At 63.7% G+C, this 57,671-nt stretch carries 49 protein-coding genes (1 of these 49 running past the window's edge); 17 read left to right on the top strand and 32 right to left on the bottom strand.

All coding sequences use genetic code 11. From position 1 onward, the window contains the following. Nucleotides 1–382 precede the first annotated feature (382 nt). The gene (locus tag B8W69_RS03345) at nt 383–1,789 is read left to right on the top strand and encodes an adenylate/guanylate cyclase domain-containing protein (protein ID WP_181447328.1); all 1,407 of its coding nucleotides are present in this window, start codon (nt 383–385) and stop codon (nt 1,787–1,789) included. Between the two features lie 301 nt (nt 1,790–2,090). Here B8W69_RS03345 and B8W69_RS03355 read toward each other — a convergent pair whose 3' ends face one another. After that, nucleotides 2,091–3,302, bottom strand: a complete 1,212-nt coding sequence (locus tag B8W69_RS03355; RefSeq protein WP_083175132.1) for a cytochrome P450 — start codon at nt 3,300–3,302, stop codon at nt 2,091–2,093. 39 nt (nt 3,303–3,341) lie between these two features. Next, the gene (locus B8W69_RS03360; protein ID WP_085288587.1) at nt 3,342–4,595 is read right to left on the bottom strand and encodes a cytochrome P450; all 1,254 of its coding nucleotides are present in this window, start codon (nt 4,593–4,595) and stop codon (nt 3,342–3,344) included. Nucleotides 4,596–4,806: 211 nt separating this feature from the next. Here B8W69_RS03360 and B8W69_RS03365 point away from each other — a divergent pair, with 211 nt between their 5' ends. Next, complete coding sequence (locus tag B8W69_RS03365; RefSeq protein WP_245843084.1) at nt 4,807–5,781, top strand: hypothetical protein; 975 nt, start codon at nt 4,807–4,809, stop codon at nt 5,779–5,781. A 34-nt stretch (nt 5,782–5,815) separates the two neighbouring features. Continuing rightward, nucleotides 5,816–6,883, top strand: coding sequence for an NHL repeat-containing protein (locus B8W69_RS03370; protein ID WP_225323315.1), 1,068 nt, complete (start codon nt 5,816–5,818; stop codon nt 6,881–6,883). 15 nt (nt 6,884–6,898) lie between these two features. On the opposite strand, the gene B8W69_RS03375 is transcribed toward B8W69_RS03370, so the two are convergent. From B8W69_RS03375 to B8W69_RS03390, 4 genes are all read right to left on the bottom strand, one after another. Next, nucleotides 6,899–8,059 (bottom strand): thiolase family protein, encoded by a 1,161-nt coding sequence (locus tag B8W69_RS03375; protein ID WP_009953694.1) that lies wholly within the window; start codon nt 8,057–8,059, stop codon nt 6,899–6,901. Between the two features lie 42 nt (nt 8,060–8,101). After that, nucleotides 8,102–8,263: a hypothetical protein gene (locus B8W69_RS30480; protein ID WP_165762542.1), complete on the bottom strand. Its 162-nt coding sequence runs from the start codon at nt 8,261–8,263 to the stop codon at nt 8,102–8,104. Between the two features lie 98 nt (nt 8,264–8,361). Further along, nucleotides 8,362–9,489, bottom strand: a complete 1,128-nt coding sequence (locus B8W69_RS03385) for an amidohydrolase family protein (RefSeq protein WP_009953692.1) — start codon at nt 9,487–9,489, stop codon at nt 8,362–8,364. 133 nt (nt 9,490–9,622) lie between these two features. Then, the gene (locus B8W69_RS03390) at nt 9,623–9,817 is read right to left on the bottom strand and encodes a ferredoxin (protein ID WP_083175127.1); all 195 of its coding nucleotides are present in this window, start codon (nt 9,815–9,817) and stop codon (nt 9,623–9,625) included. A gap of 147 nt (nt 9,818–9,964) precedes the next feature. On the opposite strand from B8W69_RS03390, the gene B8W69_RS03395 reads away from it, so the two are divergent. Both B8W69_RS03395 and B8W69_RS03400 read left to right on the top strand, forming a co-directional pair. Further along, nucleotides 9,965–10,801 carry an SDR family oxidoreductase gene (locus tag B8W69_RS03395; protein WP_036396783.1) on the top strand — a complete coding sequence of 279 codons (837 nt, stop codon included), beginning with the start codon at nt 9,965–9,967 and terminating at the stop codon, nt 10,799–10,801. Further along, nucleotides 10,801–11,739: an alpha/beta hydrolase gene (locus B8W69_RS03400; protein ID WP_085288590.1), complete on the top strand. Its 939-nt coding sequence runs from the start codon at nt 10,801–10,803 to the stop codon at nt 11,737–11,739. The genes B8W69_RS03395 and B8W69_RS03400 overlap by 1 nt, the downstream gene beginning before the upstream one ends. Here B8W69_RS03400 and B8W69_RS03405 read toward each other — a convergent pair. Genes B8W69_RS03405 through B8W69_RS03415 form a run of 3 tightly spaced genes read right to left on the bottom strand, consistent with a single transcriptional unit; the run spans nt 11,736 to nt 15,771 of the window. Beyond that, nucleotides 11,736–12,854, bottom strand: a complete 1,119-nt coding sequence (locus B8W69_RS03405) for an acyl-CoA dehydrogenase family protein (protein ID WP_245843085.1) — start codon at nt 12,852–12,854, stop codon at nt 11,736–11,738. The two genes, B8W69_RS03400 and B8W69_RS03405, sit on opposite strands and share 4 nt — an antisense overlap. Before the next feature lie 30 nt (nt 12,855–12,884). Further along, nucleotides 12,885–14,084, bottom strand: a complete 1,200-nt coding sequence (locus B8W69_RS03410) for an acyl-CoA dehydrogenase family protein (RefSeq protein ID WP_085288592.1) — start codon at nt 14,082–14,084, stop codon at nt 12,885–12,887. A gap of 16 nt (nt 14,085–14,100) precedes the next feature. Beyond that, nucleotides 14,101–15,771 carry a thiolase C-terminal domain-containing protein gene (locus B8W69_RS03415; protein WP_036396781.1) on the bottom strand — a complete coding sequence of 557 codons (1,671 nt, stop codon included), beginning with the start codon at nt 15,769–15,771 and terminating at the stop codon, nt 14,101–14,103. A gap of 154 nt (nt 15,772–15,925) precedes the next feature. On the opposite strand from B8W69_RS03415, the gene B8W69_RS03420 reads away from it, so the two are divergent. Further along, nucleotides 15,926–16,690, top strand: a complete 765-nt coding sequence (locus B8W69_RS03420; RefSeq protein WP_085288593.1) for an SDR family NAD(P)-dependent oxidoreductase — start codon at nt 15,926–15,928, stop codon at nt 16,688–16,690. A 12-nt stretch (nt 16,691–16,702) separates the two neighbouring features. Further along, nucleotides 16,703–17,497, top strand: a complete 795-nt coding sequence (locus tag B8W69_RS03425) for an SDR family NAD(P)-dependent oxidoreductase (protein ID WP_085288594.1) — start codon at nt 16,703–16,705, stop codon at nt 17,495–17,497. 41 nt (nt 17,498–17,538) lie between these two features. Here the strand turns inward: B8W69_RS03425 and B8W69_RS03430 are convergent, their stop codons facing one another. Continuing rightward, nucleotides 17,539–18,705, bottom strand: a complete 1,167-nt coding sequence (locus B8W69_RS03430; protein WP_009953677.1) for an acyl-CoA dehydrogenase family protein — start codon at nt 18,703–18,705, stop codon at nt 17,539–17,541. A gap of 4 nt (nt 18,706–18,709) precedes the next feature. Continuing rightward, a complete protein-coding gene (locus B8W69_RS03435) occupies nt 18,710–19,735 on the bottom strand; it encodes an acyl-CoA dehydrogenase family protein (RefSeq protein ID WP_085288595.1) in 1,026 nt (341 codons plus the stop codon). Between the two features lie 221 nt (nt 19,736–19,956). On the opposite strand from B8W69_RS03435, the gene B8W69_RS03440 reads away from it, so the two are divergent. Genes B8W69_RS03440 through B8W69_RS03450 form a run of 3 tightly spaced genes read left to right on the top strand, consistent with a single transcriptional unit; the run spans nt 19,957 to nt 24,012 of the window. Further along, complete coding sequence (locus tag B8W69_RS03440; protein ID WP_085288596.1) at nt 19,957–21,141, top strand: amidohydrolase family protein; 1,185 nt, start codon at nt 19,957–19,959, stop codon at nt 21,139–21,141. Between the two features lies 1 nt (nt 21,142). Beyond that, the gene (locus tag B8W69_RS03445; RefSeq protein WP_085288597.1) at nt 21,143–22,387 is read left to right on the top strand and encodes a cytochrome P450; all 1,245 of its coding nucleotides are present in this window, start codon (nt 21,143–21,145) and stop codon (nt 22,385–22,387) included. Beyond that, nucleotides 22,387–24,012: a class I adenylate-forming enzyme family protein gene (locus B8W69_RS03450; protein ID WP_085288598.1), complete on the top strand. Its 1,626-nt coding sequence runs from the start codon at nt 22,387–22,389 to the stop codon at nt 24,010–24,012. Before B8W69_RS03445 ends, B8W69_RS03450 begins: the two co-directional genes overlap by 1 nt. 688 nt (nt 24,013–24,700) lie before the next feature. Here B8W69_RS03450 and B8W69_RS03460 read toward each other — a convergent pair. The 10 genes from B8W69_RS03460 to B8W69_RS03505 all read right to left on the bottom strand — a co-directional run bounded on the left by B8W69_RS03460 (nt 24,701) and on the right by B8W69_RS03505 (nt 33,859). After that, nucleotides 24,701–25,213, bottom strand: coding sequence for a Dps family protein (locus B8W69_RS03460; RefSeq protein ID WP_044059204.1), 513 nt, complete (start codon nt 25,211–25,213; stop codon nt 24,701–24,703). A 179-nt stretch (nt 25,214–25,392) separates the two neighbouring features. Further along, nucleotides 25,393–25,887, bottom strand: coding sequence for a MarR family winged helix-turn-helix transcriptional regulator (locus B8W69_RS03465; RefSeq protein WP_014379492.1), 495 nt, complete (start codon nt 25,885–25,887; stop codon nt 25,393–25,395). Nucleotides 25,888–26,205: 318 nt separating this feature from the next. Further along, nucleotides 26,206–27,045, bottom strand: a complete 840-nt coding sequence (locus B8W69_RS03470; protein ID WP_085288599.1) for an enoyl-CoA hydratase — start codon at nt 27,043–27,045, stop codon at nt 26,206–26,208. After that, on the bottom strand, nt 27,017–27,550 hold the full coding sequence (locus tag B8W69_RS03475) for an acyl-CoA thioesterase domain-containing protein (RefSeq protein WP_085288600.1): 534 nt from the start codon (nt 27,548–27,550) through the stop codon (nt 27,017–27,019). Before B8W69_RS03475 ends, B8W69_RS03470 begins: the two co-directional genes overlap by 29 nt. Beyond that, nucleotides 27,547–29,193: an AMP-binding protein gene (locus B8W69_RS03480; RefSeq protein WP_085288601.1), complete on the bottom strand. Its 1,647-nt coding sequence runs from the start codon at nt 29,191–29,193 to the stop codon at nt 27,547–27,549. Before B8W69_RS03480 ends, B8W69_RS03475 begins: the two co-directional genes overlap by 4 nt. Continuing rightward, nucleotides 29,186–29,926, bottom strand: a complete 741-nt coding sequence (locus B8W69_RS03485) for an SDR family NAD(P)-dependent oxidoreductase (protein WP_009953203.1) — start codon at nt 29,924–29,926, stop codon at nt 29,186–29,188. Before B8W69_RS03485 ends, B8W69_RS03480 begins: the two co-directional genes overlap by 8 nt. Next, entirely contained in the window at nt 29,926–30,738 is an 813-nt protein-coding gene (locus tag B8W69_RS03490; protein WP_085288602.1) for an enoyl-CoA hydratase/isomerase family protein, read from the bottom strand. The genes B8W69_RS03485 and B8W69_RS03490 overlap by 1 nt, the downstream gene beginning before the upstream one ends. Continuing rightward, nucleotides 30,735–31,727 (bottom strand): acyl-CoA dehydrogenase family protein, encoded by a 993-nt coding sequence (locus tag B8W69_RS03495; protein ID WP_009953201.1) that lies wholly within the window; start codon nt 31,725–31,727, stop codon nt 30,735–30,737. Before B8W69_RS03495 ends, B8W69_RS03490 begins: the two co-directional genes overlap by 4 nt. Next, nucleotides 31,727–32,845 carry an acyl-CoA dehydrogenase family protein gene (locus B8W69_RS03500; RefSeq protein ID WP_009953200.1) on the bottom strand — a complete coding sequence of 373 codons (1,119 nt, stop codon included), beginning with the start codon at nt 32,843–32,845 and terminating at the stop codon, nt 31,727–31,729. The genes B8W69_RS03495 and B8W69_RS03500 overlap by 1 nt, the downstream gene beginning before the upstream one ends. 15 nt (nt 32,846–32,860) lie before the next feature. After that, nucleotides 32,861–33,859 carry a dihydrodipicolinate synthase family protein gene (locus B8W69_RS03505; protein WP_036396691.1) on the bottom strand — a complete coding sequence of 333 codons (999 nt, stop codon included), beginning with the start codon at nt 33,857–33,859 and terminating at the stop codon, nt 32,861–32,863. A 172-nt stretch (nt 33,860–34,031) separates the two neighbouring features. On the opposite strand from B8W69_RS03505, the gene B8W69_RS03510 reads away from it, so the two are divergent. Beyond that, nucleotides 34,032–34,793 (top strand): SDR family oxidoreductase, encoded by a 762-nt coding sequence (locus B8W69_RS03510; protein ID WP_036396688.1) that lies wholly within the window; start codon nt 34,032–34,034, stop codon nt 34,791–34,793. Between the two features lie 53 nt (nt 34,794–34,846). Continuing rightward, entirely contained in the window at nt 34,847–36,058 is a 1,212-nt protein-coding gene (locus B8W69_RS03515) for a CaiB/BaiF CoA transferase family protein (protein WP_014379488.1), read from the top strand. A gap of 18 nt (nt 36,059–36,076) precedes the next feature. On the opposite strand, the gene B8W69_RS03520 is transcribed toward B8W69_RS03515, so the two are convergent. The 3 genes from B8W69_RS03520 to B8W69_RS03530 form a co-directional block, all read right to left on the bottom strand. After that, entirely contained in the window at nt 36,077–36,628 is a 552-nt protein-coding gene (locus tag B8W69_RS03520) for a TetR/AcrR family transcriptional regulator (protein ID WP_014379487.1), read from the bottom strand. 121 nt (nt 36,629–36,749) lie between these two features. Then, on the bottom strand, nt 36,750–37,544 hold the full coding sequence (locus B8W69_RS03525) for an alpha/beta fold hydrolase (protein WP_085288604.1): 795 nt from the start codon (nt 37,542–37,544) through the stop codon (nt 36,750–36,752). 237 nt (nt 37,545–37,781) lie between these two features. Beyond that, a complete protein-coding gene (locus B8W69_RS03530) occupies nt 37,782–39,311 on the bottom strand; it encodes an aldehyde dehydrogenase family protein (protein ID WP_085288605.1) in 1,530 nt (509 codons plus the stop codon). Between the two features lie 195 nt (nt 39,312–39,506). On the opposite strand from B8W69_RS03530, the gene B8W69_RS03535 reads away from it, so the two are divergent. Continuing rightward, complete coding sequence (locus tag B8W69_RS03535; protein ID WP_085288606.1) at nt 39,507–40,349, top strand: coniferyl-alcohol dehydrogenase; 843 nt, start codon at nt 39,507–39,509, stop codon at nt 40,347–40,349. On the opposite strand, the gene B8W69_RS31200 is transcribed toward B8W69_RS03535, so the two are convergent. Further along, nucleotides 40,255–40,596, bottom strand: a complete 342-nt coding sequence (locus B8W69_RS31200) for a transposase (protein WP_281255204.1) — start codon at nt 40,594–40,596, stop codon at nt 40,255–40,257. The genes B8W69_RS03535 and B8W69_RS31200 overlap by 95 nt on opposite strands. 37 nt (nt 40,597–40,633) lie before the next feature. Between B8W69_RS31200 and B8W69_RS03545 the strand changes: the two genes are divergently transcribed. Further along, nucleotides 40,634–40,954, top strand: coding sequence for an SDR family oxidoreductase (locus tag B8W69_RS03545; RefSeq protein WP_085288607.1), 321 nt, complete (start codon nt 40,634–40,636; stop codon nt 40,952–40,954). A gap of 367 nt (nt 40,955–41,321) precedes the next feature. Here B8W69_RS03545 and B8W69_RS03550 read toward each other — a convergent pair whose 3' ends face one another. Genes B8W69_RS03550 through B8W69_RS03560 form a run of 3 tightly spaced genes read right to left on the bottom strand, consistent with a single transcriptional unit; the run spans nt 41,322 to nt 44,877 of the window. Next, complete coding sequence (locus B8W69_RS03550; RefSeq protein ID WP_165762543.1) at nt 41,322–42,572, bottom strand: serine hydrolase domain-containing protein; 1,251 nt, start codon at nt 42,570–42,572, stop codon at nt 41,322–41,324. Nucleotides 42,573–42,583: 11 nt separating this feature from the next. Beyond that, nucleotides 42,584–43,624, bottom strand: a complete 1,041-nt coding sequence (locus B8W69_RS03555; protein ID WP_085288609.1) for an alpha/beta hydrolase — start codon at nt 43,622–43,624, stop codon at nt 42,584–42,586. Between the two features lie 26 nt (nt 43,625–43,650). Then, nucleotides 43,651–44,877 carry an alpha/beta hydrolase family protein gene (locus B8W69_RS03560; protein WP_085288610.1) on the bottom strand — a complete coding sequence of 409 codons (1,227 nt, stop codon included), beginning with the start codon at nt 44,875–44,877 and terminating at the stop codon, nt 43,651–43,653. Nucleotides 44,878–44,982: 105 nt separating this feature from the next. On the opposite strand from B8W69_RS03560, the gene B8W69_RS03565 reads away from it, so the two are divergent. After that, nucleotides 44,983–45,549 (top strand): TetR/AcrR family transcriptional regulator, encoded by a 567-nt coding sequence (locus B8W69_RS03565; RefSeq protein ID WP_439330584.1) that lies wholly within the window; start codon nt 44,983–44,985, stop codon nt 45,547–45,549. A 484-nt stretch (nt 45,550–46,033) separates the two neighbouring features. Here the strand turns inward: B8W69_RS03565 and B8W69_RS03570 are convergent, their stop codons facing one another. Together B8W69_RS03570 and B8W69_RS03575 are read right to left on the bottom strand one after the other, a co-directional pair. Next, a complete protein-coding gene (locus B8W69_RS03570) occupies nt 46,034–47,122 on the bottom strand; it encodes an MBL fold metallo-hydrolase (RefSeq protein WP_110881823.1) in 1,089 nt (362 codons plus the stop codon). Continuing rightward, nucleotides 47,119–49,233, bottom strand: a complete 2,115-nt coding sequence (locus tag B8W69_RS03575; protein ID WP_133057963.1) for a hypothetical protein — start codon at nt 49,231–49,233, stop codon at nt 47,119–47,121. Before B8W69_RS03575 ends, B8W69_RS03570 begins: the two co-directional genes overlap by 4 nt. Nucleotides 49,234–49,747: 514 nt before the next feature. On the opposite strand from B8W69_RS03575, the gene B8W69_RS03580 reads away from it, so the two are divergent. Continuing rightward, nucleotides 49,748–50,284, top strand: coding sequence for a hypothetical protein (locus tag B8W69_RS03580; protein WP_085288614.1), 537 nt, complete (start codon nt 49,748–49,750; stop codon nt 50,282–50,284). Next, nucleotides 50,284–50,694, top strand: coding sequence for a hypothetical protein (locus tag B8W69_RS03585; protein ID WP_085288615.1), 411 nt, complete (start codon nt 50,284–50,286; stop codon nt 50,692–50,694). Before B8W69_RS03580 ends, B8W69_RS03585 begins: the two co-directional genes overlap by 1 nt. Nucleotides 50,695–51,052: 358 nt before the next feature. Here B8W69_RS03585 and B8W69_RS03590 read toward each other — a convergent pair whose 3' ends face one another. After that, on the bottom strand, nt 51,053–51,730 hold the full coding sequence (locus B8W69_RS03590) for a hypothetical protein (protein ID WP_133057964.1): 678 nt from the start codon (nt 51,728–51,730) through the stop codon (nt 51,053–51,055). Further along, nucleotides 51,720–57,671 carry the 3' portion of a hypothetical protein gene (locus B8W69_RS03595; protein ID WP_085288617.1) on the bottom strand. 423 nt of this gene lie beyond the right edge of the window, so the window shows 5,952 of its 6,375 coding nt (coding positions 424–6,375); its start codon lies off the right edge, out of view — the gene reads right to left on this strand; the stop codon is at nt 51,720–51,722. Before B8W69_RS03595 ends, B8W69_RS03590 begins: the two co-directional genes overlap by 11 nt.

The following is a 57,671-nucleotide window of genomic DNA, read 5'->3' on the forward strand; positions in this document are numbered from 1 at the left end:
GCCGGCCATCGGCACCGTCGCCTGAACACCCCCGGTGCTGGGGTCGAAGACGTCAGCGCTGCGACCGGACTGCCCGGTGGTGCGCTGCCCATCGATGAAGTGCGGAATCAGCGTCGTGTGCGCAGTCATTCAGTCTTGTCCTGGCCTCGTCATGGGTTTTAACGTGCGCGAAGTTTGGATACCTACGAAGTAGAACAATTAATGCTGTTTATGGTAGTCGTTAGATGCGTTAAACGGAAGTGACGGTCTACCAGTGGAATCATCCTATCCTCCATGGCTGTCAATCCGGACTCCCGGGCGCAAAGCTGCAATTCGTCTTGGGCTCAGTTATGCGGCTGCGCTGACCTCCGCGCACCTCCTGGCCGCCGGCGCAGTCTCTTTGATGATCGTCTCGCTCACCCGTAACCGCGGCGGGGACCCCGGCATCCTCTCCAGCAGAAAGAACCTGATTGCTGTGTGCGGTCTGGTCGCAATCTCGGCAACCGTCGGTGGTGTGGCCGGTGTCTTGAATATGGTTCCGTCCTTCCGTTGGTTCGCCGATGGCGCCGAACCAACGCCCGCTCAACAGCGCGCGGCTATGCGCATAGCCGCCCGCCAGACCGTCGTCCAGTTCGGCATCTGGGCTGTCGGCGGCGCAGTGTTGGTTCTGGTCAACTTTCACGCCGGCGGCGCCGTCGCCTGCGTGATCGGTACCGCCATTCTGTTCGGGGGTGCGGCCACCGCCTCCATGGGCTATCTGATAACTCAACGCATCCTGCGGCCCATCCTGGCGGCGTCAATGAAGACCGCCGAACCCTCTAGCGAAATGCCGGGGGTACTTGCACGAGTGATGATTACGTGGGTCCTCTTTAGTGCATTACCCATCGCTGGAATCGCATTGATCGTCTTGTCGCGCTCCAACGGGTGGCTTGTGCCGAAGTCAGCGCCAATCGAAACACCGGTTCTGGTGCTCGCTGTGGCATCCCTCGCCTTGGGGTTTCGCGCGATGATCTTGGTTGCCCGGTCAATCTCGGACCCAGTTCGTGAAGTCGTCATCGCCATGACCGAGGTGGAGCACGGCCATGGCGGGGCGCTCGTCGAGGTGTATGAGCCCTCCGAAATCGGACGACTCCAGGTCGGATTCAACCGGATGGTGGCAGGCCTTGAGGAAAGGGAACGCCTCCGGGACCTCTTCGGGCGCCACGTGGGCGCAGACGTGGCACGCCAGGCACTTCAACACGATGGCTCCCTATCGGGTGACGTCCGCGATGTCGCCGTACTCTTCGTCGATCTGGTGGGGTCAACGGCGATCGCCGCCGGCCGGCGGCCCGAGGAAGTCGCGAGCATCCTGAACGACTTCTTCCGCATAGTGGTCGCGGCCGTGCACCAGCAGCACGGCCTGATCAATAAGTTCGAAGGCGACGCGGTCCTGGCCGTGTTCGGAGCACCCATCGACATTGATGAACCGGCTTCGGCGGCGCTCGCGACGGCACGCGCGCTCGGCACGGAACTGAGGGCGCTGCCACTGGTGGACTTCGGTATCGGAGTGGCCGCCGGTGCGGTATTCGCAGGCAATATCGGCGCGGAGAACCGCTACGAATACACGGTCATTGGAGACGCCGTCAACGAGGCCGCACGCTTGGCTGATCACGCCAAGCAATGGGACTCCAGAATTCTGGCGTCGGGTAGCGCACTCGCTCTAGCCCAGGTGTTGGAACGGGAGCACTGGGCAACGCGCGGTTCGGCGTGGCTTCGAGGCCGATCGGCAATGACCGAACTGGCCGAGCCGGTGTTCGATGATGTCGTTTAGCATTCGCTGGCCGGTCCGCTCACAGCAGGACCGCGCTATCAGCTCTCGCACATCGGCGTCGGCGGCGAGGAAGACAGTGGCGTCCCACCCGGCCATCACCCGATCGAACAACCACCCGCCGGCGTCGTCGTCCACCTCGATGACGCTGTGGGCAGCGACATCCAGCCGATACCTGATGTCTAGCCCGCCGGCGCGCGAGTGATCGACTTCGCCTCCCGCGCGCCCACCGAGATCGCCGTTATCTCCCAACTCCATTGACGGAGGCGACATTCCCCTCCGCCTCGCTGTCGGGACTCATAGCTCACCGGGGAGTAGCGCAGACGTGGAGTTCTGCGTGCCGACGGACCAACAGGCTGTCCACCCACCGCGGTGCGCGATCCTCGTCGAGCGTGAAGCATCGGGTCTGCTCGAGGATTGCGCCGAGCACCGCACGGGCTTCGATACGCGCGAGAGCCGCCCCGACGCAGAAATGAATGCCGTGCCCGAAAGCGAGGTGACGTTTGGGGGATTCGCGCGTCAGGTCGATTCGGTCGGGGTGTTTGAACTGAGCGGGGTCGCGGTTCCCGGCCGCGAAGAGAAGCAACACCGTGGAGCCCGAGGCGATCTCGACGCCGCCGAGCGTGGTGTCGCGTGGCACGCTGCGCATCATTTGCCGAAACGGTGACTCGAGCCGCAGCGCCTCCTCGACGAAAACATCGATGTCCTGCGGCTTTTCGCGCAGCCGCTGTTGTAATCCGGGATTTTCAGCGAGCATCCGGACCGCATTGCCCAGCAGGCTGGTCGTGGACTCCCCGCCGGCGCTTAGCATGGTGTGCAGGATGATGGTGGCCTCCCCGATGCGCAAGGTGCCAGCATCCAGCGCCCGCCGAACCGCCAGCAGGATTCCCTCTTCTCCCCCCTCGCCGGTGCCCGCGATCTGATCGGCGATCCAGGCCTCGATAGTCTCGGTGCGCGCGACAAAAGTACTGAGCTCATCCATTGACATCGTGCCGCCCACCATCGTGGTGGAGTCGAAGGCCGCTTCCAATAGTTGCATGGGGTCGATGTCGCGAAAACCGATCAGCCTGGCCACCACGGTGATCGGCACCATGTTGCCGATCTTCGCCATGAAGTCGAAGCTGCCGTCATCTAGGGCTTGCTTGACTGCGGCCGCTGACAACGCGCGAATGTCGTCCTCCAGGGTGCGCATGCGCCGTGCCACTAATTCGGGGAAGACCGCGCGCCGATGCGTGGTGTGCACGGGCGGGTCCGCGGTCGCCAGCGTCGGCATGGCCGCCTCACCGAAATCGAGGCGCGCAGGCAGTCCATCCTGATCGCGGTAAAGCAGACAACGCATGATCGAGGAGAAATCCTCGGGCCGCGCGACCGCCTCCGACAACAGTGCGAAAGTGCTGATTGCGACGACGTCCGTACCAGGCACCATCCAGACCGGCGCCTGCTCCCGCAGCATCGCGTAGAAGGCGTAGGGGTTCTGCAGGACTGCCGGGTCTAGCAGCATCGATGCCGTCAACATCGTTATCTGTCCGCGTTCAACGGGAATTCCCCAGGGCCACTACGACACCCACGCTAGTTCGACCCGTTGCCACCCGTTGAGCAGCGCCGTCGAGTTGCGTTCCAGCGGCGCATCGGTCAATTTGAGGCGGTCGAGGTAGGGCAGCAGCCCGCCGATCGCCGCGCGCACTTCCTGCCCTGCCAGGTGAGCACCCAGACAAAAGTGGATGCCGTGACCGAAGGCCAGGCTTTTACCGGGAGGACGAGTGATCAAAAAACGATCGGGCTCGTCGAAGCGGCGCGGATCGCGATTCGCTGCGGCCATGTGCAGAGCGATGATGGCCCCCTTCGGAATCGTCGTACCAGCGACGACGGTGTCTTCGGTCGCCTCCCGAAATGCGAACTGGATCGGCGTCGTCAGCCGGTTCGCCTCATCGACGGCGTTGGGCAACAACGACGGATCGTCGAGCAACAATTTGAGCTGGTCGGGGTTGGCCAGCAGTTCGACCACGGCATTGCCGATAAGGTTCGTGGTCGTCTCGTTGCCGGCGACCATGATGGTGATCGCCACCATCAATGTTTCGACGTTGCTCAGCGACTCGTTGTCGATCGCCGCGACCATCGCACTGACCAAATCATTCCTCGGCTCAACTCGCCTCGCTTCGATCAACGGCACGAAGTAGGTGCTGAACTCCTTGATCGTCGTCAACATCAACTCGTTGCGTTCGGCGGCACTGCTGAAATTGCCGCCGGCGGCGGCGGCGAAAGCGTCGGACCAGCACTTGGCGCGCCCGTACTCGCTTCGGTCGATACCGAGGATGTGGCAGATCATCTCCACCGGCAGTGGAATAGCCAGCCGCTCGACCAGGTCGAAGCTGGGAAGCTCGTCAATACCGCTTAGGCAGCGGTCGACGATCGTGGCGATCGCGTCAGCCATCTCCTTGATTCGAGGGGGCGTGAAACCCCTGCTCACGATTCTGCGTATCCGGGTGTGTTGAGGCGGGTCCGCGGCGGCGATGGTCTTGGCGGAGGCCATCTCGTTCATGTCGACGGGAATCCCCGCGGTCAGGGCCATGAGTCGCTCGATGACCTCGGGCTTCATCTCGGCATCCGCCGGTGCTGAATCTCCCTCGTAGGGGTTGGGACGGGACGAGAAAACAGCGGGATTGGATTGAACGGCCTTCACATCATCAAATCGCGATATCACCCAGATATTCGTACCGGTCCGGTAGACCGGAAACCGCTCTCGCAGCGCCGCGTAAACCGCTGGCAACTCGTCAGCGGGACCAGGCTTGAACGGGTCGAACTCCAGCACGCTTCCCTCCGTCGACAATGTCCCTCCTGTTCACTGGCGAACGCCTGCGAGCCATGTTGCAACCGGTCGATCAGCACTAAGCTACAAGGCTGTGTTCGCTATAGTAGGATGTCATTTCCCAATGAAGCAAGGAGCGGTAGATTAAAAAGCACTCAACGTCATCCATCGCAGCACCGCTTGAGTGCTGACGTATCTCTGAGGAGATGAGAAAGTGTTCCCCGCCCACGTTATGGAGGTGGCAATCGCCTCGCCCGACGACACGGGGCGATCTCGCACCGCCATTGGTCATGCTCTGAATTGGTGGAACTGCGCGAGCGGGCAGCGGACCCAGATTGCGTTAATTCCGTCAAGCGGGATCACCGACCGCTGCGACGCGTTCATCGCCCTCTTCGACCCGATGGGCCGCGATGTCGTTGAGGTGATGGGTGACGTAGAGCGCGCAAAGCGAGCCGGCAAGTTGGTACTCGTTTGGCTCATCGCCGAATCACCTTCGCACGGGCCCAGTTCGGACGAACAGAGTTGGCTTGACAACGTGACGCAGCGACTGACAAGGGAAGGGATCTGTCCGCGCTACATTGGTCATGGGGATGCTGACTTCGAGGGCCGCTTGCAAAGCGCGATTGCAGCCGATCTGACCGACGCCGATCTCGGCGCGCTGACCGTGGAATCCGAACGCATCGCATCGGCACGGCAAGTAAGGATCTACCGGACGCCAGTGGCGTTTCTTGGCCCGCAGATCTGGGCCGTGACAGTGGTGAATCACGGCACCTCTTTAGCCGTCGACCTACAGGTCTCGGTAGGCGCGGTCGACTCCAAAGGACGCGCTCGACCCGGCGGTGCCAAACGCTCGACGCAAGCAATCGCCGACGTCGTCGCCAAGCTGAGCACTGGTCCGTGGCCCGACGAGCATCACCCACTGCTCGAAAGGGGCGGGGCCTTACCAACTCGGCAGCCGGCGTTCCTAGCCAACCGGATGGACCTTGTTGCTGCCCACAACGCAGTGGACTTCCCGCGCTGGCTACGGCCAAACCAACACGCTTCCGCCCTTTATTCGTTGGAACCCAACGCTGCACCCGACGTGCGGATCAAGTTTGAAGACGATGCGGGCCAGGTGTGGTCCAGAGCGAACGACGCTGAACCCGAGAGGGTTTCGTCAATATCACGAAGTTCAGGCGAGCTGCGGTAGCGCTATCGCCGCCGAGTAGAGCGGAAGGCTCGTCGTGTCATCAGATACCCGCAGGCCCATTAGCATCCCCTCCTACGAGGTGGTCGGTGATTGGGCAGAACTGTCCGCCGTCCCGGGTGCCCCGTCCTGTTGGGTGCACAACGCTGTCGTCGCCACCGACGGTGGCGAGATCATCAGTTTCCACGCCGGGCGACTCGTCGCGTTCGACACCGGAGGCCGTCTGCTCCGCGTGGTCGACACAGACCTCACCGAAGGCCATGGCATCACTCTCGTGCGCGAGGGCGATGACGAACTCCTCTGGGTGAGCGATCCAGGGTTCGTGTTCAGCTGCGGCGCCGACGACGGAGACCCCGACTGGACTCCGATGTTCGGCAAGGGAGTCCGCTGCCAGACCCGGGCACCCCGAGTGGTGAAGATGACCGTGGACGGTCAGATCCGGTCCGAGTTGCCTGTGCCCCAACAGAATCCGGCCATCCCCGCCGGCCCGATGGGACCGTATTGTCCGTGTGGTTGCGCTGTGGACGAGGAGCGGTTCGGTGGAACGGGCGACATCTGGGTGGCGGACGGATACGGGTCAGGTGTCGTGCACCGCTTCGACAAGCAGGGAAACCATCGGTCGACGCTGACCGGTGAGGAAGTCGGCCAACGACTCGCATGTCCACACGCAATTTTCATCGATCGCCGCAAAACGGTCCCTGAGCTCTACGTTGCCGACCGAGTCAACACCCGCGTGCTGGTCTACGATATCGGCGGTCGCTATCTGCGGTCCTTCGGTGAACAGTTCCTCAACAGCCCCAGCGATTTTGCGCAGTGGGGCGACCTGCTGGTCGTCGCCGAGCTCTATGGGCGAGTGGCCGTACTCGATCCCGAGGACAATCTGCTGGGATACATCGGCGACGACCCCACTGCCGCCCCGGGGTGGCCGACCCGGCCGGGCTGGCCCAACACGCTCGCCGGCGATGGGCGTACGGAGATACCGCACCTGCCCAGCCACGATCGTTTCAACTCCCCGCACGCTGTCGCAACGGACCCCGACGGAAATCTCTATGTGTCTGAATGGCTTTTGGGCGGCCGTTACACCAAGCTCACCGTCCAGCGCTGAGCGTTCGGGCTCGAGTTAGATCCGTTCGACGACCATCGCTGAGCCCATCCCTCCCCCGGCGCACATCGCCACCACCCCGATGCGCGAATCGCGGCGTGCGAGTTCATGAACGATCGACACCACCATCCGAGCGCCAGTCGCCGCGATGGGGTGGCCAAGACTGATACCGCTGCCGTTCACATTCACGATTGACTCGTCCAATCCGAGGTCACGCGTGCACGCCACGGCCATCGTGGCGAACGCCTCGTTGATCTCGAAGAGGTCCACGTCGTCCACTGTGAGACCGCTGCGCCTGAGCGCCAACGGGATTGCGGTCACCGGGGCCATTCCGGTGTGTTCGACCTCCACGCCCACAGATGCCCAACCCCGGATCCGTGCCAGCGGTGTGAGGCCGCGACTGGACGCGAAGTCAGAGCCTCCGATAACCAGCGCGGCGGCGGCATCGTTGATGCCCGCAGAATTTCCGGCAGTAACGACCGCGTCGGGTAGTTCCGGGTGCAGGACCTTCAGCCCGGCGAGCGCGTCGGGCGTGGTGTCTCGCGGGTGCTCGTCGGTGTCGAACACAGCTTCGCCGTGGTTGATGGGGACGGTGACAATCTCGTCGTCGAAATATCCCTTGGCAATCGCGTTGAGCGCCCGCTGCTGTGAGCGTGCGGACCAGGCGTCGGCTTGCTCGCGGGTAACATGGTGGAGCCGGGCGGTGTTTTCACCGATGGTGACCGACATATCGAAAGCGGGAATGCCGGGGGCGTCGGGATGGCTCTGCGGCGACCATGGGGTTGGTTCTTGGGCACCTGGTGCCACCTTGGTCAGCCGCGGCATGGTGCTCGCGCTTTCCGTTCCACCGGCGACGATCACGTCTGCCATGCCGGCCATGATGGTGGCCGCCGCCAACTGCACGGCAGTGGCGCCCGAGGCGCAGTGCCGATTGATAGCCACCCCGGGCACGTTGGTCATGCAGAGGCGCACTGCGATGTTGCGCCCGATCACCCCTCCGCCCTGCAGGGACTCCGCGAGCAACAGGTCGTCGAGGTCAGCCACGGAGATCTGTGACCGTTCGACGGCCGCGGTAACGGCGACCTCGGCGAGTTCGTAGGCGTCGACTGACGTCAGGGATCCCTTGCGGGCCCTGCCGATTGGTGTTCTAGCGGCCGAGAGTATGAGCGCGTCAGGCATTGTTGTCGCTTCCGTCGAAGGTTGGGTGCGGCGGTTGATCGGTCATAAAGTCGCTGCCCGCTTCGCGCCGAGTAGGTCGGCGATGAGATCGCGCCGCAGGACCTTTCCGGTCGAGGTTTGCGGCAGCGCGTCGCGAATGACCACCGGCGTCTTCGAGCCACGCAGCCGGCATCGCAGTCGCTTTCCCCGTGTGAGGTCAATCATTCGGTCACCTTTCATCATGCGCAGATGAGCACGCCCGCGGTATCCGAGCTGGCACGGGTAAACGGCGCGGTTGCTGGGTCGTCACGAGCCGGCCGGGTTTAGACCCAGAAGTTGTATAGGGCCCGGGCGTTGAGTTCGACGATCTTGCGCGCTTCCTCGTCGGGTACGTCGACCAGGTGTTCGGCGAGCAGCTTGCGGGTGTGTGGCCAGTTGGAATCCGAATGCGGGTAGTCGCTTTCGAACATAATGTTGTCCACACCGATGCGGTGACGCTGCTCGATCCCGGACCGGTCGGAGATGAAGCACCCGTAGATGTGCTCGCGGAACAACTCCGAGGGCAACTTGTCGGCGTTGATGTTGCACCAATACTTGTGCCGGCCGAACGAGTAGTCGATGCGCTCCAACAGATAGGGCATCCATCCGATACCGCCCTCGGACAGCGCGACCTTGAGTTTGGGGAACTTGTAGAACACCTCCGACATCAGCAGGTCGACGGTGGCCATCATCGAATTCAATCCGAACAATGCGATGCCGATGAACAGGTCGCCGTCGGGGGCGAGCCCCTGCGGCATCCCACCGGAGCCGAAGTGCATGGACAGCGGCAGTTCCGCTTCCTCGCAGATGCGCAGCAGCGGATCCCAGTGGTCGGTGTGAAACGACGGCAGTCCGATCTTGTGCGGCGCCTCGATGAACGAGATGGATTTAGCGCCCTTAGCCGCGGTGCGCTCGACTTCGGCGACCGAGGCCTCGACATCCCAGAACGGAACCATCATCAGTGGGATCTGACGTTCCGGGGCGTAGCCGCACCATTCGTCGAGGATGAAGTCGTTGTAGGCGCTGATGCACAGTTTGGCGAAGTCCTTGTCCTTGGCCTTGTGAAATGTGCTGCCGGCGAATCCGCCGAAGTTGGGGAAACACAGCTGCGCCCACACACCCTCGGTGTCCATGTCCTTGATGCGGTCGGCGATTTCATGACATCCGGGCAACATGTCGTCGTAGCTGCGCGGGTCCATGCCGAAGTCGCGTGGGTGCTTGCCCGCAACGGCGTTGAGGGCAAAGTTGCCTGACTGGCTGCCCTCGTAGAGCCAGGTGTCGTTGCCGTCGGGCAGCTTGACGATGCGCGGAGCCACGTCGGCGTACTTGGCGGGGACGCGGTCCAGCCACACTCGGGGGTGCTCGATGACGTGGTCGTCGACGGAAATGATCTTGGCGTCGTCGGGCAGCATTAAGGACTCCTCATGGCACAGACGGATAAACAAGCTCGCAGTCAGCTGTAAGGCAGACCTCCCTCAGAGTAGAACGATAAGTTCGTATTCTGCAATGTTCGTGTGCGATGTAGCGTTGCAACAAGCGCTGAGGTCAGCCCGCAGGTAGTCGCAATGCCTGCTTAGGGCAGGCAATCACCGCGTCAGTGACGGCGGACTCCACCTCGGGTGCCGGTTCCGGAAACAGGATCTCGACGACGTCGTCATCGATAAGTTCGAATACTTCGGGCGCCGCTAGCACGCATAATCCATTGGCGTCACAGAGATCGGGCTCGAAAGTCACCTTCATAAGTCGAGTAGACCATCACATTCTTTCTAGGACAACTAGGGTTTCCTCCATCGCATATTTTAAGTTGCTTTTATGGCACACTACGGCTTGTCGGCGGATTCGTCGGCCAGCGGGGCCGATGGTGATCCACCGATGGAGAGGAGCCGGATGACTGTGAACAACGTCCTGGTGATCACCGGGGGTGCGGGCGGCATGGGGCTGGCCTGCGCCCGCGCGCTGGCCGATCGTGGCCGCCTGCTGCTCGTGGACATGCGCGAGGATCTACTCGACCAGGCGCGCAAGGCGCTGACTGGGCACGGGGCCGACGTCGAGACGCTGCGCTGCGACGTGACCTCCCCCGCCGATGTCGCCGCGGTCGCCGATCGGGTACGCGAGCTCGGGCGTCTGCGCTGCCTCGTGCACACCGCGGGTGTCTCACCGGAAATGGCCGGTGCGGCGACGGTGCTCGACGTGGACCTGGCCGGATCGGTTCGAATCACCGACGCCTTGCTCCCGTTGGTCAACCCGGGGAGCTCCGCGATCCTGATCGGATCGATCGCCGGATACAGTGACGTCCCCGCGGGCGTCGAGCCGTTGCTGGACGATCCGCTGGCCGAAGGGTTCTTCGCCACGATCGAACAGGCCATGGGCCAAGAGCTCGACAGTGCCACGGCCTACGTCCTGGCCAAACGCGGCGTGGTCCGGCTAGCAGAACGGCTGGCCACGCCGTGGGGCAAAAGGGGCGGCCGCACCGTCGCGATCTCACCCGGCCTGATCGACACACCGATGGGCAGGCTGGAACTGGATCGTCAGCAGATCATCCCGGTCATGATCGACGTGACCCCGGTCAAGCGCCCAGACCGACCGCTGCCCGGGCGTCCCGAGGACATCGCCGCCGCGGTGGCCTTCTTGGAGTCCGACGCCGCGGGGTTCATCTCCGGCTGCGACATCCGCGTCGACGGTGGTCTCGTAGGCGCGGGCAAGCACCTGATGGGTGTCGGTTAATGGCGACGATCAAAGCCACCTGGATCGACCCGGAGATAAACGAAAGTCTCGATGGATTCCCCGATTTCGACTTCTCCATCGACACGCTTCCGGCCATGCGCGCCGGATCGATGTTCGAGCCGCAGTCCGCGCCCGACATCGAGCGCCTCGAGCTGACCACCGAACGCGATGGCGTCGCTCTGTCGCTGCTACGACCCGTCGAAGCCGCGGCCGAGCCGCCCGTCCTGTTCTGGATGCACGGCGGCGGGATGGTGATCGGCAACCGGCACATGGACGATGCCCGCCTGATCGAGTGGTGCCGCTGGTTGGGTTGCGTCTGCGTCAGCGTCGAATACCGGCTGGCACCCGAATCGCCTTACCCCGCCCCGCTGGACGACTGCGAGGCCGGGCTGCGCTTCCTCTTTGAACACGCCCATGAGCTAGAGGTCGACCCGCAGCAGGTCGGTATCGCCGGACGCAGTGCCGGCGGGGCACTGGCGGCGGGCCTGTCGCTACGGTGGCGCGATAATGTAAACGCCCCCTTGGCATTCCAATACCTGGAATATCCGATGCTCGATGACCGCGGCCGCACCGAGTCGAGCCAGCTCGAAGGATTGCCGGTGTGGACCCGGGAATCCAACGCGTTCGGCTGGCGCAGCTATCTCGGCGACCGGTATCGCACCGAAGACGCGCCAGAAGATGCGGCGCCTGCGCGGGCGACCGAATTAAAAGGTCTGCCAGCGACTTTCATCGCCGTCGGCACGGCTGACTGCTTGCGCGATGAGTCGATCGATTTCGCCGCGCGACTATCCCGGGCGGCGGTGCCCACCGAACTGCATGTCTACTCAGGCGCTGTGCATGGCTTCGACATGTTCGCCGACACCGCCGTGGCGCGAACCGCGGCACGCGACAGCGCGGACTGGTTGGCCCGCCAGTTCGGCCGGCGAACGGTTGCCTAGGCGGTAGCCGTTTCCAGCACCGCCGCGAGCCGCTCGTGGTGCAGATAAGGATCACCGAACAGGACCTGGTTCGCCTTGGCCCGACGATGGTAGAGATGCAGGTCGTGTTCCCAGGTGAAGCCGATACCACCGTGCACCTGAAGGGCCTCACTGGTCAGAGCGGCGATCGCCGAAGAGGTGTACGCCTTTGCGACGCTGGCGGCTTCCTCGGCATCATCCGCCTCGGCGGCCACGGCCATCGCGGCGTAATAGGTCGCGGCCTTCGAAGCTTGCAGCCACATCCGCATCGTCGCGCACTTGTGTTTGACCGCCTGGAAGCTACCGATGGGGCGACCGAACTGGACCCGCAGCTTTGCGTACCGGACAGTCATCTCCAGCACGGCCTCACCGACACCGATATTGTCAGCGCTGACAAGTACTGCACCACAGCGATTTTGGTGTGCAACCGCCGTTTCCGCAGCGTCGCCTGCGTGCAGCAGCGCCGATGGCGGCACCGCAACATCGTCGAACACGACCTCGTCGAGGCGCCGGGTGATGTCGAGGGTGTGCTGGCGCCGCACACCGATTCCTGCGGACCGTCGGTCGACAAGGAATTGCGCCACGCGGCCTCCCAGCTGGGCGGTGACCAGAATCCAGCCCGCGGCGTCGGCGTCTTGCACCGCGACCTTGATGCCGCTCAGCCGGAAGCCCCCGGCATGTTCGGCAGCCACCGCGCACACTCCGTCGGCGTCCCACGGCTGGCGCGACTCCGCGAAGGCCCACGCTGCGACGCCCCGGGCACTTGCCAGTAGCGGCAATATCTCCGAACACAGGTCGTCGCGTCCGGATTGTGAGATCGCCACTGCCGCAAGGGTATTACCGATGAGCGGGCCCGGCTGCACCGTCCTGCCGTGTTCCTCGGCGATCAGCGCGACGTCCACCAGATCGCGCCCCAAACCGTCATATTGCTCGGCGATGAGTAAGCCGGCCCACCCCAGTTCCGCGCCCAACTGCCAAACGCGCTCGTCGTAGCCGCGCTCATCGGAATCGGCGAGTTCGCGCACACGACTGATCGGCGATTCGCGCGCCAGGAACTTGCGGCTGCTTTCCACGAGCATCCGTTGTTCATCACTCACGGTGAAATCCACGACTTACCTCCGAAGACGTCAAGAACCGCGCGGTTCCCTGGGCAGTCCAAGCGAACGCTCGGCGATCATGTTGCGCAACACCTCATTGGCGCCACCGGCGATCGTCAGAGCCCGCGAATAAAGGAATGCGTCCTGCCACCAACCGCCCGCGATCGCCTCGGGGTCGTCTTCGGTGAGCAGCGCATCGGTGCCCTGCAGCCCGAGCCCGAACTCGGTGAGCGCGAGATTGGTCTCGCTGTAGAGCACCTTGGCCAAAGGCGCATCGCCGGGATCGGAATCGCCACTCAACGCGCGCGACAAGTTGTACTGGCCCAGCCGAACGCTGACCCGCGCGGCCGCGTACAGCCGGCCGATGTCTTGGCGGACCGTATCGTTGTCCAGCGCTGGGCCGGATCCGCGCCGCAGCGACCGCGCCATCACCACGGCGTCACGTACCGCACGCAACTGGATGATGCCCGCGGTGCCCACACTGGAGCGCTCCTCAACGAGACTCGTGGTCGCGACCTTCCAGCCTTGGTCGACTTCGCCGAGCACATTGTTCGCAGGTATCCGTACACCATCGAAGAAGACTTCGTTGAAGTCGCTGGTGCCGGTGATCTCGCGCAGCGGCCGCACGTCGACGCCCGGGCTCGTCATGTCCAGGACGAACGCGGTTATGCCGGCATGCTTGGGTACATCGGGGTTTGTTCGGGCCAACAGGTAGCCGAGTTGAGCGTGTTGGCCGTTGGTGGTCCAGACCTTTTGACCGTCGACGACGAAGTCATCGCCGTCGCGACGCGCGCGCGTGGTCAGGCTCGCCAGGTCGCTGCCCGCGCTGGGTTCGCTGAATAGTTGGCACCAGATGTCTTCGCCGGTCCGGATCCGGGGCAGGTAGCGCCTCTGCTGGTCGGGGCGCCCGCAGTGGATGAGGGCCGCGGCGGCCAGCAGGCCGGCACCGATCGGCGTGGGTACCCGAGCCCGCGCCATTTCTTCGCCGACGACCGTCGCGCGCAGCGCATCTTTGGTGCCGGCACCGCCCCATTCGGTGGGCCAGTCAGCGCCCACATACCCGGCCTCAAACAGCTGGGCGGTCCACGTCCGCAGGGCGGGAATGTCTTCGGCGTCGGGTGCGCGCACCCCGGCTTTACCCAGTGTGCGCACCCGCGGGCGGTGCTGCTCGAGGAAACTTCGGACCTCGGCGCGGAAACTCTCGATCTCCGGATCCTGTTGCAGCTTCATCCGTCCGTCCTGCGCATCAGTTCTCCCGTCTCAGCAGCAGCGCTCCACCGGGCGTACCGCCGCCGGTAGTGACGACCGCAACCTGTGCGTTGGCGACCTGTCGCCCGGCCGCCTCGCCACGCAGTTGCGCGATGGCCTCGGCCAAGAAGCCGAAGCCGTGGGTCCGTCCGGCAGACAACTGACCGCCGTGGGTATTCAGCGGCAACTTCCCGTCCAGCGCGATCGTGGTTCCGCCGTCGAGAAAATCCGCGGCCTCGCCGACACCGCAGAACCCGAGCGCCTCCAGCCACGAGACGGCGTTGAAGGTGAACCCGTCGTAGAGCTCGGCGACGTCGACATCGTCGGGCCGCAGGCTGGTTCTGGTCCACAGGTGTTTCGCGGGACCAAACACCTGCGGTTCGTGCGTGAGAGTGTCCTGGTCCCAAGAGATCCGGTCGAGCACCTGGGTTCCGACCGCTTCAACCAGCACCGGCGGTTTCGGCCGATCCGCCGCGGTGTCAATCGATGACACGACCACCGCGATCGCCCCGTCGCACGGCACGTCGCAGTCGTAGAGGCCGAACGGCGAGCTGATCATCCGTGCTGACAGATAGTCGTCCAGGGTGAGGCGATCGCGGTAGATCGCGGCCGGATTGCGCGACGCGTTCGCCCGCGCCGTCAGGGCGATGGGGGCCAGCGTCGAGGCGCGGTCGCCACCGTAGCGCCAGAAGTAGTGCGAGGCGTTGACCCCGATCCAGTTGGCTGCCGACATCGCGCCGAACGGCGCGCGCCACTCGAACATGCCCGACGCCCGGCTTTCCCCTCCCGCGGACTTCGCGCGCCTGGCCAGGGCGGTATGGGTCGATTCCCAGACTGTCCGAAAGCACAACACGTGCCGGCACAGTCCGGCGGCGACGGCGAGCATGGCGGCCACGACGCAGCCGCTGGGCCCGGGGACTTCGGCCCCACCCGCAATCCAGGTGGGCCGGATGCGCAATGCCTCCTCGACCGCGGTGACCCCGCCCTCCGACATCCCCCCGGCAAGTCCGCCCGGATAGGTGGCCAGGCCGTCGATGTCGGCCAGGTCTAGGCCGGCGTCGGCCACGGCGCGCAGGCACGCCGTCACGGTCAGCGACAACGGATCGACCATGAGGCGACGCCCGATCGTCGAGCTCCCGACCCCGGTCAGCGCCACCTTGTCTTCGAACTTGCGAGTGGACGACATGGGCCGCACGTCGCGACTGAGATCACCGGGCCCTGGGACCGGGCCGGCATCGGCGGCCTCGGAATCCGGTTCGAACAGTGGAATCCAGATGTCGTCCTGCCGCTCGAAAATTACTTTGACCTGCAGACCGATAGCGACGTGTTCGGGGTCGCAGCCGACGATGTTCGTGGTGAGCCGCGCCGAGGGGTCTTCGGCGAGGGCGACGACCGCGACGACGTAGGGCGGCGGGAGGCGGGGCAGCCACTGCTGATGATTCACGGTAAAACCGGCGACCGTCGCGCGTCCCGATACCGGCGTCATCGCAACCTCGTCACCGCGGCAGTGCGGACAGATCGGACGCGGCGGGTGGTGGTACCGGCCGCACGCTTGGCACTGGGCAATCCTGAGCCGGCCATCGGCGCCACTCGTCCAGAACGGCTCGGAGCTGATGCTCGGTTGCGGCAGGGGCCGCACAACCGGCTCGGCGGGGCCGGGCTCTGTCATCACACCTCCGGTGGTAACCGACGAACAACCACCACGAACCGTAACAGATTTCGAATACATCATCCGCTGTTTAAGTAGAGCATCACTCTACTTATGTGTACGGTGATGACCTCATAGGAGGACAACCGATCATGACAGCAGATAGGGGGTTGGCGTGAAGGTCAAGGGCAGCGGCGCGGTGGTCGTCGGCGGCGCCTCGGGCATGGGACGGTCGACCGCGGAACGGCTGGCAGAGCAGGGTGCACGAGTCGCCGTGCTGGACCTGCCGACGTCGGATGGAGCCACTGTCGCCAAGGAGCTGGGCGCCGGCGCGTCGTTTCACCCCTGCAACGTGACCGACAGCGACGGCGTGGAGACTGCGCTGGAAGCGGCCGTCGAAGACCTGGGTGCCCTGCACGTCGCGATCAACACCGCAGGTGGCGGGGTCTCGGCGCGCACGCTGTCTAAGAGCGGACCTCACTCCCTGGACGCCTTCCGGTCCGTGATCGAGCTCAACCTGATCGCGACCTTCAACCTGAACCGGTTGCAGGCCTGGCACATGAGTCGCAACGAACCCGACGACGAGGAACGCGGTGTCATCGTCAACACCTCCTCGATTGCGGCATTCGAAGGGCAAATCGGCCAGGTCGCCTATAGCGCCGCGAAGGCTGCGATCGCCGGAATGGTATTGACCATGGCGCGTGATCTCGGCAGCCTGGGCATCCGGGTTATCGCCATCGCGCCGAGCCTGTTCGCGACCGGGATTACCTCACGAATTCCGGAGAAAATGGCCGGTGAGCTGACTCGCGACGCGGCCTTCCCGCGTCGGATGGGCCGGCCCGATGAGTACGCCGCGCTGGCGCTCTCCATCGTCGAGAACCAGATGCTCAATGGGTCGACCATCCGACTCGACGCCGGCCAACGGTTCGCGCCGAAGTAGCCGGCGACCATCGTGGATCTTGGGTTCGCCGATGCCACCGCGGTTATCGCGGGGGGCACCCGCGGCATCGGGCTGGCGACCGCAGTGTGCCTGGCCAAACAGGGCGCGCGGATCGGCGTCATCGGCCGAGACGACACCCGGCTGAAGGAAACCGCCACGGCATTGTCGGACGCCGGCAGCCCGGAGGTGCTGACGTTGCCCGCGGATCTGACTTCGGCCTCCGACGTCGACAGCGCCTTTTCGACAGTTAGCGCACACTGGGGTGTACTCAACGTGCTGGTCAATGCCGCCGGGCCAACGGGGGCTGGTCGCTTTGAGGACCTGGGCGACGCTCAGTGGGCGGCGGCATTCGATGAGGGGGTGCTTTCCGCGGTTCGGTGTGTGCGTGCGGCGTTGCCGCTGCTGCGAGCCGCCGAGTGGGCCCGGGTGGTGAATGTGACGGCGATGTCGGTGCAGCACCAGTCTGCGGGTTTGGTGAGCTATACCGCGGCCAAGAGCGCGCTACTCAGCGTGACGAAGAACCTCGCCCGCAGTCTCGCCAGCGATGCCATCTTGGTCAACGCCGTCGCCCCGGGTCCGATTCTCACCGACTGGGCACGGCCGGTGCTCACCTCCGCCGGAATCGCGACGGATGATCCCGTGGGTGCCTTCGGACTGCTGGGACGCGGTCACGGCATGTCGGTGGATTTGGGTCGGCTCGGGCTGCCTCACGAGGTTGCCGCCGTCATCGCGTTCTGTGCCTCACCCGACAACACCTACATGACGGGCGCCCACCTCAATGTCGACGGAGGCAGCGACTTCCTTTGAGCGCGTGGCCTTCTCGGCGTATTGTCCGCGGGGGAGGCCCGTCAGCGCCGTGGACGGCTACGCGGAAACCCGAGGCGGTTTTCCACGATGAGGCTGCGCAGCACCTCGCTGGACCCGCCGTAGATCGTCGACGCGACGGCGCTGCGATAGTGCGCGTCCAGGGCGCCGTCCACAGCGCATTCCGGGTCGGTCCAGTCGATCATGCCCGCGGCCCCCGCTATGTCGACCGCCGCGGCCGATGCGCGCACGTAGCTTTCCGGCCCGAACAACGCCGATACCGGACCTGGCTTTTCGCCCTCGGCGTCGAGGAAGGCCACCCGCAAGTCCAGCAGGTCGGCCACCTGAGCTTCCATCGCCATGCGGGCCAGGCGCTCGCGGACCAGGACATCGTTGATCAGCTGAGCGCCGTCGGGACCGCGGTGCGTGCGGGCGAATTCCAGTGCATCATCGGCGACCCACGCCGTGCGCGAACCGGGGGCGACATTCTGCTCGGCCTCGAGCGCGGCCCGCATCACCGCGAAGCCTTCGTGCGCCTCACCTACTCGGTTCGCATCGGCGACTCGCACATCGTTGTAGAACACGATATTGGTGCGCTCGTGACCCATCGTGTGCACCGCCTGGATCTCGATACCGGGCGTGTCCAGCGGTACCAGCAGCATCGTCAGGCCACGCGGTCCCACCGATCCGCGTTGCGAGCGGGTAAGTAGAAAGCAGTAGTCGGCAAGATGGGCGAACGTCGTGAATATCTTCTGCCCGTTGACGATCCACTCATCCCCATCGAGCTGCGATCGGGTCGCGCAGGCGAACACATCCGAGCCCCCTGCGGGCTCGGTGTACCCCAGACAAATCAGAACCTCACCGGCGGCGACACCAGGCAGGACTCTGGCTTTGAGTTCCTCCGAACCGGTGGCGCGGATGGCGTTGGCCGGCAGCATGGTCGTACCAGGGCCCGCGGTCGGCACGCCACCCTTGCGCAATGCGTTCCACAGCGCGGCCACCTCGAACGGATCCAGCCCGGCACCACCTTCGGCGATCGGCCACCCCGCGGCAATCCAACCACGCTCCCCCAGCTTGCGGGTCAGCGCGCGATCAACGCCGTCGCCGGTGCGGCGCTCGTGCTCGATCACCTCGCGGGTGACATGCTCGGCGACGAATGCCTCTGCCTCGCGGCGGATTCGGGTCCAGTTCTCAGGTTCGCTGAAGTCCATCGAGTCACCAACCTCCGGTCGTCACGGGGCCGAACCGCCGGTCGGCGACAGTGAGGAGCTCGCGCCGCGGATCGGCGAACGCGGCCGCCCACGCTTTGGCCCTGCGGTAATACAGCTGAATGTCGTACTCCTCCATAAACCCGTATCCGCCGTGCACGTGCAGGCTGTGCGTCGTCGCGTGATAAGCCGTCTCGGCCGCGAACACGAACGCCATCGCCGCCAGCGCGCCGGCGTCTTCCTTCGCGGAATCCATTGCCCAACAGGCCTTACGGACCAGCAACTGGGCACCATCCAGGCCGGCAACCGCGTCGGCGAACGGATGCGCGACCGCCTGGTACATTCCGATCGGCTGGCCGAATGCCTCGCGCACGATCGCGTACCGGGAGCCGATCCCGACGGCCTCGGAGGCCAACCCGACCAGCGCGGATGCGCGTAGCACGCGTACTTCATCGATCGCGGTGTCGAAGATCGCGCGCGCCTCGCTGCCCTGGGCGAGGATCGTGGTTGCACCCGGGTCGTCCCAGCGGGACAGCGATAGTCCGCCGAGGTTGCGATGTCCAGTTTTGGACAAGCCTTCCGGGCGACTTATGTAGACCAGGGAGTCTCCGTCGTGCGCCAGCACGGCGTCCGCGATTGCGCCGTCGACCAAACACTGCTGCGTCACCGGGCCGGGCTGCGTGGCCAGTGACACGATGACAGATCCGCTGAGGACCGGCCCCAGCAATTCCTTCTCACGCAGCCGACCCAACGCCCGGGCCGCGGCGGCGGTCTCGGCGACCGGGATCGGGGCGAGGCGTCGACCGGCTTCCTCGGCAACCAGGGCCAATTCGAGGAGTCCGCCGCCCCCGCCCCCACAGTCCGAGGGGACCCCAATACCCAATGCGCCGATCTCGGCGTAGTGCCGCCAGAGCAGTCCGTCGAAGCCAGTGGCCTCCGCCCGCCGCACCCGCTCTGGGGTGGCCTGTTTTACGAACAAGGCCGCGACCGCGTCGCGGACCGCGCGCTGCTCCCGCGTGAGCGACAGATCCACCGATACCTCCTCCCAATCGCAAAGCCCTCGACAACGGCAACACGCGAGCGCCGCCACAGAAGGCACGTTACCCGTAAAACAGATGGGTGCACGACGAAAAAGTAAACGTATATCCTCTTTTTACGCACTCGATGCTAGAGTCAGTCGCACATCTGATTGTCGCTATGTTAAGTAGTGGCCGTTCTACACCGCAGGTAGGGCTAGGCACGAGGAGGATTTCAATGACGTCGCGATTGGGCTATCCGGTCTTCGATGGTGATAACCACATGTACGAGACACGCGATGCACTCACCAAGTTCCTGCCGCCCGAGTACCACGGCGCGATCCGGTACGTCGAAGTAGACGGGCGCACCAAGATCGCCACCCTGGGGCAGATCAGCGACTACATTCCCAACCCGACTTTCGACAAGGTCGCCGCCCCTGGAGCCCAGGAGGACTACTTCCACAACGGCAACCCTGAAGGAAAGTCGCACCGCGAGATTCTGGGGCAAGCGATCGAGTCGACCCCGGCGTTCCGTGAGCCGGGGCCCCGTTTGGCATTGCTGGACGAACAGGGCATCGACAAATCGATGATGTACCCGACACTGGCGAGCCTGGTGGAGGAACGTTTCCGAGAGCACCCCGAGGCGACTCACACGATCATTCACGCTCTGAACCAGTGGCTGCACGAGACCTGGCAGTTCGACTACAAGGGCCGCATTTTCACCACGCCGATCATCACCTTGCCCATCGTGGACAAGGCCATCGAAGAACTGAACTGGGTGGTCGAGCGCGGTGCGCGCGCCATCCTCATCCGGCCGGCGCCGGTACCCGGGCTACACGGCCCGCGGTCATTCGCCCTCCCCGAGTTCGATCCGTTCTGGAAGCGGGTCGTCGAGACCGGCGTGCTGGTCATCATGCATGCGTCGGACAGCGGCTATTCCCGTTACGCCAACGACTGGGAGGGCTCGGGTGAGTTCCGGCCGTTCCAGCCGTCACCGTTCCGCTCCTACTACAGCCTGGCCCGAAACCCGGCCGAGGACGCGGTGGCGGCGCTGGCCTGCCACGGGCTGCTGACGCGGTTTCCCGAACTTCGGATTGGCATGGTGGAGAACGGGACCACCTGGTTGCCGCGACTGCTGGAGAACCTCAGGGACACCCGCAAGAAGATGCCTCAGCTCTACAGCGAGGATCCGGTCGAGGCCATCCAACGCTGCATTTACTTCAATCCCTTCTGGGAGGAGAACGTCGCCGAGCTCGCGAAGTTGGTGCCGATCGATCACCTGTTCTTCGGCTCGGACTACCCGCATCCCGAGGGCTTGGCCGACCCGCTGAGCTACCCCGAACGTCACCCGGAGCTGAGCGACGCCGAGATCGCCATGGTGATGGGCGGCACCCTGTCGAACATGATGCGGATAGACGCCTGAGATGTCGACTGACCACGATGCAGGATCGGTCACCAAACAGCGCGAGGATGGCTCCCCGATGGAGTTCGACCCTTACTCCGACAGTTTTTTCGACGATCCGTACGACACCTATCGCTGGATGCGCGACGAGGCGCCGGTGTACTACAGCGAGCGGTGGGATTTCTATGCCCTGACCCGGAATGAGGATGTCGTTGCCGCCCACCGCGACTGGGAGACATTCAGCAGCGCCTACGGCGTCACCCTGGACGCACTGTCGATGCGCCACAGGTTCGACGAACTCAAGATGTTGATCCTCATGGATCCCCCCGAACACGAACTGCTCCGCAAGCTGGTCCGCCAGGTCTTCACCAAGGCGGCGATCGCCAACCTGGAGCCGCTAGTGACCGACGTCGTCACCTCCTACGCCGACGCCCTCAGTGGCAGAGACGATTTCGACATCGTGGCCGACTTCGCGGCGCTGTTCCCGGTTGAAATCATCTCCTCAATGCTCGGCGTCCCCCCGGGAGAGCGCCAGCAGATCCGGCATTGGACCGACGGGTTCCTGCACCGTGAGCCGAACAACCCCTTCGCTACCGAAAGCGGCGTCGCCGACTCGATGGCGATGAACGCTTACTTCCTGGCCCTGTCCAAGGAGAAGCGCCGCCAGCCCGACGACCTGATCATTAGCAGGCTGGTTGACGCGACCTACGAGGACGAGACCGGGGTGACGCACCGGCTCACCGACGAGGACATCGCCACGTTCGCGGTGCTGATCGCGGCGGCGGGCAGCGAAACAGTCACCAAGTTAATTGGCAACGGCACCATGGCTTTTCACCACAATCCCGATCAGTGGGAGTTGGTGCTCGCCGATCCCGGCCTAGTCCCCGGCGCGATCGAGGAGATGCTGCGACTCAACCCGCCCTCGCAGTATCAGGGCCGGTTCGCCACCCGTGATGTGGTACTCGACGGCGGCACCATCCCCGCCGGATCTCCGACGCTGCTTGTTACCGGGGCTGCGACCCGCGACCCGCGGGCCTACGACCAGCCCGACGCGTTCGACATCAGGCGGGGCGGCTCCACCACCCTGGCTTTCGGATATGGCGCGCACAGCTGTCTGGGCTCTTGGTTGGCGCGGCTCGAGACTCGGGTGGCCTTGCACGCGATCCGCGAGCGCTGGCCGCGGTTCACCGTGGATACCGAAGGGTTGCGGCGGGTGACAATGTCCAACGTAGCCGGCTACTCGCATATCCCGGTGCACGTCGCCTGATGGCCGCGGCGCAGACCGCCTCGGATGTATTCCTTGGGCTGCCGGGCAGTGTCCCCGAGTTGCTGTCACGGCGGCGCGCCGAGCCTGATGGCGAGTTCCTGGTCACCGACTCCGAGCGGCTCACTTTCGCTGAGGCCGACGCGCAGTCCAGGGCACTCGCCGATGCGCTGTTGGCATCGGGCGTGGGCAAGGGAACCCGCGTCGGCATCCTGTTCCCCAACTGCGCCCAGTGGCTCATCGCCTGGTTGGCCGCGGCACGCATCGGCGCGCTCACCGTCCCGTTGTCGACCTTTGCCCCGGGCGCCGAACTCGCTCGGCTGTTGCGCCACACCGACACCCAGGTGCTATTGATGGGCCGGTCGATCGCCGGCCACGATCTCGTTGCCCGAGTAGCCGATGCGTTACCGGGCTTGGCCGACGGTGAAGGGGCGATCGCGCTCGAGGCTGTCCCCTATCTGCGGCGGGTGCACGTGTGGCCCGACTGTGACCGAGCCTGGGCAACCCCGTGGCCTGGTAACGCGGCTCCGGTCGCGCCCTTGACCGGCTCCGTCGAGCAAGAGGTTGGGCCTGCCGATGAGCTCGTGCTGGTGACGACGTCTGGGACCACGGCGCTACCGAAGTCCGTCGCACACACCCACGGCAGCCTGGTGCGCCACGCGGCCATCCTGGCCCGCCACCGCGGGGTCACCGCCGCCGACCGTATCTACTCCCCAATGCCGTTCTTCTGGGTGGGCGGACTGACCATGGTGGTGTTGCAGGCGCTGTCCACCGGAGCCGCGATCCTGGCTCAAGACGTGTTCGACGCAGGCGCCACGCTTGCCCTGCTGGAACGGGAGCGAGCCACCTTCATCTCCTGCTGGGCACAAGCCAGCCAGGCCATGGCCGACCACCCCGATTTCGCCAAGCGCGACCTGTCCACCGTCCGGGGCGGCACCATGCTGCAGGCGCTCCCGCCCGACCGTCGACCCAGCGAACCCGAGCTGACCCCAAACCTGCTCGGCATGACCGAGACCGGCGGCCCGCACACCATGGTCGAGGTGCCCGACACCCCGCTTCCCCCGGAACGGCGCGGTTCCTTCGGAATCCCGTTGCCCGGGGTTGTGCAGCACCGGATCGTTGATACCGCGGGTCTTCCAGTGCCGCAGGGTCAGGAGGGCCAGATCCAGGTGCGCGGCCAGATCCTGATGAACGCGATCTACAAACAGGAACGCCACGAGGTGTTCACCGCCGACGGCTGGTATGACACCGGGGACCGCGGCTGGTTCGACGACGCCGGGCATCTGCACTTCACCGGTCGCGCCAGCGCCCTGATCAAAACGGCCGGATCCAATGTCTCACCGGCAGAGGTCGAATCGGTTCTGGACGCCATGCCCGGCGTGCTGCACAGCTTCGTGGTCGCCCTGCCTCACCCCGTCCGTGGCGAAGTCGTCGGAGCCGCCGTCGTGCCGGCGCACGGCGCCCAGCTGTCCATCGATGCCGTCACAGCGCACGCCCGCGCCAACCTCTCCGGGTTCAAGGTGCCGACCGTGATCGCGGTCCTTGCCGAGAGCGAGTTACCGATGCTGCCCACCGGCAAGCTCGACCGCCAGGGCCTTGTCGGGCTGTTGGGCGGTGGGTCAGTTTGATAGTCGGTTTCGCGGGCGACCACCCCTGGCAGCCCCGGCGGATTCTGCCAACCGGCCAGCAAGCGACCAGCGGGCGGTTACCCATCTATAGCTGGATGCGTGTGGGCATGCGTTCCATCTATGCCGCTGCGGCGGTCGGCATAGCCATCGCCGTCCTGCTCACCGCCCTGGTTGTGCTGATAGGGGCGTCGTCTGCGCACGCTGACACTGGCATTAATGGTTACGTTCAATGCCTAGGAGGCGACGCGAAGCCCCCACCGCCGGGGGTAAGTGTAGAAGATTGGTTTCCCAGCATTCATGTGATCGCAACGGATCTCAATTCGGGCGTTCCCCCGGACGAAATAGCTCTGAGGTTGGTGGATATGGGAGTCAAGCCGAACGATGCCGCTAGGCGGGTTCAGTGTTTTGTAGCCAACCAACCGCAAGGAGAAGGGCATTGACGCCGTCAAGAGTGCCGCTATCGACGCCGAGTTCGTCGACCTGACAGAAGCCCGTTCGACACGCCCCAGCCGGCGTCGATCGACCAAGCCCGCCAGCCTGCCAACGACACCTGGCGGTGGCGGGCACTCGCTACCGGATAATGCGTTGTGGCTCTTAGGTCCAGCGCTTCTGTGACTTCCCTGAAGCAACCCGCCCGGGCGCCACTCCGATTTCTGGTCCAGTTGACGCCAGGCTCGGCACGTCGAGTTTAAAGCTTGCGGTTTTCGGACTTGATCATCCAGGCGAGCTTCTCCAGTGAGTCGACGATCTCGTGAAGCAGATCGCTCGTGCTGGGGTCGTCGGCGTCGACTGCGTCGTGCACGTTACGGATGGTGTCGACGGTAGCGTACGTCCGTGCGGTCACCAGATCGACGACCTCGCCGGTGGCGACCTCGTTGGCCGGGAACTGCGGCAGGCTCGTCGTCGCCGCGACCGTGTCGGACCGTCCGTCTGGAACGGCGTCGAGGGCCCGCATCCGCTCGGCGATGGTGTCGCTGGCCTCACGAGCGGCGTCAACGAGCTCGTCGAGCTGCAGGTGCAGGTCGCGGAAGTTTGAGCCAATGACGTTCCAATGCGCTTGCTTACCTTGGAGGTTCAGCTCAATGAGGTCAACGAGCACGCGTTGCAGATTGACGGCCAGCGTTGGGGACGCCGTGAAGTTCCGGATGTCGTCGTCGAAACGACGGTTGCCACGCCTTTCGGCCACGGGGGCTGCGGTCATAGTTGACCCTCCTTCTAGGTTACTTTGCTTGCGCTAGCAAGTTTATGCTTGCTAGCGCAAACAAACAAGGTCGATGACGGAGGCGATCGGTGGCATCGCTCACAGACGACGAAGCGGGCGCGGCGTGGAAGCAGGCCGGACGCAGCGGCCCGGCCAGCAGTCTCGACTCCGACGATCATTCAGGTCGAGATGTATCGCCCCACCGGGGTGTCTGGTGATGGTTGACCGGGAACTCCGTGAGGGTCTCCGCTAGCGGCGGCCGCGATGCGTTCGAAGGCATCGCCGATGGCTTTGAGGTCCACTCCGTCGAGGTGGTCGAATAGGTGGCGGCGCAGGCTGACAACGTGGGTGGGGACGGCTTGCTCCAATCGGCTTAGTCCGGCCTCGGTAAGTACTGCGTTACAAGCGCGCGCATCCCGGGATGACTGCTCACGGCGAACCAACCCCTCGGCCTCCATCCGCCCGACGGTACGGCTGATCGCGCTCAACGACTGCTGGCATTGCCGAGCCAGTTCGCTGAGCCCTAACGTACGGTCGGAAGCCTCGGACAAAAACATCAACGCGACGAATTCGGCGTGCGACATGCGATGCTCGCGCTGCAGGTCAGCATCGAGTTGCTTCATCATGGTCACAAAACCGGGGTGCAGCGCGCGAATCACCTTGATTTCACCCACGCTAAGCGCGGTCACCTTGTCGGCCTTCGTACTTCGTGCTCGCTTCCCGCCCGTCTTAACAGCTGCCATGAGTCCAACATACGTATTATCTGTTCGCGCGAACAAGTAAAGCGTATTTGCTTCGACCAGGCCCGGCTGGTTACGGTCGGCGTGCCGACTCCGGGCCCGCCTAGACGACGCACGCGTCAGCCGGCGGCCGATCCTGGCAGCAGGATGGCGACCAATCCGTCGGCATGAGCCCGAATCCACTTGGGGCTGTGGGATCCTGCCCGGTGAGAAGGCGAACTTCGGGCGCACTGACGTACGACTGACATCGGCTCACTTGCTGCGGCCCGCGGCCTTCATCCGTTCCAGGTCGGCCATCACGACGGTCTGCCCGTTAGTCGCGGCCAGCGCCCGGGTGTGGCCGAGATGATGCATGTCAAAACATGAGGCGATCGCCGTCGAGAAGCCCATGGTGTCCATAGTCTGATTGACCGCCCGCTTGGCCAGTCGCAGGGCCCACGGATCGGTCTGAGCGACGCGATGAGCGAGATCCATTGTGGCGGAACGCAAGTCCTCCAGCGGTACGACGTGGTTGACCATCCCGCAGCGCAGCGCCTCTTCGGCCGTCACCGAACCGGCGGTGAACAGCATTTCCTTGGCTTTGCGGGGACCGAGTTCCCAAGTGTGAGCGTGGTATTCGACGCCCATGATGCCCAGCAGACCGACCGGGTCGGAGAACTGCGCGTTATCCGCGGCGACGATGAGATCGCACGGCCAGCAGAGCATCAATCCGGCCGCAATGCACTTGCCCTGCACCGCGGCGATGGAGGGCTTGGGGATGTCGCGCCAGCGCGTCGCGTACTCGAGGTAGCCGCGGGTCTCCCAGTCGTAGTAGGTGTCCGCGAGCAGCTTGCCGTCGGTGCGCTGCGGACTCAGGTTGCGCCCATCGGCGGATGGATCGGTGCCCGACATGTCGTGCCCGGCGGAGAAGTGCTTACCGGTGGTCTGGAAAACGATGACCCGAACCTCGGGTTCCCCGTCGGCACGCCGCCAAGCTTCGTCGAGATCCTTGAGGATTCCCGGGGTTTGGGCATTGGCGGCCTCGGGGCGGTCCAGGGTGATCACCGCGACCCGGTCATCGACCTCATAGCGGACGAAGTGTTGAGCTGTCATGGCTGCATTCCTTTCGGTGGGGTCCGCACGACGCTTTCCTGCGCGAACGATGCGACATGAGTTCCGGATTCGGTGTAGACGTCTCCGGTGCCGAAGCCGCGGCCACCAGCCAATCGCACGCCATGGATCTGCCCCGCAGCCACCGCGCGACGTCCAACGGTTGGTGAAACCAGACCGAATGGGTCACGACACCGGTTTGGACGCTGACGTCGGCATCGCGCTGGCTGGCCCACGCCACCGCACGCCGATGGCCCAATGACCGACCGTCGTGGGTTTGTTCGAGGTCCAGGTGCAACGGGCCGGCGGCGCGTCCGGCGCGCGGGAACGCGATCTGCAGTGACTTCACCGCTTTGGCCGATCCCGGTGGTGCGGCGGCAACGATGAGCTGTGCCATAGTTTGTCCGCCGAAGATCCGCTCTGCGCTCGGATCCGGCACCGGCAACACGGTGCGGCCCTCGATGCCGTCGCAGAGGGTGAGCATGGCGCGAAATTGATCGAGATTCATCCCAGCCTTTCCTCGGTGCTCGTGGTTGCGATCAGCTCGAACTTCTTGACCTTCCCCGAAGAGGTCGTCGGCAAGGCGTCGACGAAATGCCAAGCGACGGGGGTCTTTTGGCGGGCCAGTCCGGTGGCGTGCAGATAACGGCACAGGTCTTCGGCTGTCACCTGGCCTGGGTGGTCGAACACGACGAACGCCACGGGCACTTCGCCGAACCTTGCGTCGGGTCCGGGTACCACGGCGGCGTGGCGCACCGCCGGGTGTTTGACGAGCAGGTCTTCGATGTCGCGGGCCGAGAACTTCTCGCCGCCGCGGTTGATCACGTCTTTGACCCGCCCGGTGATGGTGACGAAGCCGGCGCCGTCGACGAGACCGACATCCCCGGTGCTGAACCATCCCGCGTCGTCGAGGGCCGCCCGGTTGGCGTCAGGATCGAGGTAGCCGAGCATCTGCTCGGGCCCGCGCACCAGCAGTTCGCCCGGGCAGCCTGCGGCCAGCGGCTCGCCGTCCGTCCCGACGACCCGGACCTGCACCCCCGGGGCGATCGCGCCGTCGGTCCCCGCGCGCAGGTCGAACGGATACGCGCGGTTCATCACCGTCACGGTCGGAAGTTCGGTCATGCCGTACACCCGGGCGGCCGGAATCCCCTGCTCTTCACTGTGTTCCATGACCGCGCGCGGCACCGCCGCCCCGCCGCAGGCGAAAATCCGCAGCGGCAGGTGCACGCGGGCGGCGCGAGCGGCGTCGGTCAATTCCTGCAGGAAAACCGTTGCCCCGGCCGAATACGTCACCCGGTGGCGCATGATGTCGGCCACCGCGACGTCAGGTTCCCAACGGTCGGCCAGCACCGCGGAGGCGCCGACCAGCAACGGGATGGTCATTGCGTTGAGCACGCCGGTGATGTGCTGCAGCGGGGCGGCCATGTAGGCGACGTCCTCCCAGGACAGGCCCCACGCATCAACGAGCTGGCGGGTTTCGGCCAGCAACGTGCGCGACGAGTGCACCGCGGCCTTAGCACCCGACGTCGTGCCCGAAGTGAAGAGGATCAGGCACGGATCATCGGGTCCGACCGTGGCGGATTTCTGGCGGCGCCCGTGCGAGACGACCGCGTCGAACGGCGCCCAGCCCGGCCGGGTCCCCCGCAGCACGATGCGGGCAACGTCGCCGAGACCGGTTGCCGCAAGGAGGTCGTCGAACGCGTCGGCGTGGGCGAATCCACGAAACGCCTCGGCGGTCACCACAGCGGCCGGCCGCACCTGCTCGATGACCTGGCGCAGCTCGTGTTCCCGGTAGAACGGGGCGACCGGGCAGCTCACCGCCCCGGCATGCCAGACCGCCAGGCCCAGCACGTGAGCTTCCCACCAGTTCGGCGTCTGCCAGCAGACGACGTCGCCAGACCCGATGCCCGCCCCGGTCAGCCACGCGGCAGCACGTTCCACCACCTCGAGCAGCTCCTGGTAAGTCAGCTGATGGCCGCCTTCGGCGAGGGCCGGCTGTGAGCCCCACTGACGGGCGGCGCGGACGACCGACGCAGAAATCGTCTGGTCGCTGATGTAGCCGAAGCGGCGGTATTCGGCGAGGCGGCCCGGGGCCACCGGCGGCGCCACGATGTCACTCGCGGTGAGTCGAGTTCGGTTCACCTTATCCACCCATGCTCATTCCGCCGTCGACGGTCAGGACGGCGCCGGTGACATAGGAGGCGAGGTCGTCGAGCAGAAACGCGACGGCGTGCGCCAGCTCCTCGGGACGGCCCCAGCGCCCGACCGGGATCATCGACGTCACCGCATCCCGGTCGGTGTATGCCAGCTCGGCCGACAGATCGGTGTCGAAGCTGCCGGGTATCACGCAATTCACGGTGATGCCCTTGCGCGCGACCGCCCGAGCACACGATCTGGTCAGCCCGACGATGCCGCCCTTGGCAGCGCCGTAGGCGATCTGCACCGGGCTGCCCAGCAGTGCCGTGACCGAGCCGATGTTGACCACTCGCCCGAAACGCTGCTGGGTCATGTGCGCCAGCGCGGCCTGGCTGAGGAAAAACGCCGCAGACAGGTTGACCGCGAGCTGGCGTTGCCAGTCCTCGGAGCTGACCTCGCTGAGCCGTTGCTCGTTGACCATCCCGGCGTTGTTGACCAAGTAGTCCAGCCGGCCGTGCTGCTCGAGAACGTCGGCAACCAGCCGCTGGCAGCATGTCGGCTCCCCGACATCGGCCTGATGCAGACTCACCGTGGCCCCGCACCGCGAAGCCTCCTCGCGCACGGCGTGTGCGGCGACGTCGTCGCGGGCGTACGCCGCGGCCACCGCGACACCGGCATGCGTCAGCCGGTCGGTGATGGCACGACCTATCCCCCGGGTGCCGCCCGTGACCAATGCGACGCGAGCCATTACGGGATCCTCGCGTTCTTGGCTGCCGCGCGTGCGCTCAGCCGCTCGAGCAGCACGCGATGCTCCTCGGTGTCAAAGCACTCGCTTTCCGCGCGGGCGCAATGTGGCAGTAACGCGGCAACCCGGTCGATGTGGAAATTCAGCAGCTGGCGCGTCTGCCGGACGGCCTGCGGCGGGAGCGCGGCGAGGCGATCGGCCAGCCGCAACGCCTCCTGCAGCACGTCGGTTGCGGGTACCGCCCGGTTCGCCAGCCCCAGGCGATGTGCTTCGGCGCCGCTGACCCGGTCGCCCAGGAGCAGATGTTCCTTGGCGGCGGACAGGCTCGTGAGCAACGGCCACAGCAGCAACCCGCCGGCGCCGTCGAGCAGCCCTAGCGAAACCCGCGGATCACTGAGGAAGGAGTCTTCGGCCATCACGACCAGGTCGCACAGCAGCGCCACCGTGACGCCGGCACCGACTGCAGCGCCGTTGACGGCGGCGACGGTGGGAAACGGCAGGCGCGTCATTGCCCAGAACAGCTCTTGGTGGGCGGCGAGCACGGTGTCGCGCAGAGAGCGGTCATCGCGCATGGCACGGATGGTCTTGAAGTCCCCGCCGGCGCTGAATGCGCTGCCCTCGCCGGTCAGCACCATCGCGCGCACGTCTGAGTCATCACGCAGCGCTAGGACGGCCCCGAGCAGTGCATCGGTGATCTCGGCGTCCAGGGCGTTGGCCTTTTCCGGCCGGGACAACGTCACGCACGCCACCGACCCGAGACGGTCGACGATGACGGCCGGATGTGTTTCCGTGCACGACGGATCGCCGCCGCTCACAGCTCTACCAACCGGGGAATCGTCCCGGCCGAAATCAAACGGGCACCGATCACCGAGGGCAGTTCGCTGGCCGAGCCCAGCACCGAATCCAGCACCAGCGCACGGGCCAAGAAGCGGTGGAAGGGATGCTCGGCAGTGAAGCCGATGCCGGCCAGGACTTGCTGGCACTGGGTGGCGGCGATGCGGGCCGCACGCCCCGCCAACGACTTCGCCAGCAGACCCGCTAAAACGGCATCATCGGCATCCCAGGCCGACGCGAGGGCCGCGGCGGCGCCCGCACGAGCGACGTGTGCGTCGGCCAGCCGGGTGCTTACCGCCTGAAAGGAGCCGATAGGCCGGCCGAATTGCACTCTGCTGCAGGCGTGGTCGACGGCAAGGTCGATCATCCGCCCGACCGCCCCGATGATCTGGTAGCCCAGCGCCACCCGGCCTGCCGTCGCCACTGCATCCCAGGCTGCAACGGCCTGTTTCCCAGCCAGGACCACCTCGGACAGCACGTCAACGCCGCTGACTTCGATCATCTGCAATGCCGGATCAAGACCATCGATCCGCCGCGTCGAGACCCCCGACGACTCCTGCAGGTCAATCCAGACCAGCTCACCGCGGATCGCGATCGGCGCCAGATACCTCAACACCGGCCGCGCTCCGATGACCAGGCCGCGCACCGCCAGCAGTTCGCCGTCAGCCGCGCCGACCAGATCGGCGCCGATGCCGGGTAGGACAACGTTGTATGCCGTCGCCGCGGCCGGCAGATGTTCGGCCAACGGTCGCAGCAGCACATCCTGCAGCGACGTCGACATCGATCCGGCGCCACCGAGCGCGGTGAACAGCGCCGACACCGCATCCCGGGGCGCCTCGGCGAGCAAGTCGGCGAACCCGAACGCATCGAGTGCCTGCGCAAGCTCGGTCCCGTCGAGTTCCTCCGCCAGTCCACGGATGGTCGTCGCCATCAGTTCCCGCTCGGCGGCATCGATGGTGTGAGGCCGCATCACGCGCTTCTCGGCAATCCGAGCAGCCGCGTAGCCACGATATCTTTCTGTATTTCACTGGTGCCCCCGTAGATGGTGGCAGCGCGCGAGTACGCCCACTCGCGGCGCCACGCCCGGCTACGCGCGGTGTCATCGGTTTCCATCTCGCCGCGCAGGAGCTCGCGCGCCGCGTCGAACACGGCCTGATCAGCGGCAGCGATCATGATCTTGTCCACCGAGGCTTCCGGTCCTGGCATATCACCCGCAGCGATGCGGTCCTGTGTGTTCTTCGAGGTGGCGCGAAAAGCCCACAACAGCTGGTAGGCCTCGCCAAGGGTCGACGTGGACTCACCGTCGGGTGTGGCGTCAAGGAGCAGACCGAGGTGGTGGGAGAGCCAGGCGCCGCGCTGCCAGAAAATCGGGCCGCGTTCACAGGACAAAATGAACTGTGCGACCCGCCAGCCGGCGTCGAGCTCACCGAGCAGACGCTGCGCGGGGACTTCGACGTCGACGAACGACGTCGAGCAGAATTCGTCGACACCGGCCATCGTCTCCAGCGGGCTCGCGGTCACGCCCGGTGTGTCCATATCCACCAGAAAAGCGCTGATACCCCGAGACCCGGCGCCACCGGTCCTGGCCAACACAATGCACCGCGTGGCGTGATGAGCCCAGCTGGTCCACAGCTTCTCGCCGTTGATGATCCAGCCGGCACCGCTCGTGCGCGCGGTGGTCCGCATCGATCCCAGGTCGCTGCCCGCGTCGGGCTCGGAGAACCCCTGACACCAGAATTCGTCGCCCCGCAATAGCCGCGGGAAGATCTCCTCGACCAGGTCGGGCCGGCCGAACTCGGCCACCGCCGGCCCGAGCACTTCGTGCATCGACCAGGACGTGGTGTGCACCAGCGCTCGGCTGGTGAGCTCCTCGCCCAGGACGGCGCGCAGCATCGGCGAGCCCCCCAGGCCACCGATCCGGGTCGGCCAGCCCCAGCGCATCCAGCCGGCGTCGAACAGCAGTCGCTGCACTTGACGTTGGTGGTGCAGCTGGGCGTCAACACTTTGGTCTTCGATCGCGGGGACCAACGGCTCTCCGACCTCGTCGATCCAGGCCCGCACGCCGGCGCGAAATTCGCGCACCTCCACTGCAGCTCTCCGTTCTCAGGACTCGATGAACCCAGAGGCGACATAGGCCTCACGGATCGGCTGCCTCAGGTCGTCGGGGAACGCGGTTTGCGGCGGCCGGGCAGGGTGGTCACCGACGGGGAGGCCGAGCAACGAAGCGCCGAATTTGAACCCGGCTCCCCAATGCGTGAACATTCCGGGGCGGGCGGGATGGGACTGATAGCGGCGGCTCGCCTCGCGCATGGCGGTCAGACCGGTCTCGGCCGCGAAGGTATCGGCACGCTCGAAATCGCCTAGCATCAGCAGTGCGCGCCACTCGCTGAACAGCAGTGCACCCGGCTTCTCGTAGAGGTAGAGCGCCGAACCCAGCGCTCCGGGGTGGGGTATCCCTAACCGGATCCCGGCCTCATCGGCCGCTTCCCACAACACCATCTCCGGGGCCAGCTTGTGAATCGCAAGGCTGTGCTCCGCATCGAGCAGCCCGTTCTTCAGTCCGCAGAGAGCGGGGATCTCACGGTAGAGCTCGACACATTCCTCGGGGGTTAACACCAGCCCTGTCGAGTGAGAGTTGAAAAAGCCCAGCGGCATATCGGTGCGATCAGCGACATAGCGCAGATATTCGAGCACCCCGGGCTTCCCCGAGCACTCGAAATACGGCGTCAGGATGTAGCAGATGTCGGCGCCCAGCTCTTGGGCGTTCAGCGTGAGCTCGACGGCCTGCTTGGCAGTGTCGGTACTCGACATCACCTGCACCAGCGCGCCGGGTTTGACCCGTCGAGCCTCCTCGATCGCGACCCGGACTACTTCTTTGAGTTCGTCGGTGGTCAGTGACCAGAATTCGGCGATACCGCCGGTCAGCCAAATACCGTCCTGGTCCAGGTCGACCAGGCAATGCCGCACCAGCGCGCGCAGTGCCCCGTAGTCGATTTCGTCGCCGTCGAGACCGCAGAACGGAGTGTAGAGCGAGCTGCAATTGCCCCACAGGTGCTCCGACGCCCAGTCCTTCGCCTCTTTGCCGGTGACACCTGTGACCACAACCGACTCCTTCTGCATTTTGCCGGACGCGAGTTCCGGGCCAGGTGATGACTATCACGTACGCGTCATGGTAGAACCATATGTGCATTGCATGCAAGGAACAAGTGCATGCTCGATGCACCCTGATCCGCGTATTTCGATAGCGCGGCAACCGGCCAGCATGAGGAGCGTGATGTCGCAGAGCATGGAGGGCCGAGTCGCCGTGATTGCCGGCTCATCGATGGGCGTCGGCCGGGCCACCGCCATTCGCCTCGCGCAGGACGGCGCGACGGTCGTGCTGCTGGCCCGCCGTAAATTGCTGCTCGACGAGGTCGTCGAGATAATCGGGCCCAGTGCCGTTCCGATCGTCACCGACATCACCAACAGCCACGATGTGCAGGCCGCCTTCGAACAGATCGCGACGCAGTTCGGCCGTATCGACGTCCTGATCAATTCCGCGGGTGCCAGCCGGATCCGGCTGATCGAAGAAGCCAGCGACGAAGATATCGCCGTGACCGTCAACACCAACCTGGTGGCACCCATCTACACGACGCGTTCTGCCATTCCGCTACTGCGCGCGGCCGGCGGCGGCGACATCATGAACATCTCCTCGGAGATCACGCTCGACGACATGCCGATGATGACCCTTTACGCCGCCACCAAACGTGGCCTCAACGGTTTCACTGGAGCCATGAGCAAGGAGCTACGCCGAGACGGCATCCGGGTGACCCTGGTCGTACTCGGCGCGGTCGGAGATACCGGAATCCACGAGAACTTCGGGCCGGGCGACCTCGAAAAGGCCTGGCCGCTGTGGGAAGCCGACGGCTACCTCACCCGGATGAGTGGTACCCACCTCCTCACCTCGGCCATCGTCGCCGACGTGTTGCACGACGTCATCACCAGGCCCCGCGAAGTGATGATGGACGTGATCCACGTCCGTCCGGCCAGCAGCTGAGCCCCTCCCCAGGATGAAGCCGAAACCGCAAAGGAGACAAAGTGATTCGACCGATGGACGGCGTCCGGGTACTGGAGGTGGCACAGTTCACCTTCGTCCCGTCCGCGGGTGCGGTCTTGGCCGACTGGGGTGCCGACGTCATCAAGGTCGAGCACGCAGAAAAGGGTGATGCCCAGCGCGGCCTGAGCGCCGTGATGGGCATGGCGGTCGGCAGCGGGTCGTTCGCACCCTTGATGGAACACCCTAATCGGGGCAAGCGCAGCATCGGCCTCGCGCTGGAGCAGCCCCAAGCGCTGCAGGTCCTGCACGAGCTGATCCGCACCAGTGACGTGTTCTTGACGAACTTCCTGCCCGCCGCGCGACGGCGGCTGGGCATCGAACTCGACGATGTCCGCAAGATCAACCCGGACATCATCTACGTCCGCGGATCCGGTTTCGGCGCCAACGGCCCTGACAGCGAGAAGGGCGGCTACGACAGCACCGCCTTCTGGGCTCGGGCCGGTGGCGCGGTGGGGGCCGCGCCTGCAGAGTTCGATGGCATTCCCAAGATGCCTGCCGGTGCCTACGGTGATTCGTTGGGCGGAATGACCATCGCCGGAGGCATCGCCGCGGCGCTCCTAGCGCGCGAACGCACCGGCGAAACGTCGGTTGTCGACGTCTCACTGCTGGGCGTGGGTGCCTGGGCCAGCGCTCTCTCCGTAGGTTTGGCGCTTCTCGAGGGCGGCCCACCGGCGCCCCGCGCACCCGGCAACACGGCGCCGACGAACCCGCTGGTGGGCAACTACCGAACCGCCGACAACCGTTGGCTCGTGCTGGCCATGCTCCAACCCGGGCGCTATTGGCCCGAGTTCTGTCGGCACATCGACCGCGAGGACCTCATCCATGACGAGCGATTCGCTAGCACCGAGGCACTCATGGGCAATACGCTGGTAGCGGCCGAGATCGTGCAAGAGGTGCTCGCCGCGCGGCCGCTGGCCGAGTGGGTCTCCCGGTTCGCCGGCATGGAAGGCCAGTGGGCCATCGCGCAGGATCCGTGGGAAGTGGGCCAGGACCCGGCGTTGCGAGCCAACGGAATGATCGCCGAAGTACTCGACATCGACGGCGCTCCGCGGGAACTGGTCGCCAACCCGGTGCAGTTCGACGAGAAGCCCGTACAGCTCAAGCGGGCGCCGCAATTCGCCGAGCACACCGATGACATTCTGCGGGCGCTCGGCAAGTCGGACGACGAACTGATCGACCTCAAGGTCAGTGGCGCGGTCACCTGAGAAGTGCCGCCTCGGCTGTTAGGTTGCCGCGCGGAGGATGGCCGCCGAGCAGAAAGCCCACAGGTCATCGACACTGGTTGTCCGCCCACCGGACAACACCGCGGAGTGCGACGTCGCCAGCAGGAGCTCCTGAAGTAGCGCGGCCTGGGTGGCTAACGGCACGTCATCGCGGAGCAAGCCTGCATCGGCAACTTCTTCGAGCAACTCAACTATGAAGGAGTGCAAGGGTTCCAGGGCGTAAGCGAGGTCGTTGGGGCGGGACTCGGCCAGCCGCAGGTGCAGGACACTGAGCCCACGCGCCAGCCGGGCCGGCATCGCGGTGATTTCAGACAGTGCCTCCATCAAGGCCCGCACCCGCTGCACGGGATCCGTGATGCCGTCGCACCGCTCGCGGATCATCGGCATCGCCGTGGTCCGCAGGATCGTCTCGTACACCGCCAACAGCAGGCTGTCTTTGCCATCGAAAAAGGTGTAGAAAGTCCGCTGCGACATGCTGGATTTGTCAACGACGTCCTGGATGGTGAAGTCGCTTTCGTCTCGCTCCCCCAGGAGCTGTATCGCCGCCGACACGAAGCGATCGCTACGTGCCTGGGCTCGCGCGCGGGCGTTGCGCAGCGAGCGATCGACACTGTCCCGCTGCCAACTCGGTACGGGCGCCTCCGCCGGCTGGTGATTTTTCTTTGCCTTCACCTCAGTTGACCGCGCCATGACGCTCCGCTCTCTCAAGGTCGACTTCGGCCAGGAAGTCGCCGATAACTCCCCTGACCGTATCTGGGCACTTCTGGTGAGCGGAATGCGCCGCGCCCGCTATCTCGACAAACCGGGCCCGCGGATTGACTTGCGCGAATCGCCGACCCTGCTGCTGACGCGTGAGTTCGTCCCGATCCCCTGCCATCAATAGAATCGGGCACGCGACGCCGGCCAACGTCTCCTCGCTCAATTCGGGCCAAGACACGCTGTCCTCGTGTAGCGCGGTGACCAGGTCGCGCCAGTGCTCGGGCCCGTGCACGGCCTCATGCAGGCGTCGTAGCGCGAACGGCCACGTGCGGTGCAGATGCTCCAGCCGAGGAGCGCGGTAGTCGCTGGGGCGTCCCGTCCCGGGAGAAATGAGGATCAAGGATCGGGCCGTTCCCGGGTTCTCCAATTCCAGCGTCAGCGCAATCTCCGCGCCATAGGAGAAACCCACGATGTGCGGGCGTCCCAGGTCCAAATACTCGATGAGATACCGCAGGTCGGAGCGGACTGCGGTCCCCGTCGTAGCCGTCGATCGGAATTCCGATCGGCCATGGCCGCGTAGATCGGGCAGGATGCACCGGTACCCCGGCCCCAGGGCCGCGGCCAGGCCAGCCCACTCGAACTCGCCCGTGGCGGTCGCGCCGTGGACGAACAAGATCGGCTGAGGTCCGTCGCCGACCACCGCATAGGCCAACGTCAACCCATCGTGTTGATAGGTGAAGGGACGAGGCGCTCCCACCTGCCCAGTCATGCACGGCCCTCAACAACCTGCTTCTCGCTCAATGGCAGACCACAGGTCCGTTTGGCGACAGATGACCCCCGTTGAGCCTCCACTTGTCTCCCCTAAACGCCCTCGGTTTGCCCGAGCAAATGCTTGCATTACGCCCATACAGTTCTACCAATAAGAAACGATAATATGCTCTCGAACGAGGTTAACATGCTAAAGCGTAGGCAGCCTGCCTATCGGGCCGGTCACTGTCTTTGCAACTCAACTCCATGCGATGGATTTGAGCTCGGTGAACTCCTCGATTCCGTGGTGGCCCCACTCCCGGCCGACGCCGCTCTGCTTGAATCCGCCGAAGACACCGGTGATGCCCACCCCGTTGGGTTGATCGGCCGACCAGCCAGGACCGGAGCTGCCCAGCGCCTCGGCGTTGACGGTGCGAGACCCCACCGTCTGCACCGAGACGTTTCCTGCCCGGATCTGACGGGCTACGTTGAAGCCGCGTGCGGTGTTACCGGCGATCACGCCGCCACCCAGTCCGTAAATCGAATCATTGGCGATGTGAATTGCTTCGTCTTCGGTCTTGTAGGTGATTGCGGTGAGGACCGGGCCGAAAATCTCCTCCTGCGCAATCCGCATGTCGTTGCGGGCGTTGATGAAAAGCGTCGGCTCGTAGAAGAACCCCTTGGCCAGGTGCGCGGGCCGCTTGCCGCCGAAGACCAGCTCGGCTCCCTCATCGAGACCGGCCTGCACGTACGCCTCGACTCGGGCTCGCTGCTGTTCTCGGATCAACGGACCGATCAGCGTCTCAGGCTCCCGGGGATCGCCGACCTTGAGCGACGCCGCCGACTTCCTGGCTCCCTCGACGTACGCGTCGAGCAGGTGCTCGGGGAGCAGCATCCTGGTCTGGATGGCACAGCCCTGCCCGGCGTGAATCATCGAGCTGATGATGCCCATGTTGGCTACATGGTCTTCGGGGACGTCGTCCAAGACAATGCACGCACTTTTGCCGCCGAGCTCGAGCTGCAGGCGCTTGACCGTAGGGGCTGCGGCCGCCATGATCGCCCGCCCGGTGGCGGTCGAGCCGGTGAAAGTGACCATGTCCACCAGGGGGTGGGTGGTCATCTCCGCGCCGGCCTCCGGGCCACCCGCGATGACGTTGAGCACGCCCGGCGGAAGGTCGGCATCCTGGGCCGCTTTGGCGATTTCGAAGGCGTCCAGGGGCGTCCACTGGTGCGGTTTGAGCACCACGGTGCAGCCGGCCGCCAAAGCTGGCAGGACCTTCACGATGTTGAGGAAGAACGGGAAGTTGAACGGAGTGATCGCGGCCACCACACCAACCGGCTCCCGGACGACCGCGTGTCCCGCCATCCCGGTTGGACCCCCGGCCGGCGCAGACACTTCGGTCCAACACACCGCGAGTTCCATCGCCTCGGCAATCCACTCGGCGATGTCGATGGTGCCGCGCACCTGGATGATGTCGGCGAGGAAGCCGACCGACCCTGACTCGGCCATCACCAGCGTCTTGAGGAAATCGTGACGCTCATCAAGGATTGCGGCGAATCGGCGTAGCGCGGCTGCGCGTTCCCGCGGCGACTTCCGTGGCCAAGGCCCGTCGTCGAACGCCCGGCGGGCGGCTGCGATCGCCGCGTGGGTGGCTTTGAGGCCCGCTTCCGGGACCGAGCCGATGGCCTCCTCGGTGGCCGGGTCTATGACTTCGATGACCCCGACCGTGTCGTCGGCCGTCCAAGCGCCGTCGATGAACATGTTGTCGTAATCCCAGCGGTCGCTCACCGCGCATTACCTCCAACTCTGAAGAATTTGACGCCCACTGCATCGTCCAGTCGGGCCTACTGCCGCAGAAGTGCCGATGTCAGAAGACGCTAGCAGCGTATCCCTAAATGGAGAATATTATGTTCCTATCACTGCACCTATCATATCCGTCTATCGTTAGTCATCATCTTCGCGGTCAACTTGGTTGGAGGAAACATGGAAGATGTACTGGGATATGCGGGGCGCCATGTGGTGGTTACCGGCGCCGCGTCGGGCATGGGCGCCGCGACGGCAACGATCTTGACCAAGCTGGGGGCACGGGTCACCGCGCTAGACGTGCGGCCTACCGAAGCGTCGGTCGACCGGACGCTCGAGGTGGACTTGCGTGATCGCACATCGATCGAGCGGGCAGCCGAGTCCATCGACGGGCCGGTCCATGGTTATTTCGGCTGCGCTGGCCTGCCTGGGCCGCCGTTCTCTGGCCTGGACGTGTTGCTGGTCAACTTCGTCGGAGCCCGGCACCTGGTGGACCTGGTCGTGCCCAAGATTCCTGCCGGCGGTGCGATGGCGGTGGTCGCTTCCAACGCCGCCATGGGGTGGCAACAGGAGCTGGAGCAACTGATGGAACTGGTGTCCACCGACGGCTTCGATGAGGGCAAACAGTGGTGCGAGGCCAATGACGAGATGGGAGCCGTCGGTGCATACCCATTTTCAAAGAAGGCGATCAACGCCTGGGTGGCGTCCCGGGCCGCCACGCTGATCACCGATGGCATCCGGCTCAACTGCATCAACCCCGGCCCCACCGACACCGCGATGCTGCCCCATTTCGTGGAATTCGCAGGGCAGAACATCATTGACGCCTTCGTCGGGCCGATCCGTCGGCGCTCCACCGCCGAGGAACAGGCGTGGCCTCTGATCTTCCTTAACAGCCCCCGATCGAGCTACATCAACGGCGAAGCATTGGTTACCGATGGCGGATTCTTCGGCGCGGTGCAGTCCGGTCAACTCGACCTCGGCAACATGTTCGACACCCCAGATACCAGCGCCACCGGAGCTTGACGGTTACTCGAGCCTTCCCCGGAGCGCAGCGCCGCAGGTGGCCTTGACGAAGCCTGTCCACCACAATCGTGCCCTGGGCCGGCGAGGTCACCACCACGCGCAGCGACCACACCGTGCGATTCCCGGTACGTGACAGGCGATGTCGCTGTTTGCTCGATGACCACACGGGTCGTGGTGCGGTGCCGTTGAGTCGAGCGAAGGCGTCTATGGAGCGGAACCGATGCACCTGGGCGGTCTCGCCGAGAATCTTGGCGGCGGTCTAGTGTGCGCAGGTCCTCACCCTCCTGCAGGCTGCGCCACTTGCCAAGCGGGGCATACGAATCAACAGTGTGTGCCCAGGGCTGATCGACACCCCCTTGATCGCCGATTTCAAAACATCCATGGGAGCTTCGATCCTTGATTGGATGACCAGCCAAAGCGGCGGCCGAAAAGCCGCCCCCGGCGAAGTGGCTGATGCGCTCGCATTTTTGGGTTCCGACGCCGCTAGTTACATCAACGGGACCAATCTGCTCATCGACAATGGGTTCTCAGCGGCCATCACGACCAACCAGATCGACTACTCGAGCATGCCGGCTGTCGACGCGCTGACCAACTCCTCGGTTTAACCGGGTTGCACACATCCGGCGCCGTGCTGGCAGTTCCGTCGGGCTGGCGGGCGCTCACTATGGCGTCCGGGCAGACGAACAACTCCCGGAATGCCGCGACTCTTGCCTGCTGTCAAGATTCAGCGAGGATTGACAGGAATCACCAAAGGGAGAAGTCGTCGGAGAACCGAGAGGTGTACACCGCATCAACCTAAGTGTCGAGATGCAGCGAAGATTGACAAGGCACGCCTGGCTACTTTGACAAAACTTCGGCGTGTCGCGGGGGCTTGCTAATCTTCGCTGAATGACCGCAGGTCGGTTGGCCGAGGTCGGCGTCAATCCGGGCTACCGAGGGAGTCGATTTGTCGAGCGTCCTTGGCCTGGACTGTCACGAATCTGCGTCGGGCTCTACCAACGCTCCGTAGATGATGGACCGCGCTATCCCGCGGATATCGGGAACCGGGTAGGGCCGCCCGGTCGTGGCATTGCCTGCGTCGACCTGCTGGACCATGCCGACGACGATGACGTCGTTGCGCGGGTCGACCCAGAACCAGGTGCCATGCACCCCGCCCCAGTAATAGCTGCCCGCCCCGATCGCGCCGCCGTTGAAATCGGCGTGCGCGGGGTCGAGCACGATGCCGACCCCCATGCCGTAGCCGACACCGGCGAACGGTTGCAGGAAACGCATCGGCACGCCGTCGGGCAGTAAGTTGCTGGTCATCAGCGTCACCGATGAGGGCGCCAGTATCCTTGTGCGGTCCAGTATCCCGCGATTGGCCAGCAGCTGCGCAAAGCGCAGGTAGTCCTGCGCCGTTGAGTACAACCCGGCAATTGAGAGCAAGTACTTCGGCTTTTCCCCAGCCGGAGTGCCGGCCAGTACGGGGAATGGAGACTGATCGGCGGCGAGCCCGAGCTTCAGGTTCTCGTCCAGGGCGTACCGGGGTGGGATGCGGTCGCGTTGGTCGTGCGGGACGCCAAAGCCGGTGTCGGTCATGCTCAATGGGGCGAAGATTCTCTGTTCGAGAAAAACGTCGAGTGATTGGCCGGAGATCCGTTGGATGATGACGCCCTGCACCTCTTGTTGCAGCCCGTAACGGAAGAGGGTGCCGGGCTGTGCTTCCAGCGGCAATCTTGCGATCTTGGCGATGAAGTCTTCGTTGGTGCCCGTGAAAAGTCCGGCAGCCAGGTACATCTCGTCCAATTTTGGGTTGGTGCTGCCCATCGGGACGAGGAACGCGAAGCCCGCGCAGGTGGCCATGAGGTGACGCATTGTCATGGGTCGGTCGAGCGGCACCAACGAACCATGCTGCAGCACTTGCAGATCGGCGAATTCGGGGATGAATTTGGTGACGGGATCGTCGAGTTGCCACTTGCCCTCTTCGTAGAGAATCATCATGGCGACGGCGATGATTGGTTTAGTCATCGACGCGATGCGGAAGATCGCGTCGTCACGAAGGGGCCTACCGGTTTCGAGCGACTGGTAGCCATAGCTCCCGGACTTCGCGAGCTTGCCGTGGCGGGCGACCGTGACGCTGATGCCGGCGTAGTGGCCGGCGTTGATTTCGGCGCGCATTGCGTCGTCGAGCCGGTCGAGGCGCTCGGGCGAGAAGCCCAGTGACGCTGGCGAAGCCGTCGGCAACGGGGTTGAGCTCATGACACGCTCCTCGCGAAGTCGGCGATGTCTGCTGCGGTGTTGCGGCTGATGTCTGGACAGAGCATTGGCAGGATCTCGGTGCCATGGACGGTGCCCATGACTTGGCGGCCACGGGCGGCGACGCCGCTGTCGAGCAGCAGGCGGTAGAAACCGATGCCTTCGTCGCGCAGCGGATCGCATTCGTTGACACTGATCACCACCGGCGGCAGGCCGCGTACGTCGTCGGGGGTGGCCATACCGGGCCAGGCGAGCGGGTTGCGTTGATTGAACGCGTCGATGCCGTAGGCCATGGTGCTGCGGTTTTCCTGCACGAAGATGAAGATCCCCTCGTTCTCGGTCGAGGAGGGGTTCTGCGGCAGCGGCCACTGCCCGGCGATGAACGGGCACATCGCATACAGCCCCGTGATCAGGTCGAGTTCGCCATCCTGTTTGAGCAACATCGCGAGCGCGAGAGTCAGGTTGCCGCCGCCACTTTCACCGGCGACAATGACGCGGTGCGGATCGATGCCGAGTGAAGCCGCGTGCGCGTGGACCCACTTCAGACCGGAGACGCAGTCGTTCAGGCCGGCGGGAAAGGGCGCCACTTCCAGCGCCGTGGACGGGTGTACCGCGTTGCGGAAGTCGACCATGGCCACTGCGACGCCGCGGGCGGCGATCATCCGGCCCCACGTCTTGTAGTTGCCGAGATAGCAGGAGCTGAACTGCATCCGGCCGCCGTGGATGTAATAGACACACGGCAGGACCTCGTCGCCGTCCGGTCGGATGTACTGGATGTTGACGATGTTGCCGTCGGGGGACGAGGTGAAGGTTTCGGTGCGCACGCTCAGGCCGCTCAAGGGTGCGAGGTCCTCGCTGTCCATCGCGTTGAACAGGGCGTTTACGCGATTTTGGGCGGCCAGCGCTGCCGGGGTGTTTTCCTGCGCCAGGAGTTCCTCGCGACTGGAGACGTTGGGTCGGACCGTCCCCAGGTCGATGCCGGCGAGGAACGCCTTGATCCGGGGATCAATCCGGGGGTCGAGTTCGACCTTGCTTGTCACATGCGGATCCTCTCGCGTTTCGGCGCTCAGTGGCCGGCGAGAACGTCGTCGAGCCAGTCGTAGATTCGCGCGAAGGCCAGACGCCCTGCGCCAGCCTGACAGTGGGCGCCGGCTCCTTCGGCCTCGGTGAAGTCGAGCAGTGTCTTCGGGCAGGTGAGGTGGTCGAACAGCAGCTGGGGTTGGCCCTCGAAGAAGATGTCGGTGGCCGCTTCGCAGACCAGGGTCGGGCAGGTGATCTGCTCGGCGATCCCGTCGGCGAGCGTGTAGTCGAGGTAGGAGGCGAAGAACGCCCGGGGGCTGTCGACACCCATGACATATTGGCCGTGCGTCGCAGCCCAGCGGATGTTCGGGTCGGATGCCATGAGCTGCGCGATCATGGCGTCGGCCTGCGGCGCGGACTCGGCCCGCAGCACGGCTTCAGCCTCGGCGCGGGGACCGGGCATGGATCGGGTTACGGTCAGACCCAGGTCGTAGACGCCGTCGAAGGCGATGCAGGCGGCGAGGCGCGGTTCGTAGGCGGCCGCCCGCGGCGCCAACAGTCCACCCATGGACGCCCCGAGCAGCGCCACCCGGTCGGGGTCGACACCGGGACGGTTCAGTACCCAGTCCAGGACGGGTGTGACGACGTGTTCCCAATCGTGCCGGAAGACCAGCCCGTCGAAGTGCAGCGCGGCCGGCTGGCCCGGCCCGTCGAACGTGACCACGTTGTAGCCACGCTCTTGGCCTGCCGCGGCGCCCAGATAATGCATCTCTTCGCATGTGCCGTCGAATCCGCTGTGCATGATGATCGTTGGCCTTGGACCGCTGTCGCCGCCGCGACGGAGGGCGGGATAGAAGTAACCGTGCAACACGGTGTCCTCATACGGGATCTCGACCGGCTCCACGGGCGGATCGAACAGGGCGGCCGCGCCAGCGAAGCATTCGCGGGCCCGGGTGTACGCGTGGTGGATGCGCGGATCGTCAGGGTTGCCGTGCAAATAGAAGTCGGCTGACCGGTAGTAGTTGCTGGCCCGCAGCAGACCGTCGCGGGCGCTGACGAGATGCCCTGCAGCATGGGCCTTCTCCGCCTCGACGGCGATTCGGTCCGCGGTGGCCAGCCACTGGTCGTGCCAGCTGTCGTAGTCGCCCGCGGTAATGGCCTGGGCCGTGGTAAGCACCTCGCCGATGTCGGCGCCGCCGTATGGGGTGGCTCCGAGCACCCGCAGTGTCTCGAACCAGAAGGAGGTGTCATCGGGGAAGAGGACCGGTTGCACGGGTGCTCCTTAAGTCGTTTGAGTTGCTTTAAGACACGGTACGGCCATTCGATGCTAAAAGCAATAGGAATGCTTTAAGCTGGCGGTGTGACAGAACCCCGGGAAGTGCGTCGCCGCCCAGGGGGGCGAAGTGCCCGAGTAACGGCGGCAGTTCATAAGGCGGTGGACGGGCTGCTAAACGATTGCGGCCCAGGCGGATTCACGGTGGCCGATGTGGCCCGACGTGCGGGCGTCAACCCGACGAGCATCCATCGGCGGTGGGGCAGCTTAGAGGCGCTCATCCTCGAGGTCGAGGCGGACAGACTCGCCGAGATCTCACCATTGCCGGACACCGGAACGCTGCGCGGCGATCTTCTCGCCTACGCCCGGACCGTCGCCGCCGACGTCGGCCGACCAGGCGGATTGGCGTTCCTGCATGCGTTGATCGGTGCCCGCGACGTGAACACCGAACAGCGGTCCGCTCCCCTCCTGCGGCGGGCGGCACAGCTTCAGACGATGCTTGACCGCGCCCGCGATCGCGGCGAACCGTCGCTGCTCTACACCGCTGTCGTGGATTGCGTCCTGGCCCCGGTCTACCTGCGGTACCTGCTCGGCGTGGATATCGACGAGCCGGACCTCGAACTGTTCGTCGCCCGCACTCTCGCCTCGCCGGAGCTGCCAAATACCGGCTGACACGGGGCTATTTGCCTGCCTGGCCGCGGATCACCGTTGTTCAAAAAGAACCGAAGCCATTGCTGGTGGTCTTCGCTGCAAGACACGCCTGCCTACTTTGACACTCAATGTCTGCTTGGCCGAAAGCCGTATGGCGCGGGCAGTAGCTTCTAGCCATGAGTAATGTCTTCTCCCGCAGCGACATAACTCTGACCGGCAGAAAATCCTTTGCGCCGAGCCTAGATGTTGCCGGGCGGGTCGTGGATCAAGACGACCTTGTCAAACAAGCTTGCACGTTTGCCAATCTTCGCTGCATCTCGACAACTACTGTCGAGATGCAACGAAGATTGACAAGACACGCCTAGCTACTTTGACGAAACGTCGGCGTGTCGCGGAGGCTTGCTAATCTTCGCTGCATAATCCCAGGTCAGCGTCCCATTCGCGGCCTGCTCTGGGCCCTTCACTCGCCCGCTCAAGTCCCTGCTCTGTCAAATTGTGCCTACGTCTAGCTAGTCAGAGGAGCTGTCGCGAGCACAGAGTTGACGTTGAATGCGCTTCCAAATCGACTGATACGCCACTGGGCCTCACCCGCCCGTCGACGGGCTCGCACCACGCCAGTGAGTCTGGGATTGCTTACGGTGAAACCAAATTCATTCATCCAGGGCGCGGACGTCGGCGCCGCCTGATGCAGCTGGCCACGCTTACACAAGCGGACCCAGTCCGCGTGAGTCGGCAGTCTGACCGAGCCTGTCTCGAATGGCGTGACCGCCAGTTCACGCGGTTCTTGGGTCAGCGCCCCCCACATTGGCTCGTGATCAGCACCTGCGCTGCCGTGATGGGGAATTTTCACCAAGTCAGCGGGCTTCAAGTGGCCGTGGTCTCGCTCAGCCAACACAGCGGCCCAGCCGCAATTGGCCGGCGTATTCTCTAGGTCAGCACCAAGCAACGCATGGCCTGCCGGGGTCTCAAGGTGAAGCACGACGCTGCAGGAATTCTGGCGGCGCAACTCGGTGCGAACTGCCGGCCAGCCCTTACCAACACAATCCGCTATCGCTACTTGTGACTCGCGAATTGCGGCATCGAGCGGCGACAGCGCCGTCAGTCGAACGTCGTCTGCGTAAGGTCGTGACCAACCGACTTGGAGAGTGCGAAGGCCGTCCAAGAATCTCGCGCGCTTCCTCTCAAGCGCGCGGTTGAGCGTGTCGGGCACTTCACCGAACACTGTCGGCTCGCCCCGATCGCTGCTGAACAAACTCTGAAAGAGACTGACCCCCAACGGTGCCGTAACCAAGAGCTGCGCATCCATGTAGTAGCCGTGCAGCAGACCAACACCTTCGAAGTGGTCCTTATGAAAATGAGTCAGATAAATATCTCTGACGCGTTCCGGCCTCACCTGCATGTTGTCGAGGTACCAACGAGCGGCCGGCATATCGGTCCAATCCTCGTCCGCTGACCCGTCAATGCCGTAGTGAAAAAGACTGTCGACGATGGCCCACTGTTCTCGGCCCACGTGCATAACCACGCACTCTCCGAAGCCTCGACCTAAAAGCGTGACCTCGAATTCGTCTGAATCAGGCGGTGTCCCAAGCGTCATCCGGCGTGTACTGCAGCAACAGCTGCAGCTAGTTGCGGGTCATCCAGCGGTGGCTCATGTCGAACTCTCACACGTGAGGTTCGATCGAAACTTTCGTCGGCGTCGCGTTGAAACACGGTCCAGACCACCAACGAGCCCTCTTGCAACGCTCTGCCGTCCCTGTCGGAAAGTCGCGCCAGCGGCATCTGCACTGTTTGCGCCTGGCTCTCGCCGGTTGCATCAAACTGGACGCTGAAGAATCCATCGCGGATTGAGACGACTTCCCCGTCGGATTGCGACAAGATATCGCCAGGTACGGCTTTCTCAATGAGAGACTTGAGCTCCTCCAGTCTCCCGACCGGCGTGGTGGTTTCGGCTCGCGTGACCGCAGTCGTGGCTAGTGTGGAAGCAACGCTTTTCAGCGGAAAGCCCGAGTTAGCCGCTCTGCAGTAGGCGTCCCATTCCCCGGTCTCGGCTGCTTGGGTGAGTGGCGTCATCGCGAGTGAAGCCGTTTCGCCTATCCGGTAGCACCGATAGACGACATCGCGGGTCTCGTCATACTGGGTGACAGGGACGATGATCCCTAAGTCGTTGCCGGTGTCAATCCCAAGCGTGATTAGTGCGCGATCCCAAGATGAGCCCAAAAGCGCATCAGGCAAAAGCGCGGCTGTCAAATCTCGCAGAGTGATTCCTTGCGACAGAACCCTCTGCTCCCTGCCGGAAGCGAACCTGTCCTCATACTCAGCGAGAGTTCGCATAGCTCGAATTGCGCTGCGCTGCGCCGCTTCATACACCTCGTTGATCTGGCCGAAAACGGAGCAAATGGCGTGGCCGAAAATTAGTCCAACCTTGCTCACTTCGCCTGCGCTCGGCCTGATCGGGGTACCGGTCGATGCGATGATTTCGCGGTTCTCCGACAACAGCTTTCGAAGAAGTGGCTCACGGAGCAACGGAGACGAACTTGGCCGCGCGATCGGAGCCCGAGTGACGGCGTACTGCTCGTCACATTTTCGTCCGCGGTAGCCCTCAGTAATCCCGTCGATCAGCTTATCGATTAATGGGGCGTACGAGCCGAAATACATCCGTACGTGTAGGGGGTCCAACCTCGCAGTCGCAAGCTCTGGATTACCTTGGTCAGCCGCGGCCAGTGCTTCTTCAAGCACGCAAGTCGCAACGTACATCTGCACCAGACGGTGTCGGGCGACGGGAGACCACTGATCCGAAGCTAGCTGGACGGAACCCATGTTGTCGACGACCGAACGACTATTGGTGATCGCGATCAGAGCCGCATCTAATTGACTTGTCGAGCACGGCGATAGCATCGCGATTGGCACGATGCGGACTCTCACCTGACGATCTCCGCCGAAGCGGACGTAACTGCGTAGTTTCATAATGTCGATGAGCTGCGCGACTTCTTGAGGCAGCCGGCCCAGGATCCGACGCACCGTCAAGTCGGTCGGAACTTGCGTATAGCAAAGCTGGCCGGGATCACCGAAAACGGGTGCCGTGACATCGGCGGCGTACCAATTTTCGTGCGACAGGTATCGCAGCCAGCGCTCCTCTGTCGTATGAATGACAGTGGTCGTAGGAAAGTCACTGAACAATGGCATTCCCTCAGCGAACAGCGTCGCGACCACCTGTTCAGCGAACCGCGCGACCTCTGCCGAAGAGCGTTTCTGGAGACCCTCAAGTTTGACCGCATCGACGAGATAGTCGGCCTTCTGCTCACTATCGATGCAAACCGCCACGCATTCGACGCTTCCGCCTTGGGGAAGGCGAGCCTCGATCTCGGCGTAGATCCGAAGAAGCGTCGTTCCCACGACCACGCTGTCGTCGAGGAGAAGAACCCGACTCCACTTCCATTTACCAGGGACGTCCAGGAACCGATCGGATATAACCTCGCAGACGTCCTCCAACGGATGCATGCCATTCGCAACCAGCAGCTGATACACGCACGCCAGTCGGCGTGCCGCCAGAACCACGACGTCGATCTCTCTTGCCTCAGCCCGCCGACGCGCCAACGCGAACACCTCGATCAGACCTCTCCGGAGGTCGTCATCTTGGATGCGATGCAGTACTCCATCGAGCTTGCGCTGGGGGCGACCCCTAAACATTTCAAATGGGGAGGGCATCTGACCACACTAATGGCGAGCGCAGCTGCAGCGTCACGCGCGGCGGCCCGACCGAAGTCAGCGTCTCGACACACGCGACCGACTGCACTCTCAAACGACCAGTTGCACAACGCGCTACCGCGATCATCCGGACATCCTCAGTCGCCACATGTTGCATCGTCCACAATTCTAATCGCGACGTGGGGAAATACGGCGGATTGAAGTCACATCTGCCTCGGCAGCCCCAAGAGGCTGGGGAGGCAACGACGCGCTTCTAATGCCAATCTGACGGGGAACTAGATGTCTCATTTCTCTCAAAACTGAATCCCGCATACCGGCCACTTGCATGATTGCGGTTACCAGTCGACCACTCTCAGCAGGATCCGCGTTGGCGGAACTTACATAAGGCGCTGAGCAGTGCAAAATCAGTGGTTGATCAACGGGGTCGAACGTAGACACGACACACGAGGCGCGGGTGGTTGCAGCGGGCGAAGTAACAAACTGCGGCTGAACCAATGCCCTAGCGGGAGGTCCAATGGCGAACAGCTACACACCAGAAGAGCGCACACAGCTCGCGTCCGTCCTCGGATGCTCGATAGATGAGATCGACGACCGGATAAAAGGATTCGTTGCTGCCGCGCACGAGGAGTACGTGCGAATGATGTTGGGGCAGCACGTCTACAGCAGAGGTCAGGATATCAAGGTCTACCGGCTCTGCCTTTTGATTAAGCATGCATTCGGCGAAATACCTACCGAGGGTGAAGTGAGCGCAATCTTTCAGACCACCACCACCGAAAGTCGTAGCCTCCTGCGAGCCGTGAGAGCGAAGTATCAGTACGAATTACGACAAGCGACCCACGATACAATGGCCAGGGTATTCACGCAGGCGACGCAGGATGCCGATGCCGACACCTGGTCCCTTATCTGCGGGTCGGAGAACATCATCGAAGAGATGAACGACGCGATCGCGCGGTACAACGGGGCACTGCCTAAGATTAAGCGGGCGGCCGGAACTGCGGGTCAGTACGTTATCGAAGCTTCCACACATGCCGCTCTCACCTCAATACTCTGATGGATGTGACCGGCGACCTACTCAGCGCAGCGAGCCTTCTTCTCGCCAGCGTCGGTTTGCTTTTCTCCGCATGGCAGGCGGAAATAACCTCCGCCGTGGAGGTCTCGATCAAGGGAATGCGAGCCGACCGAGGTCCTCGGATCTCTCAAGTCAAGCAGGCGTTGCTTTTTCGCGCCCTCCCCTTGCTACTTGCCGTCTTGTTGATCGTAGCGACTCTCGCGCCACCAGCTCTCGGCGTAATTATTCACTCGCTGACCGACTGCCGCGGTAATCCGTATGACCCCATCAGGGCGATGTTTCTTGGAGTGTGGATCCTGGCGGTGGGACTGGCATTTGCGGTCGGATCCCAACTGATAAAGCTCAATTCGAAGCGACGGCTCCTCAATCGGCCCGATGCAGCGACGACATAACGCGTTGCCGGACTCAAGCAGCGTTGCTATTTCGCTTTAACACCCGTGGCGCTTCGTCCACGGCTAGCTACGAAGCTGCGAAACTCTCTGGTCGTCAACGTAAGTCAGCGCAACAGCTGCTCGTATTTCTTGTCGAGATGCAGTGAAGATTGACGAGACACGCCTGCCTACTTTGACAAAACATCGGCGTGTCGCGGAGGCTTGTCAATCTTCGCTGCATAATCCCAGCTCAACCCGGTTCCAGGCCTGCTCGGTCTTTCCACGATCTCAAATAATCCGTTAGTTCGAATGGCGCCAGCAGCGCTGCGATAAGCGGCATTCCGCTGCCAGCGTCAATGCGACGTTTGGAATGTCGCAATCACGTATCGCGATGGTTGAGCCATTGCTTCACAGCGCGCAAACTCTCACTTAAGCTGTCAATAGCTTCGATAAGGCGCTCGGTAGCTACCGACACCGGCTCGACACTGAGAGATTTGTCATCGGCGGTGTCTGAAGTGCCATCAAGGTCCTTGCGCGGGTCGCTGCGCAGGCGCTCCAACCGTCGGATCGCTCTGCGGTAGTCATCCTCCAGGACATCTCGAGCTACTGAAGTCCACTCCTCTTCTTCATCGGATGCTTGCGCTCCTGCGACCGCTACAGCCAACCGGACTACTTTGCGTGCACCGGCGTCGAGCGCGCACGCCGCTTCCAGCAGATCGGACACCATTAAGCTATCCGGCGCTGGGGCCCGTGAATTTCTGAACAGATCGAAGTAGCCCCAACGCGTATCCCCAGCGAGTCGGTCCAGCGCGGCGAAAATGTTGTCGAAATTGCCAAGCGGTGTTCCCGCCATCGGTAGCTCCCGCCGTCGCTGCCACAACTGAAGTACAACGTCAAACGCCTCTCTACGGGCAGAATCGCGCGCTTGACCTGACAGACGTTCGCTTTTAGCGAGGACCTCTGCTAGGTACTCAGCCATCCAGCGCCCCAGAAAGTCGTCCTCGTCCAACGTGGATGCAAGTCGTTGGCCCAGTGCAACAACATCGTCATAACTCAATGCGAAGGCCGTCCTTCCCGATCACGTAGTACATCGTGGACGATTCGACGTAGGACACGTTGTCCTCGTCCAAATGATCTCTGTAAGAGCGCCTTTCGTGATGAGAGAAAGGGTGGATAGTGACTTGAACGAGCAACAATCGTCTTTCACAGGCTATTAGCTCCGCCAAAAAACCCCGATCGATCACTAGTTCGTCACCGGACGACCCCACCATCTCGCTCTGGCTCACCTCCTCGCGATCGTCCCAAACCACCGAATGCATCACCGCGCGATCGCCTCTCGTCCATGACCGTAAATCCTCGTCTCCGCGGAGCCCGTACATGGCTACGACCTCGTCGCACGGCCGAGCTGGTGGGTAGCCGATCCGACCTGCAAATGGGTCTTGGGCATCCCGCCCGGTACTCGCGCCACCGTCGCGGATCCAACCCTTCAGCGAGAACCGTCCCGCCTTCGACGACTCATAGTCCCCTGCTGCCGGCAGCGATAGCGGCGTAGTGGATTGCGCTGAGCGGACGGCACGAAGAAACGACTCAGCGACAACAGGATCAATCAGCGCACTCCTCACGTGGGAGTCCAGCGAGCGCGATCGGGTCACGACTTCCCGCTTACCCCATACCATGATGGTCGTCGCAGAAGGCTCCAGGATCTCCTCGAAATCGTCCCGGCGAACGGCGAACAACCAGTCGTCGTCTCGTACCGACGAATCAGTGGAGGAAAACTCTCCAATTGCCTTCACCGGCGGAGCAAGGTCTCGGCGGTCTGAGAGCCATCGCCCATCGCCGCGAGTCACTCGATGTTTGGAGAGAAAGCGTTGGTACTCGTCGTCACCTTCGTCGTAGCGGCGCACAACCGGAAGGCGGCGCACGAGCCTGCCTGCTAGCTCACTAATCGCGTGTATCGCACCATAGAAACCAAGATCATCACTGCTGGGCCAATCTGACCGGTACGCCTTCGTCGGCCCCTCGTAGAGGCCGAGTTCGCGCCGGGCATCCTGCGTAGGCAATCGCCCCGCCCCGTCTCCCGCCTCGGCGCCCGCAAGGTCTCCCACGAGTCGTTCGACCGCGTCCCTGTGCAGTCCGAACGCGTCTCCCAACGGTGCGCACCAGTCGTCTCGGAAGTCGATGAAATAGCGGAATTCGTTGTCGCCCGGATACTCCTGCATCGACTCGTCGTCGTCGAATTCGGCGATGCACGCCGAGAGATCACCGTCGCTCGCCTCGACCGTAAGCAGGTCGGAAAGCGTGAGGACTCTGCGGTATTTGAAATCTAAATCCTCGTTAACCTCGGCGACCGGCGTCCCGATAGTTGCGATGTAGTCCATTTCTTTCTGAGACCAGCGAATGAGGCCGGCGCTGTGCAACGAGCGCACGCAGTGTCGCGCTGAATGCTGCATCACGACGTGTGGTGGTTGGTCCAGAAGGAGAGTTCGCAATAGCGGCTCGAAGATCGCGACCGTCACGAGTTCTGCTCGCGCTTGAGACGCGTGAGCCATCGCGAACAGTAACCACTGCAAGGCATGTTTGCGATAGAAAACGAGGCGCGGGTCCACGAAACCCGACAACCAACGGGAGTCGGTGGCAGCAGCGAACAACGCAATTGCCATGGGGAGTTCGCCGAATTGCAGCAAGAGATCGACGGCGTGGGCTGCGCGCCAACGGACCTCGGCGCGCGGGTCGCCAAGCGCTGCCCAAAGAAATGCGGCGACCGCTTCGGTGACAGTCTTGGGCTGGAGCGCCGCGGCTTCACCCCGATCGTCAGTCGAACATTCTGAGACAACGTCGCCGAATAGTGAGGCACATTCGTCGAACACCTCGGCAACGCCGTTATCGTCCAGTCGGTCACTTAATCTGGTCGCGAGGGAATAACATTCGTCTGAGCTAAGGCGATCCGGAAGTTTCCCCAGGCGCTCGAGAGCGTCACCAATGAACTGATCGGCGTCCCACCCAGTGAGGCGGGCCAGTACGTCGAGATCCAAAGGCTCATACCGCGCGCACGTCAGCTGACGCGGAAACCGTTCGAGCACCACCTCGCACAGGGCGCGAGCTTCACCGCGTAGCGCAAGGGGGAGGTAGTTGATGGATTTGAGACGACCGAGCACCCTATTGCAGTCGAACAGATTGAACTCGTCACTGCCCCGGAAAGCAGCGAGAACCTCAGCCAGGTCCACCGTCGGGCCGCTCAGGGCCGCATCGATGACGTCATCACTGGAACCTCGTGAAACGTTGCCACGCGCAGACCGCAGTGCAGAGTTCCATACCTCGGCGGAACGGAAATCCAGCTCTTCATGGGATTCGGCGACGTTCAGGTAAGGAGAACTCCCACTCGCACCTGTGGAGAACCAGTCACGGCTGGTGAAGCCGTCTAATCGGACAGGCTTGCGCACAGCACGGTAAATCGGGTCGTACTTGGTCCCTCCAAGGTCGACGGCGGCCTGAGCTGCGGCCGCATCAATTTCCGCGTAGTCCTCGTCGGAGCGCGGGGTGGACCGTTCGAAGTCACCGAACGCCTTCGCAATTAAGGCCCCTCGTTCTGGCGCGCTTCGGAACGCAGCGGTCAGCCAGTGCACCCTGGGAACCCGCTCACTTAAGGCGGCGAACGCTAATGCGATAGTCGGTTCTAATTCAGCATCGCTGTCTCGGCTGGCGAACGCGACGGAGATGGCGTCGATGTCGGCAACGCAGCGATCACGCCAACGCGAGGCACCCGCGATCGCCTCAATGGGACTTAAGGTTCCGGCAATCATAAGAGGATCAGCCGCCCAGATGCCGTCGCCCATGTAGGGCATGACGCACTCTGCGATTCGCAGTAGGCGCTGCGCTCGTTCATCATCCGGCGACGAACGACGCCCGAAGTGTTTGGCGAGCAGAGTGAAAGTCCGCCAGCGTTCGTATAAGTCGTCGCCTGCGTGCTCGGAGATCTTGAGGGCCTCGTGAAAGTGTTCGCGGCCTTCGTTGGGATCGAGTCGGTACGAGGCTCGCCCGAGAGCTACGAGCGCATCGCATGCCGCGGCGGACTCATCACGGGCAGTGGCGACGCTATCGCGCACTAATTGCGCTGCAACCGGGACGATATCGCGCAATTGGACAGATCCACTTGCCACACGAACAACTTCTGTGAGCGTCGGCCATGACATGAACTGGGCATTCTGTTCACACCACACGGCGAGCTTGTCGCACATTTCGGGGGCTTCGATGCGTGACAGAATCCGCACGGCAACCCGGGGTAACGCGTTGATGAGAAATCTTGGCGGGTCGTAGTCGGAGTATTTGCGCATGTGCTCGCCGCGGAGTTGATCGTAGTGACACGCGATCTCGTGCTCAGATCCCACGACCGAAGACACCCAAAGATTCATCCAGCGGCACAGCGGTACGACGGTCGTATTGTGTTCGTGAAGCGTTCTGCTACCTCTAACGCCCCGCTCTTTGTCCTTCTCCAGGCGCGGATCGGCAATCGAATCGGGGTCGAGTTGCGATCCGTTCAAGTGCGAACGAACCGCGAACCCACGCATCAGAGTCGCAGCTTTCGGGCGGTACCACGACGCTACGGCGGAGCCCGGATTATCTGGCAGGTACAGATCAAGGATCTGAACGCCCTCTTCGCGTGAGACGGTTCCGAACCGAAACGCCAAAGCCACAATCCAGACAATCCCGTCCAAGCCGGGCAACTCATCGGAGTAGTCATATTTTCGTCTGGCGACCAGCTCCATAGGCTTGCGATGTCGTCTCAAAGTGGAAAGCAATGTGCGCACGACATCTTCTGGCGCGTCGATGTCATACTCCCAAAGAGTCTGCGCTACAGCTAATTTCAGATGCTTTGGTCGGCCCTTTCCCCTTACGAGTTCTAACAGGTCGTCGATGCGCCCTACGTCGCCAAGACGGCGGGCGACGATCAACCCAGCCTCGAACGCGATGGTGAGGGGTTTCCACCGCTCGAGAAATGCGGCGCAGGCGGCAGGGCCGTCAGTGTTCAACGCGCCCCAGGCGAGGTCGGCGATGTCACGAATCTCGACACTAGGCGTGTGATCTTCGGTTGACGGCCGGCGAACCCAGGCGGTGGTCCATTCGACTGCACCACGTAGGTGGTGTCGTGCGAGATCACGTTGTCCCCTTGCTGTTGCGAGCATGGCTGATTCGCTCACGACGTTCGCACCGGGCCAGTCTCCGGCAAGTGCTCGTGTGGCGATGAGGTGCTCTTGCAGACTGGGATCAAGAAACTCAGATGCGAGATCCGGGTTGTCGCGGATGAGCTTCAATCGACGACCATGCCCCGCGGCCAGCTTGCCTGCATTGAGCGCTAGCCGAGCAGCGGCGAGTTCGTTGCCGCCACGCAGCGCGCCTTTGAGTGCAACCTGCACTGTATGTTGCGCTATCTCGTATCTCTCGAGATCCGATTGGTTATATGAAAGTTGCTGGCCTTCAGCGCGATGTGCCAGATTCAGTGCTAAATCGATGAGTGCATCGATGCGGCCTGCCTCCAGTAATAGGTCGGGAAGCGATGTCGCGAGATACGGGTCATCGTCAGCAAGTTGCATCACACGATCGAGGAACTCATTTAGCCTCGTACCGGTGGGGCGGCAATTCTCGTGAAACCAGGTTTCGGTTGGCTCGTCGCGAAACTGCACGGCGCCTGAGTCGATGAGTAGCGGTCGGCCTAAGTCTGAGACGAAGCTCTCGACGAGTGGTTCAGGTACTCCGGCGACCGCGGCTAGCACTTGGGTTGGGATCATTGGCCGCAGCGCTGCAAGCGCTTCGCATAGACGATCGACCTCGTGCGGCGCGTTGCTATGTGCATCGCGCGCGTTTTCGATCGCATCACGAATCGACTTGTATATGATGGTTTCTGGAGTTTGGTCGAGACCTCCGAGATCGCTGAGCGCCTGCTGCACTGACGCTTTCGAGGCAAGTGCTGCTGCCTGCGCTCGCGGATGTCCCCGCGTAATCCGGTGGAATTCGGCTATGTCGCCGCCGGGAACCGAAAGGAATCGAGTCCGCAGAAATCGTGCCGTTTCCTGCAAAGAGAAGCCTTTCAGCTCACGGGTCACTGCGCTGGGGGGCGGATTGAGCAAGTCCAGCCGCTCTGTGCGGCAGAACAGCACTAGGCGGCAGTTGGCCGGCATCGATTCACGCAGCAGGCCTGACACGAACGATCTTGTGCCGGTGTCTCGAGCGACCAATGCTGCATTATCCGCAGCATCGACAGCGATTGTGACTAGCGATCGTGGCTCGCGCTTCGCAAGTAAGTTACAGGCTTGCTCGATGCGCTGACGAAAAATTCGAAAGTAGTCGTTGTCGCTGGCCGTTGGCGACGGCAGAACGAGATCGCTTAGGCCCTTGGCCGCCAGCTCGTTGCAGATTTGGACGAGCGCATGGCGGGCTTCGTGCCTCGGGCTACTGGGGCGCCGATATGTGCCGTTTCCGAAACAGTCGTAGACCACCGTAGTGGAGCCGGTGGGCATGAATGCTCCGAAGGCGTGCGCGAGCACGCTCTTGCCGACACCCCCCGTCGCGTGACCGATCACTGCAGACGAGTCGTTGCTTTCTGTCACCGTTGCCGCGAAGGCATGGAACTGATCAGTTTCAAGAAGATCTTCAGGAGAAGAAAACAGATTCGGAGCGGGCAGGATTTGGTCCTCGGTGACCTTCAACGCGGCGAGGACGTCGTGTCGTGTCGCGAAATTCCTCGCCGAATATTCAGATGTGGCTCGAACGGCAATCATTTCCTTGAGGAGGACGTAGCCATCGGTCGGCGCTCCGGGGAGGTAGCCGCTCACCTGGCGCTCGAGTTGACCACGTTGATCGATCAAGCCGCGCTCGGCGTCCTCAAGTAGAAATTTTTCGAGGAAGTCAGCTACCCGGTCGTCGCCAACGATTGGCGCAACTAATCTTGATATATATGAGATGTCTCGGCTCGCCTTGCGATTCGGCCCGCCAGAACCTTCGCG

Origin of the sequence: Mycolicibacterium vulneris, from assembly GCF_002104765.1 — a bacterium.
Classification (GTDB): domain Bacteria; phylum Actinomycetota; class Actinomycetes; order Mycobacteriales; family Mycobacteriaceae; genus Mycobacterium; species Mycobacterium vulneris.

Bases quoted from the DNA above. Each gene is read 5' to 3' on its own strand.
- B8W69_RS03510 (WP_036396688.1), top strand. From the start codon at position 34,032: ATGTCGCAGAGCATGGAGGGCCGAGTCGCCGTGATTGCCGGCTCATCG.
- B8W69_RS03525 (WP_085288604.1), bottom strand. From the start codon at position 37,544: ATGACTGGGCAGGTGGGAGCGCCTCGTCCCTTCACCTATCAACACGAT.
- B8W69_RS03495 (WP_009953201.1), bottom strand. From the start codon at position 31,727: ATGCGGCCTCACACCATCGATGCCGCCGAGCGGGAACTGATGGCGACG.
- B8W69_RS03410 (WP_085288592.1), bottom strand. From the start codon at position 14,084: ATGAAGCTGCAACAGGATCCGGAGATCGAGAGTTTCCGCGCCGAGGTC.
- B8W69_RS03485 (WP_009953203.1), bottom strand. From the start codon at position 29,926: ATGGCTCGCGTCGCATTGGTCACGGGCGGCACCCGGGGGATAGGTCGT.
- B8W69_RS03415 (WP_036396781.1), bottom strand. From the start codon at position 15,771: ATGACAGAGCCCGGCCCCGCCGAGCCGGTTGTGCGGCCCCTGCCGCAA.
- B8W69_RS03355 (WP_083175132.1), bottom strand. From the start codon at position 3,302: ATGTTGACGGCATCGATGCTGCTAGACCCGGCAGTCCTGCAGAACCCC.
- B8W69_RS03470 (WP_085288599.1), bottom strand. From the start codon at position 27,045: ATGACAGCTCAACACTTCGTCCGCTATGAGGTCGATGACCGGGTCGCG.
- B8W69_RS03375 (WP_009953694.1), bottom strand. From the start codon at position 8,059: ATGCCTGACGCGCTCATACTCTCGGCCGCTAGAACACCAATCGGCAGG.
- B8W69_RS03515 (WP_014379488.1), top strand. From the start codon at position 34,847: ATGGACGGCGTCCGGGTACTGGAGGTGGCACAGTTCACCTTCGTCCCG.
- B8W69_RS03450 (WP_085288598.1), top strand. From the start codon at position 22,387: ATGGCCGCGGCGCAGACCGCCTCGGATGTATTCCTTGGGCTGCCGGGC.
- B8W69_RS30480 (WP_165762542.1), bottom strand. From the start codon at position 8,263: ATGATTGACCTCACACGGGGAAAGCGACTGCGATGCCGGCTGCGTGGC.
- B8W69_RS03440 (WP_085288596.1), top strand. From the start codon at position 19,957: ATGACGTCGCGATTGGGCTATCCGGTCTTCGATGGTGATAACCACATG.
- B8W69_RS03570 (WP_110881823.1), bottom strand. From the start codon at position 47,122: ATGACGCTTGGGACACCGCCTGATTCAGACGAATTCGAGGTCACGCTT.
- B8W69_RS03535 (WP_085288606.1), top strand. From the start codon at position 39,507: ATGGAAGATGTACTGGGATATGCGGGGCGCCATGTGGTGGTTACCGGC.
- B8W69_RS03430 (WP_009953677.1), bottom strand. From the start codon at position 18,705: ATGGACTTCAGCGAACCTGAGAACTGGACCCGAATCCGCCGCGAGGCA.
- B8W69_RS03400 (WP_085288590.1), top strand. From the start codon at position 10,801: ATGGCGACGATCAAAGCCACCTGGATCGACCCGGAGATAAACGAAAGT.
- B8W69_RS03475 (WP_085288600.1), bottom strand. From the start codon at position 27,550: ATGAATCTCGATCAATTTCGCGCCATGCTCACCCTCTGCGACGGCATC.
- B8W69_RS03345 (WP_181447328.1), top strand. From the start codon at position 383: ATGATCGTCTCGCTCACCCGTAACCGCGGCGGGGACCCCGGCATCCTC.
- B8W69_RS03395 (WP_036396783.1), top strand. From the start codon at position 9,965: ATGACTGTGAACAACGTCCTGGTGATCACCGGGGGTGCGGGCGGCATG.
- B8W69_RS03575 (WP_133057963.1), bottom strand. From the start codon at position 49,233: ATGCCCTCCCCATTTGAAATGTTTAGGGGTCGCCCCCAGCGCAAGCTC.
- B8W69_RS03385 (WP_009953692.1), bottom strand. From the start codon at position 9,489: ATGCTGCCCGACGACGCCAAGATCATTTCCGTCGACGACCACGTCATC.
- B8W69_RS03445 (WP_085288597.1), top strand. From the start codon at position 21,143: ATGTCGACTGACCACGATGCAGGATCGGTCACCAAACAGCGCGAGGAT.
- B8W69_RS03460 (WP_044059204.1), bottom strand. From the start codon at position 25,213: ATGACCGCAGCCCCCGTGGCCGAAAGGCGTGGCAACCGTCGTTTCGAC.
- B8W69_RS03390 (WP_083175127.1), bottom strand. From the start codon at position 9,817: ATGAAGGTGACTTTCGAGCCCGATCTCTGTGACGCCAATGGATTATGC.
- B8W69_RS03580 (WP_085288614.1), top strand. From the start codon at position 49,748: ATGGCGAACAGCTACACACCAGAAGAGCGCACACAGCTCGCGTCCGTC.
- B8W69_RS03585 (WP_085288615.1), top strand. From the start codon at position 50,284: ATGGATGTGACCGGCGACCTACTCAGCGCAGCGAGCCTTCTTCTCGCC.